The sequence below is a fragment of the Pseudosporangium ferrugineum genome (genome assembly GCF_003002065.1).
GTDB classification, from domain to species: domain Bacteria; phylum Actinomycetota; class Actinomycetes; order Mycobacteriales; family Micromonosporaceae; genus Actinoplanes; species Actinoplanes ferrugineus_A.
The window spans coordinates 624,233-681,448 of record NZ_PVZG01000002.1 but is presented as its reverse complement, the minus strand read 5'-3'; the positions used below and the strand labels follow the sequence as shown (position 1 = coordinate 681,448).

The 57,216-nt window shown below is 75.2% G+C and carries 48 protein-coding genes (2 of these 48 only partly in view); 27 read left to right on the top strand and 21 right to left on the bottom strand.

All coding sequences use genetic code 11. The features are described 5' to 3' along the window. Both CLV70_RS07250 and CLV70_RS07245 read left to right on the top strand, forming a co-directional pair. Positions 1-122 carry the 3' portion of a spore germination protein GerW family protein gene (locus CLV70_RS07250; protein ID WP_106125647.1) on the top strand. It extends 349 nt beyond the left edge of the window, so the window shows 122 of its 471 coding nt (coding positions 350-471); its start codon lies off the left edge, out of view; it ends in the stop codon at positions 120-122. Positions 123-262: 140 nt separating this feature from the next. After that, entirely contained in the window at positions 263-1,414 is a 1,152-nt protein-coding gene (locus CLV70_RS07245) for a hypothetical protein (protein ID WP_106125556.1), read from the top strand. Between the two features lie 7 nt (positions 1,415-1,421). Here the strand turns inward: CLV70_RS07245 and CLV70_RS07240 are convergent, their stop codons facing one another. From CLV70_RS07240 to CLV70_RS07215, 6 genes are all read right to left on the bottom strand, one after another. Next, positions 1,422-3,125, bottom strand: a complete 1,704-nt coding sequence (locus tag CLV70_RS07240) for a SulP family inorganic anion transporter (protein ID WP_106125555.1) — start codon at positions 3,123-3,125, stop codon at positions 1,422-1,424. Between the two features lie 42 nt (positions 3,126-3,167). Beyond that, positions 3,168-3,914: a hypothetical protein gene (locus CLV70_RS07235; protein ID WP_106125554.1), complete on the bottom strand. Its 747-nt coding sequence runs from the start codon at positions 3,912-3,914 to the stop codon at positions 3,168-3,170. 93 nt (positions 3,915-4,007) lie between these two features. Continuing rightward, entirely contained in the window at positions 4,008-5,585 is a 1,578-nt protein-coding gene (locus CLV70_RS07230) for an ABC transporter permease (protein WP_245908077.1), read from the bottom strand. Further along, a complete protein-coding gene (locus CLV70_RS07225) occupies positions 5,582-6,481 on the bottom strand; it encodes an ABC transporter ATP-binding protein (protein WP_106125553.1) in 900 nt (299 codons plus the stop codon). The genes CLV70_RS07230 and CLV70_RS07225 overlap by 4 nt, the downstream gene beginning before the upstream one ends. Before the next feature lie 91 nt (positions 6,482-6,572). After that, on the bottom strand, positions 6,573-7,277 hold the full coding sequence (locus CLV70_RS07220) for a hypothetical protein (RefSeq protein WP_106125552.1): 705 nt from the start codon (positions 7,275-7,277) through the stop codon (positions 6,573-6,575). Next, positions 7,274-8,722 carry a wax ester/triacylglycerol synthase family O-acyltransferase gene (locus CLV70_RS07215; protein ID WP_106125551.1) on the bottom strand — a complete coding sequence of 483 codons (1,449 nt, stop codon included), beginning with the start codon at positions 8,720-8,722 and terminating at the stop codon, positions 7,274-7,276. Before CLV70_RS07215 ends, CLV70_RS07220 begins: the two co-directional genes overlap by 4 nt. A 117-nt stretch (positions 8,723-8,839) precedes the next feature. Between CLV70_RS07215 and CLV70_RS07210 the strand changes: the two genes are divergently transcribed. The 8 genes from CLV70_RS07210 (at position 8,840) to CLV70_RS07175 (ending at position 19,418) form a co-directional block, all read left to right on the top strand. Beyond that, positions 8,840-9,736 (top strand): alpha/beta fold hydrolase, encoded by an 897-nt coding sequence (locus CLV70_RS07210; protein WP_106125550.1) that lies wholly within the window; start codon positions 8,840-8,842, stop codon positions 9,734-9,736. Between the two features lie 97 nt (positions 9,737-9,833). Beyond that, positions 9,834-11,471 (top strand): NAD(P)-binding protein, encoded by a 1,638-nt coding sequence (locus CLV70_RS07205; RefSeq protein ID WP_106125549.1) that lies wholly within the window; start codon positions 9,834-9,836, stop codon positions 11,469-11,471. After that, positions 11,468-15,028, top strand: a complete 3,561-nt coding sequence (nifJ, locus tag CLV70_RS07200) for a pyruvate:ferredoxin (flavodoxin) oxidoreductase (RefSeq protein ID WP_106125548.1) — start codon at positions 11,468-11,470, stop codon at positions 15,026-15,028. Before CLV70_RS07205 ends, nifJ begins: the two co-directional genes overlap by 4 nt. Before the next feature lie 96 nt (positions 15,029-15,124). Further along, positions 15,125-15,709, top strand: coding sequence for a DoxX family protein (locus CLV70_RS07195; protein WP_106125547.1), 585 nt, complete (start codon positions 15,125-15,127; stop codon positions 15,707-15,709). Between the two features lie 93 nt (positions 15,710-15,802). After that, positions 15,803-16,945, top strand: coding sequence for an NAD(P) transhydrogenase subunit alpha (locus CLV70_RS07190; protein ID WP_106125546.1), 1,143 nt, complete (start codon positions 15,803-15,805; stop codon positions 16,943-16,945). Beyond that, on the top strand, positions 16,942-17,238 hold the full coding sequence (locus CLV70_RS07185) for an NAD(P) transhydrogenase subunit alpha part 2 (RefSeq protein WP_106125545.1): 297 nt from the start codon (positions 16,942-16,944) through the stop codon (positions 17,236-17,238). The genes CLV70_RS07190 and CLV70_RS07185 overlap by 4 nt, the downstream gene beginning before the upstream one ends. Beyond that, positions 17,235-18,647 carry an NAD(P)(+) transhydrogenase (Re/Si-specific) subunit beta gene (locus CLV70_RS07180; protein ID WP_106125544.1) on the top strand — a complete coding sequence of 471 codons (1,413 nt, stop codon included), beginning with the start codon at positions 17,235-17,237 and terminating at the stop codon, positions 18,645-18,647. The genes CLV70_RS07185 and CLV70_RS07180 overlap by 4 nt, the downstream gene beginning before the upstream one ends. 78 nt (positions 18,648-18,725) lie before the next feature. Continuing rightward, positions 18,726-19,418 (top strand): thiamine pyrophosphate-dependent enzyme, encoded by a 693-nt coding sequence (locus CLV70_RS07175; protein WP_106125543.1) that lies wholly within the window; start codon positions 18,726-18,728, stop codon positions 19,416-19,418. 54 nt (positions 19,419-19,472) lie between these two features. Here CLV70_RS07175 and CLV70_RS07170 read toward each other — a convergent pair whose 3' ends face one another. After that, the gene (locus CLV70_RS07170; RefSeq protein ID WP_106125542.1) at positions 19,473-19,952 is read right to left on the bottom strand and encodes an RICIN domain-containing protein; all 480 of its coding nucleotides are present in this window, start codon (positions 19,950-19,952) and stop codon (positions 19,473-19,475) included. A 126-nt stretch (positions 19,953-20,078) separates the two neighbouring features. Between CLV70_RS07170 and adhP the strand changes: the two genes are divergently transcribed. From adhP to CLV70_RS07145, 5 genes are all read left to right on the top strand, one after another. Further along, the gene (adhP, locus tag CLV70_RS07165; protein WP_106125541.1) at positions 20,079-21,089 is read left to right on the top strand and encodes an alcohol dehydrogenase AdhP; all 1,011 of its coding nucleotides are present in this window, start codon (positions 20,079-20,081) and stop codon (positions 21,087-21,089) included. A 114-nt stretch (positions 21,090-21,203) separates the two neighbouring features. Continuing rightward, positions 21,204-23,426: a formate C-acetyltransferase gene (gene pflB, locus CLV70_RS07160; RefSeq protein ID WP_106125540.1), complete on the top strand. Its 2,223-nt coding sequence runs from the start codon at positions 21,204-21,206 to the stop codon at positions 23,424-23,426. After that, positions 23,423-24,151, top strand: a complete 729-nt coding sequence (pflA, locus tag CLV70_RS07155; RefSeq protein ID WP_245908076.1) for a pyruvate formate-lyase-activating protein — start codon at positions 23,423-23,425, stop codon at positions 24,149-24,151. Before pflB ends, pflA begins: the two co-directional genes overlap by 4 nt. A 120-nt stretch (positions 24,152-24,271) precedes the next feature. Then, complete coding sequence (locus tag CLV70_RS07150) at positions 24,272-26,848, top strand: AfsR/SARP family transcriptional regulator (RefSeq protein ID WP_106125538.1); 2,577 nt, start codon at positions 24,272-24,274, stop codon at positions 26,846-26,848. A gap of 116 nt (positions 26,849-26,964) precedes the next feature. Continuing rightward, a complete protein-coding gene (locus tag CLV70_RS07145) occupies positions 26,965-27,396 on the top strand; it encodes a hypothetical protein (protein ID WP_106125537.1) in 432 nt (143 codons plus the stop codon). A gap of 45 nt (positions 27,397-27,441) precedes the next feature. On the opposite strand, the gene CLV70_RS07140 is transcribed toward CLV70_RS07145, so the two are convergent. The 3 genes from CLV70_RS07140 to CLV70_RS41685 all read right to left on the bottom strand — a co-directional run bounded on the left by CLV70_RS07140 (position 27,442) and on the right by CLV70_RS41685 (position 31,740). Then, on the bottom strand, positions 27,442-27,723 hold the full coding sequence (locus tag CLV70_RS07140) for a hypothetical protein (protein WP_106125536.1): 282 nt from the start codon (positions 27,721-27,723) through the stop codon (positions 27,442-27,444). A 229-nt stretch (positions 27,724-27,952) separates the two neighbouring features. Continuing rightward, positions 27,953-28,963, bottom strand: coding sequence for a hypothetical protein (locus CLV70_RS07135; RefSeq protein WP_106125535.1), 1,011 nt, complete (start codon positions 28,961-28,963; stop codon positions 27,953-27,955). Positions 28,964-29,067: 104 nt separating this feature from the next. After that, positions 29,068-31,740 carry a transglycosylase domain-containing protein gene (locus tag CLV70_RS41685; RefSeq protein ID WP_281260430.1) on the bottom strand — a complete coding sequence of 891 codons (2,673 nt, stop codon included), beginning with the start codon at positions 31,738-31,740 and terminating at the stop codon, positions 29,068-29,070. Between the two features lie 279 nt (positions 31,741-32,019). Here CLV70_RS41685 and CLV70_RS07125 point away from each other — a divergent pair, with 279 nt between their 5' ends. Further along, positions 32,020-33,012 (top strand): Acg family FMN-binding oxidoreductase, encoded by a 993-nt coding sequence (locus tag CLV70_RS07125; RefSeq protein ID WP_106125534.1) that lies wholly within the window; start codon positions 32,020-32,022, stop codon positions 33,010-33,012. 16 nt (positions 33,013-33,028) lie between these two features. Here the strand turns inward: CLV70_RS07125 and CLV70_RS07120 are convergent, their stop codons facing one another. The 3 genes from CLV70_RS07120 to CLV70_RS07110 form a co-directional block, all read right to left on the bottom strand. Further along, complete coding sequence (locus tag CLV70_RS07120; RefSeq protein WP_106125533.1) at positions 33,029-33,883, bottom strand: MBL fold metallo-hydrolase; 855 nt, start codon at positions 33,881-33,883, stop codon at positions 33,029-33,031. 26 nt (positions 33,884-33,909) lie between these two features. Next, positions 33,910-34,479: a TetR/AcrR family transcriptional regulator gene (locus CLV70_RS07115; protein ID WP_106125532.1), complete on the bottom strand. Its 570-nt coding sequence runs from the start codon at positions 34,477-34,479 to the stop codon at positions 33,910-33,912. Between the two features lie 107 nt (positions 34,480-34,586). Then, a complete protein-coding gene (locus CLV70_RS07110) occupies positions 34,587-35,282 on the bottom strand; it encodes a CBS domain-containing protein (protein WP_106125531.1) in 696 nt (231 codons plus the stop codon). A 146-nt stretch (positions 35,283-35,428) separates the two neighbouring features. Between CLV70_RS07110 and CLV70_RS07105 the strand changes: the two genes are divergently transcribed. The 6 genes from CLV70_RS07105 to CLV70_RS07080 all read left to right on the top strand — a co-directional run bounded on the left by CLV70_RS07105 (position 35,429) and on the right by CLV70_RS07080 (position 40,795). Beyond that, positions 35,429-36,337, top strand: coding sequence for a universal stress protein (locus tag CLV70_RS07105; protein ID WP_106125530.1), 909 nt, complete (start codon positions 35,429-35,431; stop codon positions 36,335-36,337). Further along, the gene (locus tag CLV70_RS07100; RefSeq protein ID WP_106125529.1) at positions 36,334-37,203 is read left to right on the top strand and encodes a universal stress protein; all 870 of its coding nucleotides are present in this window, start codon (positions 36,334-36,336) and stop codon (positions 37,201-37,203) included. The genes CLV70_RS07105 and CLV70_RS07100 overlap by 4 nt, the downstream gene beginning before the upstream one ends. A 113-nt stretch (positions 37,204-37,316) precedes the next feature. Then, on the top strand, positions 37,317-38,318 hold the full coding sequence (locus CLV70_RS07095) for an Acg family FMN-binding oxidoreductase (protein WP_106125528.1): 1,002 nt from the start codon (positions 37,317-37,319) through the stop codon (positions 38,316-38,318). Between the two features lie 32 nt (positions 38,319-38,350). Further along, positions 38,351-39,313, top strand: a complete 963-nt coding sequence (locus CLV70_RS07090) for an Acg family FMN-binding oxidoreductase (protein ID WP_106125644.1) — start codon at positions 38,351-38,353, stop codon at positions 39,311-39,313. A 113-nt stretch (positions 39,314-39,426) separates the two neighbouring features. After that, positions 39,427-39,996: a DoxX family membrane protein gene (locus tag CLV70_RS07085; protein ID WP_106125527.1), complete on the top strand. Its 570-nt coding sequence runs from the start codon at positions 39,427-39,429 to the stop codon at positions 39,994-39,996. Between the two features lie 64 nt (positions 39,997-40,060). Further along, positions 40,061-40,795, top strand: coding sequence for a sulfite exporter TauE/SafE family protein (locus CLV70_RS07080; RefSeq protein ID WP_245908075.1), 735 nt, complete (start codon positions 40,061-40,063; stop codon positions 40,793-40,795). A 337-nt stretch (positions 40,796-41,132) separates the two neighbouring features. Here the strand turns inward: CLV70_RS07080 and CLV70_RS07075 are convergent, their stop codons facing one another. The 5 genes from CLV70_RS07075 to CLV70_RS07055 form a co-directional block, all read right to left on the bottom strand. After that, positions 41,133-42,632, bottom strand: coding sequence for an alpha/beta hydrolase (locus tag CLV70_RS07075; RefSeq protein WP_158277723.1), 1,500 nt, complete (start codon positions 42,630-42,632; stop codon positions 41,133-41,135). A 170-nt stretch (positions 42,633-42,802) separates the two neighbouring features. Next, positions 42,803-45,496, bottom strand: a complete 2,694-nt coding sequence (locus CLV70_RS07070) for an Ig-like domain-containing protein (protein ID WP_106125524.1) — start codon at positions 45,494-45,496, stop codon at positions 42,803-42,805. After that, entirely contained in the window at positions 45,400-45,936 is a 537-nt protein-coding gene (locus tag CLV70_RS07065; protein ID WP_106125523.1) for a hypothetical protein, read from the bottom strand. Before CLV70_RS07065 ends, CLV70_RS07070 begins: the two co-directional genes overlap by 97 nt. A gap of 33 nt (positions 45,937-45,969) precedes the next feature. Next, positions 45,970-46,629 (bottom strand): response regulator, encoded by a 660-nt coding sequence (locus tag CLV70_RS07060; RefSeq protein WP_106125522.1) that lies wholly within the window; start codon positions 46,627-46,629, stop codon positions 45,970-45,972. Continuing rightward, positions 46,617-47,879, bottom strand: coding sequence for a sensor histidine kinase (locus CLV70_RS07055; protein WP_245908074.1), 1,263 nt, complete (start codon positions 47,877-47,879; stop codon positions 46,617-46,619). The genes CLV70_RS07060 and CLV70_RS07055 overlap by 13 nt, the downstream gene beginning before the upstream one ends. Positions 47,880-48,007: 128 nt before the next feature. Here CLV70_RS07055 and CLV70_RS07050 point away from each other — a divergent pair, with 128 nt between their 5' ends. From CLV70_RS07050 to CLV70_RS07035, 4 genes are all read left to right on the top strand, one after another. Continuing rightward, positions 48,008-48,208, top strand: coding sequence for a hypothetical protein (locus CLV70_RS07050; RefSeq protein ID WP_106125520.1), 201 nt, complete (start codon positions 48,008-48,010; stop codon positions 48,206-48,208). After that, positions 48,205-48,921 carry an ABC transporter ATP-binding protein gene (locus tag CLV70_RS07045; RefSeq protein ID WP_106125519.1) on the top strand — a complete coding sequence of 239 codons (717 nt, stop codon included), beginning with the start codon at positions 48,205-48,207 and terminating at the stop codon, positions 48,919-48,921. The genes CLV70_RS07050 and CLV70_RS07045 overlap by 4 nt, the downstream gene beginning before the upstream one ends. A gap of 3 nt (positions 48,922-48,924) precedes the next feature. Then, positions 48,925-51,411 carry an ABC transporter permease gene (locus tag CLV70_RS07040; protein WP_106125518.1) on the top strand — a complete coding sequence of 829 codons (2,487 nt, stop codon included), beginning with the start codon at positions 48,925-48,927 and terminating at the stop codon, positions 51,409-51,411. 89 nt (positions 51,412-51,500) lie between these two features. Beyond that, entirely contained in the window at positions 51,501-52,946 is a 1,446-nt protein-coding gene (locus CLV70_RS07035; RefSeq protein WP_106125517.1) for a serine/threonine-protein kinase, read from the top strand. Positions 52,947-52,950: 4 nt separating this feature from the next. Here CLV70_RS07035 and CLV70_RS07030 read toward each other — a convergent pair whose 3' ends face one another. After that, entirely contained in the window at positions 52,951-53,898 is a 948-nt protein-coding gene (locus CLV70_RS07030; protein ID WP_106125516.1) for an NAD(P)/FAD-dependent oxidoreductase, read from the bottom strand. Between the two features lie 103 nt (positions 53,899-54,001). On the opposite strand from CLV70_RS07030, the gene CLV70_RS07025 reads away from it, so the two are divergent. After that, positions 54,002-54,892 (top strand): AraC family transcriptional regulator, encoded by an 891-nt coding sequence (locus CLV70_RS07025; RefSeq protein WP_106125515.1) that lies wholly within the window; start codon positions 54,002-54,004, stop codon positions 54,890-54,892. Here CLV70_RS07025 and CLV70_RS07020 read toward each other — a convergent pair. Both CLV70_RS07020 and CLV70_RS07015 read right to left on the bottom strand, forming a co-directional pair. Continuing rightward, positions 54,867-55,916, bottom strand: coding sequence for an aldo/keto reductase (locus CLV70_RS07020; RefSeq protein ID WP_106125514.1), 1,050 nt, complete (start codon positions 55,914-55,916; stop codon positions 54,867-54,869). The genes CLV70_RS07025 and CLV70_RS07020 overlap by 26 nt on opposite strands. 38 nt (positions 55,917-55,954) lie before the next feature. Beyond that, a protein-coding gene (locus tag CLV70_RS07015; RefSeq protein WP_106125513.1) for a hypothetical protein crosses the window boundary here: on the bottom strand, positions 55,955-57,216 show its 3' portion. Its footprint extends 121 nt past the window's final position; 1,262 of the gene's 1,383 nt are visible here — the last part of the coding sequence; its start codon lies beyond the right edge, outside the window — the gene reads right to left on this strand; its stop codon occupies positions 55,955-55,957.

Here is a 57,216-nt window from a genome sequence, read left to right as displayed (position 1 = left end):
TCCTCAAGGCCCGGGCGGCGAACCCGGGCCGCCGCGCCCGCAAGCTCCCGGCCGCCGTCACGGACGCGCCCACGGCGGCGAGGCGACGGATCGAACGCCTCGCCCGCCGCGCGACCCGGTAACGCCCGGTCAGCGCCCGCCGGTCCGGAAGCCCGAACCGTCCGGACCGGCGGGACACGACCTCCTCCCCTGGTCGCCGCACGCCGGCGCTTGACACCCTGGTGGGTGCAAGCCGTCGGCACAGCGACACGGGAGGTGCGCGATGTCCGATGAGCCCACCCTGCGGCTTCCCGCCGTACCCGAGCCGCCGGACGGCCACCGGCGGGCGTGGCGCATCGCCGGACTCGCCGCGCTCCTCACCCTGGTCCTGTTGCTGCCCATCGGGATGTATCTCGTTCTGCGGGGCGGAGGCGAGCCACCCGCCGCCCCGGCCGGCAGCCCGCCCTCGCCGCCGGCCGCCCCCACGTCACCCCCGCCGTCCTCGGCACCGGCACCGGCGCCCGACGGCCGCATTTCGCTCACGACACTCGCCAACAGCACCCTGACCGTTCCGCCCTGGCCCGCGGACAACCTCCGGGGACCCTCCGGACGCGTGCGCTTCCACGACGGCGTCTTCGCCGTCCCGCCGGCCGGCACCGGGCGCGAGCCGCCGAGCTGCGGCCGGCTCGTGATCCTCTCCGTGGCCTACGGAGACGTCGACCGGGACGGGGCCGGGGAGACCGTGGCCGGGATCGGCTGCCTGATCGAGGGCGGGAGCAAGCAGATCGTCGCGTTCGACCGGAACACCGCCGGCCGGATCGTCACGATGGGTCCGGTGGTCGCGACCACCGGGGAGATCCGCGACATCCGCGACGGCAGCGCGTCCGTCGGCGACGACGGCGTCGTGACCGTCCGCCTCGGCGACTACCAGGTCTGCTGTGACGACCGTACGCCGCAGGCCTGGCAGACCCGCGGCTACGGCTGGCACGACGGGCGCTTCGTGCAGGTCAGCGGCGCGGCGCGGATGCCGGCGAACCGCTACGTGACCGAGACCTCCGTCTCCACCGGCGATCTCGTCCTGGGGCCCGCCGTCGCCGGGTACCGGTACGGCACCCTCACCGTGACCGTCCGGCACGGCTGGGGCACCCTCCCCCAGCGCGTCGTCGTCGAGTTCCACCCGTCCGCGGGCCTCGAACGCGCCGGCACGGCCTGGCCCTCACCCGGGCCTGCGACGGGCCCGGGCTTCACCGTGACCGTGGATCCACCGCCCGCGCACGGGGCGGTCACCCGCACGTTCACCTTCCGCCGGCCGGCGGCGATCACCGGCGGCAGCCTCGATCTCGAGGTCGCCGGCTCGACAGCCGCCGTGGCCCGGCTCGGCGAGGCCACCGTGTGGAACAACAGCGTGACCGCGTCGATCCGGACCGTGGACTGAGGCCCGTTCAGGGCCGGTCCGCTTCCGGACCGGTCCCGCGCGCGGCGCGGTAGGCGGCGACCGCGGTGGGCAGGGTCGGGAAGATGCGGTCCGGGCCGAGGGCGTCGACGAGGCCGTACGCGCGCAGCGCCGCGAACAGGTCCTGCTTGACCCGGGCCAACGCGACCACGATGCCCCGCGCGGCCAGCTCGGCGCGGAGGCTCTCGAGCGCGTCCAGGCCGGTGCTGTCCACCTCGACGGTGGCCTCGACGTTGAGGACGAACCAGGCGACCGGCTCCGGCGCGGCGGCGACGGCGGCGAGGGCGCGGCGGCGGAAGTTCTCCGCGTTGGCGAAGAACAGCAGCGAGTCGTAGCGGTAGACGAGCAGGCCGGGGACGGTGGTCGCGCCGGGATAGTCGTCGACGTCGTGCATGCCCGCGAGGCCGGGGACGAAGCCCTGCACCGCGTCGTGCGGCCGGGCGACGCGGTGCAGCATCTCCGCCACGGACAGGGCGACGGCGAGCAGCACGCCGTAGAGGATGTCGAACACGAGCACGCCGGCGCAGGCGGCCAGCGCCAGCAGCAGCTCGCTGCGGCGGAACGCGGCCAGCCGGCGGAAGGCCGCGACGTCGATGAGGCGGGTGGCGGCGTACACGACGATGGCGCCGAGGGCCGCGGCGGGGAACCGGGCCAGCATCGGGCCCGCGAACAGCAGCACCGAGACGACGCACGCCAGCGCGACCAGCGAATACACCTGCGTACGCCCGCCCGCGGCGACCGCCAGCGCGGTGCGGCTCCCGCTGCTGCTGATCGGGAAGCCCCGCCACACCCCGGCGCCGATGTTGGCGACGCCGAGGGCGAGGAACTCCTGGTTGGCATCGACCGGCCGGTCGCCGCGGTCCGCGAACGTCCGCGCGGTCAGCACGGTGTCGGTGTACCCGACGACGAGGACACCGACCGCCGGCAGCAACAGGTCCCTGAGATCGCCGAGCGCGGGCAGCGCCGGGGCGGGCAGCCCGCCGGGCACCGCGCCGACCATCGCGATGCCGCGCTCCCCCAGGTCGAACACGGACACGGCGGCGGTGGCCAGCAGCACCACGATCAGGGGTGTCGGCAGGCGGGGCAGGAACCGGTGCCCGAGGAAGAGCAACGCCAGCAGGGCGGCGGCGAACAGCGCGGTGGCCGCCTGCGTCCGCGGAAGCTGGCGGGCGAACGAGACCAGCTCGGCGGGGACGTTGTCGCCGGTCACCCGCACCCCGGCGAGTCTGCCGAGCTGGCCGGCGATCATCGTGACGGCGATCCCGGCCAGGTATCCGACCAGGACCGGCCGGGACAGCAGGTCCGCGACGAAGCCCAGCCGGGCCGCGAACGCCACCAGGCACAGCACGCCGACGGTCACGGCGAGCGCGCCCGCCAGCGCGGCGTAGCGGCCCGGATCACCGCCGGCCAGCGGGCCGATCGCGGCGGCCGTCATCAGCGCCGTCGTCGACTCCGGCCCCACCGACAGGTGCCGCGACGAGCCGAGGAGCGCGTAGAGGGCGAGCGGCGGGAGGATCGCCCACAGGCCGGTGACCGGGGGCAGCCCGGCGAGGCCCGCGTACGCCATCACCTGCGGCACGAGGTACGCCGCCACGGTGAGGCCGGCGAGCAGGTCACCGCCGAGCCGGCCCCGGTCGTACCCGCGCAGCAGAGCCAGACCCGGCAGCAGGGTGAGCGGGCCGGGGGTCGTCATCGCCGTCCGCCACCCCCGCCGGGTCGGGAAACCGGGCGCCGCCTACCGGTAGACGACCGCCGAGGTGCCGGGGTCGCCGTACCGGTAACCGGCGATCTGTGCCCGCTCATTGAAGCCGAGAATGTTCGGGTAGACCGGTATCCCACGCGGGGTGAGGTCGATCAGCCGTCCCCGTTCCCAGATGAAGGCGCGAATGCCGCCCGGCCGCGGCAGCTCGCTGTAGCCGAGGATCTGCCCGCGGTCGTTGATGTCGGCGGCGGACCGCATCCCGGCGATCCGGCGCAGGGTGCCGCGCTGCCACAGGAACGCCTGGACCCCGGCCGCCGTGCCGGTGTCGCTGTCCCCCACGACCTGCCCGCGCTCGTTGATCGCCGACGCCCGGCTGTACCGGCCGCCGAGCGTGCCCAGGTCGGTCATCCGCCCGCGCTGCCGCAGGAACGCGTGCTGGGCCGGGTTCTCCTCCTGGTCGGCGGTCACGATGCTGGAGCCGACGACCTGGCCCCGGTTGTTGAGGTCCGCGGCGTCGCCGGACTCGTACCGGCCGCCGTCGAGCACGCCGAGGTCGACGAACCGGCCGCCGGTGTAGAGGAAGGGGTGGAAGCTGCCGGGCTCGAACACCCCCTGCCCGGCGACCTGCCCCCTGTCGTTGATCGCCTCCGCCGTGCCCTGGATGCCGAGCTGCACCGTCCGGTACGCCAGGGGCACGGCGGCCCCGGCGGGGGCGGCCGGCACGGCGAACGAGCCGCACGTGGCGAGGGCCGCGACGAGGATTGTCACCCGCGGTCTCATGGGATTCCCCTTTCCGCAGACACGAGCGTTCGCCGGCGACGCTAGGTCGCCGGCCCGTCACCGCGGTAGTGCCGGAGGACCTCCCCCGGCGGCTCAGTAGCCGACGTCGCGGCGGCGCAGCCCGGCGTATCCCGCGGCCACGGCGAGCGCGGCGAGGACGACGATCGTGATCAGGGGTGCCGGGGTCAGATCCGCGAGCGGCACCTGCGGGGTGTGGGCGAACGGCGACGCGCGCCGCACCCAGCCGGGCAGGTCGAACGAGTCGGCGAAGAGGGTGATCACCGAGCAGTAGCCGACGGCGACCCAGCCCAGCACCGCGGCCGGGCGTGGCAGCCAGCCGAGGGCGAGCACCACCACGGCGACGACCAGCCACACCGCGGGCAGGTAGGCGAGGGACACGCCGGCCAGCCGGGGCACCTGGCCGGCGTCGGAGACCGTCAGGCCGTACGTCACGCCCTCGCCCAGGCCGAACGCCAGCAGGACCAGGGCGCTGCCGGCCAGGGCCACGCTGAGGTGACCGGCCAGCCAGGACAGCCGGCCGGTCGCCGTGGCCAGGACCGGCTCGGCCCGCCCGGACGTCTCCTCGCCGCGGAGCCGCAGCATGCCGGCCACCCCGTACGCCGCCGCGAGCAGCGCCGCCATGCCCACGGTCAGCGCCAGGTACGCGTCCACCACGTCCGCCGCCCCGCCGGGCAGGAACTCGGCGATCTCCGGGTTGTCCTCGACGTACTGCTGGATGCTGTCGCCGATCGACCCGTACGCGACCCCGAGCAGGGCGAGTCCCGCCGCCCAGCCGGCCAGGCTGCCGCGTTGCAGGCGCCACGCCAGCGCGTACGGGTTGCTCAGCGACCGGGTGGCGTGGGCGCGGCCGGGCCTCGGGCGCACCAGGCCGGCGCCGAAGTCGCGGCGGCGCGACAGGGCCACCGCGACCGCCACCAGCAGCGCGGCGGCGGCGAACGGGACCAGCAGCACCCACCACCGGTCGCCGGCGAACGGGAACGTGCGCTGGCCCCAGCCGATCGGCGAGGCCCACGACAGGGCGCCGCTGCCGACGTCGCCGGCGGCGCGCAGGACGAACGCGGCGCCGAGCACGAGCGCCACCGCCCCGTACGCGGCACGGGCGTTCTCGAAGACCTGGGCCGCCGCCGCGGTGAGCGTGGCGAACACGACCCCCACCGCGGCCATCGCGGCGCCGAACAGCACGGAGCCGCCCACCGGGAGCCCGGTGCCGGCCATGACGGCGGTCAGCAGCGCACCCACGGCGAGGTTCGTCAGGCCGGCCAGGGCGAGCGCGGCGGCGAGCGGCGCCTGCCGCCCCACCCGGGCGGAGCGGAGCAGCTCGGCGCGGCCGGTCTCCTCCTCGGCACGGGTGTGCCGGCCGATCAGGAACATGTTCATCAGCGCGACCACGACCGACACGAACGCGAAGATCTCGAAGACGACCTCGCCGCCGATCGAGTCCAGCAGGCGGGTCGGCCCGCTCATCGCGATCACCGCGGTGTTGCTGCCGATCGTACGGCGGAGCCGCTCCAGCGCCTCGGGGGTGCCGTACAGCTCCTGGCTCTGGGTGGACTGCACCAGGACGAGGACGGTGGCGCCGAGCAGCCACCACGGCAGGGCGGCGCGTTCCCGGCGCAGCATGAACCGCAGGAGCCCGGGTACGCCGGTCACGGCTGCACCTCGCCGTAGTGGCGCAGGAACATCTCCTCCAGCGTGGGCGGCGTGCTGGTCAGGCTCCGTACGCCCAGCGGCGCCAGCCGGCGCACCACGGTGTCGAGCTGCGCGGTGTCCACATCGAAGCGGGCGTGATGGTCCTCCAGCACCATGTCGTGCACGCCGGGCAGCTCCTCCAGGCCGTCGAGCGGCCGCGCGGTCTCGACCGCGATGGACGTCCGGGTCAGGTGCCGCAGCTCGGTGAGGGTGCCGGACTCGACCGTGCGCCCCATCCGGATGATGCTCATCCGGTCGCACAGCGCCTCCACCTCGGCGAGGATGTGGCTGGACAGCAGGACCGTGCGCCCCTGCTCCTTGACCTCCTGGATGCACTGCTGGAACACCGACTCCATCAGCGGGTCCAGGCCGGAGGTGGGCTCGTCCAGCAGCAGCAGCTCGGCGTCCGAGGCCAGCCCGGCGATCAGCGCGACCTTCTGCCGGTTGCCCTTGGAGTACGTCCGGGCCTTCTTGCGCGGATCGAGGTCGAAGCGTTCCAGCAGCTCGTCGCGGCGCCGCCGGTCCAGGCCGCCGCGCATCCGGCCGATCAGGTCGATGACCTCGCCGCCGCTGATGCCGGGCCAGAGCGTGACGTCGCCGGGCACGTACGCCAGCCGGCGGTGCAGCGCGACCGCGTCGCTCCACGGGTCGCCGCCCAGCAGCCGCACCCGCCCGGAGTCGGGCCGCAGCAGGCCGAGCAGCACCCGGATCGTGGTCGTCTTCCCGCTGCCGTTCGGCCCCAGGAAGCCGTGCACCTCCCCGGCGGCGACGCTCAGATCGAGCCCGTCCAGCGCCTTCGTCCGGCCGAACGACTTGCTCAGCCCGGCGATGGAGATCGCCTCGGTCGATGTGGTCATGCCGGCTCCTTCCCCCGCAGGAAACACCGATGACACCTACCACGCCCGCGGCACGCCACGCCAGCGGCCCGCCGCGACGCCGCGTCCGTGTTCACGTCCCGGTTTCCGGGGAGCGCGGTGCCCTCGCGAACGCCACGACGAGGAGCAGCCCGCCCGCGATCAGCGCGATCCAGGTGATCAGCATCGACACGACCTCGAACCGGTAGTCCAGGCGGGCCCGGTAGATCGCCCCGTACAGGACGAGCACGGCCGTGGTCAGCGCTCCGCCCGCCGCGAAAACCGCGCCGGCCGCGCGGATCGGCCTTGATCCGTGCCCCGCCAGTCCACCACCGAGGAACACCAGCGCCAGGCCCACGGTCGCATACCCGACGTTCTCCAGGGCGATGAAGACGCCGTGCGGGTTGTACTGCGAGAGCGGGGACAGCCCCGCGGTCTCGCCGCTGAGCAGGCTGGGCTGCATCACGGTGAGCTGAACGGCGTAGTCGGCCACGAGCGTGGCCGCACCGGTCACCGCGAACCCCACCCCCGCCCCGGTGAGCACCCGCCGCCCGGGTGCCGCCCGGCCGTGCAGGCACACCGCCAGGACGACGAACAACAGGGCCGTCAGCAGCGCCGGATACATCCACACGTAGTCGCGCGGGACGAACGCCGCGGCCTCGGTGTAGGGATAGCCGATGCAGCCGCTCCGGCAGTACGGGCCCGAGCGCGGCGGTGTGGTGACCGCCGTGGCGGCCGTGGCCGTGCAGGCGGTCACGGTGGCCACGGCCGTCCAGAGGCCGTACCGGGCATCGTTCACGACACCGCCGCCGTGCGCCCCGGCCTGCGGCGCCGCGGGGCGGGCGCGGGGGCCGGAGCCGGGCGCCGGCCCGCGACCAGCAGCGCGGCCACCTCGGCGGTCACGGCGTCCGCGAAGGCGGTCGCCTCGGGCACGGAGGCGAAGTCGGTGGTGATGCCGAACGCGGCCTGGCCGGCGTACGTGAAGACGGCCACGCCGATACGCATCCGTTCGGCGATCGGGACGTACGGCAGGATCTCGCGGATCGGCCGGCCGAGGACGTACAGCTGCCGGTCCGGGCCGGGGACGTTGGTGGTGACCGTGGTCAGGCCCGGCTGGGGCAGGCGCAGCGCCGTACGGATGGCCAGCGACACCGGCGGGAAGGGCTCGCGTTCGGCCAGCGCCACCAGGGCCGCCCCGGCCTCCACCTCGCCGCTCGCCCGCAGGAGGGCGACGCGCCGGTGCACCTCGCGGAGCCGCTCGGCCGGGTCGCCGACGTCCACCGGCAGCACCAGGAGCAGCGACGCGAGCCGGTTGTCGAGCGGCCCGCCGCCGCCGGGCCCGCGCGTGCTGACCGGCACCAGGGTACGGACGGCGTCCGCCCGGGGTTCCTCGCCGCGGTCGAGGAGCAGGCGGCGGAAGGCCCCCGCCACGGCGGCGAGGTACACGTCGTTGATGCTCACGGCGAACGCGTCGGACACCGCGGCGATGTCGGCCAGCGGGGTGCGGGCCACGGCGTAGCGCCGGGCCCGTCCGAGGGGACCGGACAGCGAGGTCGGGGCGGCCGGCACGAATCCCGCGCCCAGGGTCGCCAGCCCGCGCGCCGTCCGGAGCAGCCAGGCGGCGAGGGCGCCGGGGGTACGCACCGCCCGCGCCGCGATCCGCGCCTGGTCGAAGGGCATCCGCGCGAGCTGGCCCAGCGCGTCGAGGGTGAGGTCGAGCGCGCCGGCGCCGGTGCGGGGCTGCCAGTGGTCCGGCAGGGAGCGGCGGGGGTGCGGGCCGGCGTCGCAGATGAGGCGGTAGAGCTGGTTGCCGGAGACCCCGTCCAGCATGCAGTGGTGCACCTTGGACAGCAGCGCCCAGCGCCCCTCCGGCAGGCCCTCGATGAGCCAGTCCTCCCAGAGCGGCCGGTCCCGGTCGAGGCGCTGGCTCATCACCCGGCCCACGAGGCGCTCGAGCGCGGCGTCGCCGCCCGGCTCGGCCAGGGCGGTCCGCCGCAGGTGGAAGTCGAGGTCGAAGCCGGGGTCGTCGGCCCACACCGGCCGGCCCAGGTTGAACGGCACCCGCCGGACCTTCTGCCGGTACCGGGGCACGAGCGGCAGCCGGCCGCGGATCGCCGCGGCGAACTCGGCCTGGCCGGGCGCGGGCCCGTCGAGGACGGCCACCGACGCGATGGCCAGCGACGCGTGCGGGTCGGCGTCCTCCAGGTCCAGGAAGGACGCGTCCAGCGGGCTCAGATACTCCATGGCGCCCCTCCTCGGCCGGCCGTCGCCTGCTGCTGCCACGGTCGCGTGCCGGTGAGCCGGGACGCCAGGGCCGGACGGCCCGTGCGCACGGCCGGGCCGGGGCGCGACGCTGGGGTCATGGTCACCGGCGTCGCCCGCCACGGCACGGTCGAGCTCGCCTACCGGGTGGACGGGCCGCCCGGCGGCGAGCCCCTGCTGCTGATCATGGGTCTCGGGCTGCAACTGCACTTCTGGCCGGACACGTTCGTCGAGCTGCTGACCGGGCGCGGCTTCCGGGTCGCCCGGTTCGACAACCGCGACGTCGGCCTGTCCACGCACCTGCGCGGGCTGGGCGTGCCGTCGCCGCTGGTCCTGGCGCGCCTGCGCCGGCCCGGCTACGGCCTGACCGACATGGCGGACGACGCCCTGGCGGTGCTCGACGCGCTCGGCTGGGACAGCGCCCACGTGGCCGGGGTCTCGCTCGGCGGCATGATCGCGCAGACCCTGGCGGCCCGGCACGCGCCCCGGGTGCGGACCCTCACGTCGCTGTCCTCGACGCCGTCGCCACACATCGGCCGGCCCTGGCCCGCCACGGCCGCCGCCCTGCTGCGCCCGCCCGGGCGCGGGCGCGAGGCGGCGGCGCGGCAGGTCGTGCGGATCTTCCGGATCATCGGGTCACCGGCGTACCCCCGCGACGAGGAGTGGCTGCGCGAGGCGGCGCGGCTCAGCTACGACCGCGGTCACGACCCGGCGGGCGTCCTGCGGCAACTGGCGGCGATCGTGACGGCCCCGGACCGGCGCCCGCTGCTGCGCCGGCTGCGGATGCCGGCCCTCGTGGTGCACGGCGCCGCCGACCCGCTCGTCCGGCTGCCCGGCGGCGTCGCGACGGCGCGGGCGATCCCCGGCGCCAGGCTGGTGATCCACCCGGGCATGGGCCACGACCTGCCGTACGCCCTGCAGCCCGGCATCGCGGACGACATCCGGGCCACCGCGCGCCGCTGGGCGGGTGATCCGGCGGCGCCGGAGCCGTCCTGAGGCGTGCCCGCTGGGCCCCGCCCGACGGGCCGTCCGCCCCTCCATCGCGCACCGCCGGCGGCGCAGGCTGGGCGTAACCGTCCCTGAGGAGGCCGGCATGGACGCGCGGAGCCCCGACCTGACCCCCCTGCCCGACCTGCTGCACGACCGGGCGCGTACGGGCGCCGTCCGGGACCGGCGGCCGGTGTACCTGAACCTGCTGCCGCCGTGCAACGACGCCTGCCCCGCCGGTGAGAACATCCAGGCCTGGCTGGCGGCGGCTCAGGCCGGCGAGCACGAACGCGCCTGGCGCATCCTCGTCGCGGACAACCCGATGCCCGCCATCCACGGCCGGGTCTGTTATCACCCGTGCGAGAACGCGTGCAACCGCGCGCACCTCGACTCCTCGGTGTCGATCCACAGTGTCGAGCGTTTCCTCGGCGACCTGGCGATCGCCCGCGGCTGGGCCTTCGATCCGCCCGCGGCGCCCACCGGCAGGCGGGTGCTGGTCGTCGGCGCCGGGCCGAGCGGGCTGTCCGCCGCGTACCACCTCGCGCGGCTGGGGCATCGCGTCGTCGTCCACGACGCCGGGGCGGAGCCCGGGGGCATGATGCGCTACGGCATCCCCGCGTACCGTCTCCCCCGCGACGTGCTGGCCGCCGAGATCGCCCGCATCCAGGCCCTCGGGGTCGAGATCGTCACCGGCCACCCGGTGCGCGACCTGGTCGCCGAGCGTGCGGAGGGCCGCTTCGACGCCGTGTTCGTCGCGGTCGGCGCGCACCTGTCGAAGCGGGTCGACATCCCGGCCCGGGAGGCCGGCCGGATCGTCGACGCGGTCGGCTTCCTGCGCAGCGTGGCCGCCGGCGAGCGACCCGCGATCGGCCGGCGCGTCGCCGTCTACGGCGGCGGCAACACCGCCATGGACGCCGCGCGGGTCGCCCGGCGGCTCGGCGCGGACGAGGCGGTCATCGTCTACCGGCGGACCCGGGGCCAGATGCCCGCGCACCCCGAGGAGGCCGAGGAGGCCGAGCGCGAGGGCATCACGATCAACTGGCTGCGTACCATCCAGGCCGTCGACGGCCCGGACCTGACCGTCGAGGTCATGGAGCTCGACGCCGAGGGGCGGCCGGTGCCTACCGGCCGCACCGAGACGCTCAGCGCCGACACGGTGATCCTCGCCCTCGGGCAGCGCTGCGACGTCACGTTCCTGCGCGGCGTCCCGGGAGTGCGGTTCACGCCGGACGACACGGTCGTGGTGTCGCCGTCGCTGATGACCGGCTGCCCCGGGGTGTTCGCCGGCGGCGACCTGGTGCCGGCCGAGCGCACCGTCACCGTCGGGGTGGGACACGGCCGGACCGCCGCCCGGCACATCGACGCCTACCTGCGGGCAAGCACGTACGAGCCGCCGGCCGCGCCCCGGACCGCCGGGTTCGGCGACCTGCACCCGTGGTACTTCGGCGACAACGCGCGCCGCGCCCAGCCCGAACGCGACGCGGCCACCCGTACGGGCGACTTCGCCGAGATCGTCGGCGGCCTGGACCCGGACGCGGCGCGGTACGAGGCCGGACGCTGCCTGTCCTGCGGCACCTGCTTCGAGTGCGACGGCTGCCTGGGCTCCTGCCCCGAGGACGCCATCGTCAAGCTCGGGCCGGGCCGCGGCTACCGCATCGACACCGCCCGCTGCACCGGCTGCGGCACCTGCTTCGACCAGTGCCCGGTGCACGCCATCGAGCTGATTCCCGAGGTGACGTCATGACGCGCGTGACGATCGACGGCAACGAGGCCGCGGTGTCGGTCGCGTACCGGCTCAACGAGGTCTGCTGCATCTATCCGATCACGCCCTCGTCCCCGATGGCGGAGCTGGCCGACGAGTGGTCCACGGCGGGCCGGCCGAACGTGTGGGGTTCCGTGCCGGCGGTCGTCGAGATGCAGAGCGAGGGCGGTGCGGCGGGAGCGGTGCACGGCGCGTTGCAGAGCGGGGCGCTCACCACGACGTTCACCGCCTCGCAGGGCCTGCTGCTGATGATCCCCAACATGTACAAGATCGCCGGGGAGCTGACCCCGGCCGTCCTGCACGTGGCCGCCCGGTCCCTGGCCGCGCAGGGACTGTCCATCTTCGGCGACCACTCGGACGTGATGGCGGTCCGCGCCACCGGCTTCGCCCTGCTCGCCTCGGCGTCCGTGCAGGAGGCCCACGACCTCGCCCTGGTCGCCCAGGCGGCGTCGCTGCGTACCCGGGTGCCGTTCGTGCACTTCTTCGACGGCTTCCGGACCTCGCACGAGCTCAACACCGTCGAGCTGCTGGACGACGACGACCTGCGGGCGCTGGTCCCGCCGGCCCTGATCCGGGCGCACCGGGCGCGGGCGCTGTCGCCGGAGCGGCCGTTCATCCGGGGCACGGCGCAGAACCCGGACGTCTACTTCCAGGGCCGCGAGACCGTCAACCCGTACTACGCGCGGGTGCCCGGCGCGGTGCAGGACGCGATGGACCTGCTCGCGCGGCGCACCGGCCGCCGGTACGGCATCGTCGAGTACCACGGCGATCCGCACGCGGAACGGGTCCTGGTCCTCATGGGTTCCGGGGCGCAGACCGCGGCCGAGACGGTCCGGCACCTCGTGGCGCGCGGCGAGCGGGTCGGCGTCGTCCACGTCCGCCTCTTCCGCCCGTTCCCGGCGGCGGAGGTGGCGGCGGCCGTCCCGGAGAGCGCGCGCAGCGTCGCCGTGCTGGACCGCACCAAGGAACCCGGCGGGCAGGGCGAACCGCTGTTCCTCGACGTGCTCGCCGCGCTGGCCGAGAGCCCGCGCGCCGTCCGGCCGGCGGTGATCGGCGGGCGCTACGGACTCGGGTCGAAGGAGTTCACCCCGGGCATGGTCGCGGGGGTCCTCGGCGAGCTGGCCCGCGAGCACCCGCGGCGGCGCTTCACGATCGGCATCGTCGACGACGTCGGCGGCACCAGCCTGCCGTACGGGCCCCTCGACATCGAGCCGGCGGAGACCGTACGGGCGGTCTTCTTCGGCCTCGGCTCGGACGGCACGGTCGGCGCCAACAAGAACACCATCAAGATCCTCGGCGCCGATCCGGGCACCCACGCCCAGGGCTACTTCGTGTACGACTCGAAGAAATCCGGCTCGATGACCGTGTCGCACCTGCGGTTCGGCCCCGCCCCGATCCGGGCGCCCTACCTGGTCACCGGCGCGGGCTTCGTCGGCTGCCACCACCCGAGCCTGCTGGAGCGCGCCGACGTCCTCGCCCCCGCGGCCGACGGCGCCGTGCTGCTGCTGAACTGTCCCCGGCCACCGGACGAGGTGTGGGACGCGCTGTCCCGGCCGGTGCAGGAGGAGATCATCGCCCGGCACCTGCGGCTGTACGCGGTCGACGCGGACCGGGTGGCGACCGGGGCCGGGCTGCCGGGGCGCACCAACACCGTGCTGCAGACGTGCTTCTTCGCCATCTCCGGCGTGCTGCCCCGCGACGTGGCGATCGCACGGATCAAACAGAGCATCACCAGAACGTACGCCCGGCGCGGCGCCGAGGTCGTGGCCCGCAACCACGCCGCCGTGGACCACGCCCTGGCCGGCCTGCACGAGGTGCGCGTCCCGGCCGCGGCCACCACCGTCCGCGAACCCGCCCCCATGGTCCCCGGCGGCGCGCCGCCGTTCGTCCGGGCGGTCACCGCCACGATGATGGCTGGCCACGGCGACCGGCTGCCGGTGAGCGCGCTGCCGGCGGACGGGACGTACCCGGGCGGGACGACCGCGTACGAGAAACGCAACGTCTCCGACCTCGTCGCCGAGTGGGACCCGCAGCTGTGCATCCAGTGCGGCAACTGCGGCTTCGTCTGCCCGCACAGCGTGATCCGCAGCAAATTCTTCGACCTGAAGGAGCTGGCCGGGGCGCCCGCCGGGTTCGCCAGCGCCCCGCTGAACGCCCGGGGTCTGCCCGGTTCGCGGTTCGCACTACAGGTGTACCTCGAGGACTGCACCGGTTGCGGCCTGTGCGTCGAGGCCTGCCCGGTGAGCGCGCCGGACGACCCGGAGCACCGGGCGATCAACCTGGCGGCGCGGGAGCCGGCCCTCGACGCCGGCCGCGAGTCGATCACCTTCTTCGAGACCCTGCCGGTGGCCGACCGCACCCGGGTCGACTTCGAGACGGTACGCGGCGCGCAGTTCCTGCAACCGCTCTTCGAGTTCTCCCTGGCCTGCGCCGGCTGTGGTGAGACGCCGTACCTGAAGCTGCTGTCCCAGCTGTTCGGCGACCGGCTCATGGTCGCCAATGCCACCGGCTGCTCGTCGATCTACGGCGGGAACCTGCCGACGACGCCGTGGACGCACAACGCCGAGGGACGCGGGCCGGCCTGGTCGAACTCGCTGTTCGAGGACAACGCCGAGTTCGGGCTCGGCTTCCGGCTCGCCGCGGACCTGCACCGCGACCTGGCCGCGGCGCGGCTGGGCCAGCTGCGCGAGCGGCTCGGCGCGGACCTGGTCGACGAGATCCTGCGGGCGCCGCAGCGGCGCGAGTCCGAGTTCGCCGCCCAGCGCCGCCGCCTCGCCGAGCTGGAACGCCGGCTGGCCGGCCTCGACCCCGCCGAACCCGCCGTCGCCGACCTGCGCAGCGTCGTGGACCACCTGGTGCGGCGCAGCGTGTGGATCGTCGGCGGGGACGGCTGGGCGTACGACATCGGCGCCGGCGGCCTCGACCACGTGCTCGCCGGCGGACGCGACGTCAACGTGCTGGTCATGGACACCGAGGTCTACTCCAACACCGGGGGCCAGATGTCCAAGGCGACGCCGCTGTCCGCGGTCGCCAAGTTCGCCGCCGGCGGCAAGCGCACCCCGAAGAAGGACCTGGCGCTGCAAGCGATCTCCTACGGCAACGTCTACGTCGCCCGGGTCGCCATGGGCGCCGATCCGCAGCAGACCCTGCGGGCGCTGCGCGAGGCCGAGGCGTACGACGGCCCGTCGCTGGTGATCGCGTACGCCCACTGCATCGCGCACGGCATCGACCTGCGCCAGGGGATGGACCAGCAGCACCGGGCCGTGGCGACGGGCTACTGGCCGTTGATGCGCTACGACCCGGTGCTGCGGGCCGCCGGGGCCAACCCGTTCCTGCTCGACTCCGCGCGGCCCCGGCTGCCGCTGAGCGCGTACACCGAACGGGAGCTGCGCTTCCGGCAGTTGCACAGCACCGACCCGGCGACGGCGCAGCGGCTCGCCGCGCTGGCGCAGGAGGCCGTCGACCAGCACTGGCAGCTCTACGAGGAGATGGCGGCGAGGGGGCCGGAACGCTTCCCGGCCGACGCCCGGGGCACGTGAGGCCGAAGGACCCGGCCGGTTCGGGCGGTGTGGCCCGGGTGCGCGCGGCGCCGCGGGGGCAGCGTCAGGGGAAGGACATCGCTGGAGGAGGAAACCATGACCACCATCGGCCGCGGATCCGCGGCGCACCTCGAGAAGGTCGAGGCACCCGGACACATGCTCACCAAGACGGCGGCGAAGGCGCTGGCCGTGTTCCGCATCTCGCTCGGCTTCGTGTTCCTGTGGGCGTTCTTCGACAAGACGTTCGGGTGGGGCTACGCGACACCGTCGGCCCGCGCCTGGATCAACGGCGGCTCCCCCACCAAGGGCTTCCTGTCGTCCGTGGACATCGGACCCTTCCAGGGCACGGCGCACAGCATCGCCGGCGACTGGTGGGCCAACTGGCTGTTCATGCTCGGCCTGCTGGGCATCGGCGTCGCCCTCGTGCTCGGCATCGGGTTGCGGATCGCCGCCGGTGCGGCGACGCTGATGATGGCGTTCATGTGGTTCGCCGAGTTCCCCCTGGCGCAGCACACGAGCTCCGGCGAGCCCAGCGGCTCGACCAACCCGATCACCGACTACCACTTCATGTACGCCGTCGGCGCCGTCGTCGTGGCCCTCACCTACGCGGGCCACACCTGGGGGCTGGGCCGCTGGTGGGCGGGCCTGCCGTTCGTGCAGCGCCACCGCTGGCTGATCTGAGATCCGGCGGCACGCAGCAGCCGTCCGGCCGGGGCCTCACGGCGGTCGACCTGGCCGGACGGCATCGTCGCGGCGCGGAAGGCGGGAGAACGCATGACGACCATCGGAGTGCCGCGCGAGGCGGCGGGCGGGGAACGGCGCGTGGCCCTGGTGCCCAGCGACGTGCCCCGCCTGCGGCGGATCGGCCTCGACGTTCTCGTCGAGGCCGGCGCGGGAGCCGGCGCGTGGCACGACGACGCGGCGTACGAGGCCGCCGGCGCCACGGTCACCACCCACCCCCTGCTGTACGCCGGCAGCGACGTGATCGCCGGCATCGGCCCGCCGGAGGACGCCGGCGCCCTGCGCGCCGGACAGCTGCTGGTGGGCCTGCTCGCGCCCCGCGGCCGTCCGGCGCTGGTCCGGGCCCTGGCCGCGGCCGGCGTCACCGCGGTCAGCCTCGACCTGCTGCCCCGGACGCTCAGCCGGGCCCAGGCCATGGACGCCCTCACCTCCCAGGCGAGCGTGGCCGGCTACAAGGCGGCCCTGGTCGCCGCGGACGCGTACGGCGGCTACCTGCCGATGCTGATGACCGCGGCGGGCACCACCCGGCCGGCCCGGGTGCTGGTCCTCGGCGCCGGCATCGCGGGGCTGCAGGCGATCGCCACGACCCGGCGGCTCGGCGCGGCGGTGACCGGGTACGACGTCCGGGAGGCGGCCTGCGAGGACATCGCCTCCACCGGCGCCGACGTGCTGCGCCTCGGCACCCCGGCCGCGACCGGCGAGGGCGGCTACGCGCGGGCGCTCACCGCGGACGAGGCGGACCGGCAGCAGCGGGCCCTGGACGAGGCGGTGGCCGGCTTCGACATCGTCATCACCACGGCGCAGGTGCCGGACGGCCGGCCGCCGGTGCTGGTCACCGCCGCCGCCCTCGCGGCACTGCGGCCGGGTTCGGTGGTCGTCGACGCCGCCGCCGGCCCGCACGGCGGCAACGTCGACGGTTCCCGGCCCGGCGGCACCGTGCGTACGGACCGGGGGGTGACCGTGATCGGCGCCGGGAACCTGGCCGCCCAGGTGCCGCAGGCGGCGTCGGCCGCGTACTCCCGCAACCTGTGCGCGCTGCTCGCCGCGCTGATCCGCGACGGCGTGCCGGCGCTGGACCCGGCCGACGAGATCCACGCCGCCGTCGTGGTGACCCGCGACGGCGAGGTCGTGCACCCGCGCGTCCGGGAGGCCCTCGACCAGGAGGTCACATCATGAACGCGCTGCTGCTCGCGGACCTCACCGTGTTCACCCTGAGCCTGCTCGTCGGGTTCGAGGTGATCAGCAAGGTGCCGGCGACCCTGCACACGCCGCTGATGTCGGGCGCGAACGCCGTCCACGGCGTCGTGATCGTCGGCGTGATGCTGCTGGCCGCCTCGGTCACCACCGTCGCCGGCTACGTGCTGGTGCTGATCGCGGCCGCGTTCGCCGCCATGAACGTCACCGGCGGGTACGTCGTCACCGACCGGATGCTCGCGATGTTCCGCACCCGCAAGGAGGGGCGCCGATGAGCGGCTTCGACACGACCGTGCACCTGATCTACCTCGCCTGCGCGGTCTGTTTCGTGCTGGGGCTGCACCTGATGAACGCCCCGGCGTCGGCGCGCCGCGGCAACCGGTTGTCGGCGGCCGGCATGACCGCCGCGATCGTCACCACCGCGGCGGTGCTGGTGCACGACCGGGTGATCGCGGGCTGGGCGGTGGCGGCGCTGGTCGCCGGCGGCGTGCTCGGCGCGGTGGCCGGGCTGATCACCGCGCGCCGGGTCGAGATGACGGCGATGCCGCAGCTGGTCAGCCTCTTCAACGCCGTCGGCGGCGGCGCGGCCGCCCTGATCGCCCTCGGCGACGCGCTCGCGCATTCCGCGGACCTCGCCGGGCAGCCGGTGCGGACGTCGGTCACGACCGTGCTGGACCTGGCCATCGGCGGGGTCACGCTGAGCGGGTCCCTGGTGGCCTCCGGCAAGCTGGCCGGGATGGTGCCGGGCCGGCCGATCGGGGTGCCCGGCGGCCGGTGGATCAACGCCGTCCTCGGCCTCGCCGCCGTGGTGCTCGCCGGGCTCTTCCTCACCGGTCACGCCGGGATGGCCGCGCTCTACGGCATCGGGTTCGCCGCCCTGGCCGCCGGGGTGCTGCTCACCCTGCCCATCGGGGGCGCCGACATGCCGGTGGTCATCTCGCTGCTGAACGCCTGCACCGGCACCGCGGTCGCCATGGCCGGCTTCGTCCTCGGCAGCGACGCCCTGATCATCGCCGGGGCCCTGGTCGGGGCGGCGGGCGCCATCCTGACCAAGCTCATGGCCGACGCGATGAACCGCCCGATCAGCGCCATCATCGCGGGCGGCTACGGCACCGGCGACGACGCCGCCGGGCCCGCGGGCAGCACCGGCCCGGTCCGGGAGGTCACCGCCGAGGACGCCGCGCTGCAGCTCGCGTACGCCCACAAGGTCGTGATCGTGCCCGGCTACGGCCTGGCCGCGGCGCAGGCCCAGCACGAACTCGTCGCGCTGGCCCGGGCGCTGACCGAGCGCGGCGCCGAGGTCAGCTACGGGATCCACCCGGTCGCGGGCCGGATGCCGGGCCACATGAACGTGCTGCTCGCCGAGGCGGACGCCCCGTACGCGCAGCTCAAGGATCTCGAGGAGGTCAACCCGCAGTTCCCGGGGACGGACGTGGCGCTGGTCGTGGGCGCCAACGACGTCACCAACCCGGCGGCGCGGCGGCCGGGCAACCCGGTCTCCGGGATGCCGATCCTCGACGTCGACCGGGCCCGCAGCGTCATCGTCATCAAGCGCTCCCTCGGCCACGGCTACGCCGGCATCGACAACGAGCTGTACACCCACCCGTCCACCGCGATGCTCTTCGCGGACGCCAAGAAGGGGCTGAGCGCCCTCCTCGTCGGCGTCCGCGAATATGCGGCCTGAGGCCGTCCGGCCCTTGTGCGTAGCCGCCGGTGCGGGGACCGTCGGTCCCACAGCCGCACGCGCACCCGGGAGGCAGCCATGGGACGGACCTCGTCGGCCCACGCCGCACCGGCGGCGCGGCGCACCCAGCTGCTGCATCGCATGCTGCTGGTACGGCGGCTGGAGGAGCAGCTCGCCCTGGCGGCGGCCACCCCGGCGCCGGAGGCCGGCGACGAGGCGGTCGCGGTCGGGCTGCTGACCGCGCTGGCCCCCGGGGACGCGCTGATCGCCGCCGGGCCGCACGGACCCTGGCACGCGCTCGTGGCGGCCGCGGCGCTGTTCGGCGGCGACGTGACCACGGCCGCGGGCCCGGACCAGGCGGTCGCCCGGGCCCGGGACACGGCCCGCGACGGCGACCACCGGGTGGTGGCCGTCTGCCTGCCGGGCGCCGCCCCGGCCGGCGGGGACCTCGGCGGCGTCCCGCTGCTGTTCTGCCACCGCGGCCACCTCGCCGCGGCCGGCACCGCGGCCACCGTCCTCTCGGTCGACGGCGACGACGTGGAGGCCGTCACCGGCGCGGCCGGCGCCGAGGCGGGCGTGCTCCGCGCCGGCGCCGGGCCGTGCCTGCTGGGCCTGCGGTCCCCCGGGCCCGGCCACGACCCGATCGCCCGGCTCGCCGGGCGCATGCGCACCGACCACCAGCTCGACGACAACACCCTGCGGGCGATCGACCGCGACGCGACCGCCCGGGCCGCGGCCTTCGTCCGCAACCGCCCGCCCGCCGGCTCCTGAGCGGGCCCGGACAGCGTCCCCGCCGCCCGGGCCCGGCACGCGCGGATGTCCGGGTCAGTGGAAGCGCCAGGCGACGATGTTCGGGACGATGTCGGTGGCGTACGGGTCGTCGTTGGGGCGGTCCGGGTTGCAGACGAACACGCCGAGGCCGTACGTCGTCTGTCCGCCCTGCTCGGTGCCGTACGGCCGGAGGCACTTGCCGGAGCCCCAGGCGTCACTGACGAACTTCACCCAGCCGTTCCTGCCCGCCGCGTACCAGCTGGTTCCCCACTCGCCGCAGTTGCTCAGCCCGACGAGGTTGTTCGACAGGGCCTTGAGGCAGGTGCCGGAGTTCTTGTGCCTCACTTCCATCCAGCCCGAGTTCCCGACGGTCCACACCTGGAAGACGTTCCCGGCATTGCACTGGTGGAGATAGGCGGAACCCCCGTCACCGTCCAGGCACCAGCCCGGATTTCCCACGTTCTCGTAGCGCGCGTCTCCGGCGGCGGACGCCGGCGCGGCGCTCACCAGGAGACCGGCGAACGCGGCGATCATCGCGACGCCCAGGGTCGCGAATCGGCCCGGCCGCCCGAGGTCCCGTGGTCACGGGCCGTAGTCCTCTGATCAACAGCACGGGCGGCCGTCACCCTGGAGGGAGAACCCGAGAGACGGAGGAAGGACATGCGCGCCGCAGTGGTGACCGGCTTCGACAAGCCGTTGGAGATCAAGGAAGTGCCGACCCCCGTCCCGGGCGCCGGCCAGGTGCTCGTCCGGATCGAGGCGAGCGGGCTGTGCCACACCGACATCCACGCCGCGCAGGGCGACTGGCCGGTCAAGCCGGCGCCGCCGTTCGTGCCGGGGCACGAGGGCGTCGGCATCGTCGAGGGCGTCGGCGCCGGCGTCACCGGGCACGCCCCCGGGGACCGGGTGGCGATCCCGTGGCTGGGCCACGCCTGCGGCACCTGCGAGTACTGCGTGAGCGGCTGGGAGACGCTGTGCGAGGCGCAGCAGAACACCGGCTACTCCATCGACGGCGGGCACGCCGAGTTCGCGGTCGCCGACGCCCAGTACGTCGTCCGCGTGCCCGACGGCATCGACCCCGCCGAGGCCGCGCCGCTGACGTGCGCGGGCGTCACCACGTACAAGGCGGTCAAGGTCGGCGGGGTCACCCCGGGCGACCGGGTGGCGATCTTCGGCATCGGCGGGCTGGGCCACCTCGCCCAGCAGTACGCCCAGATCTTCGGCGGCGAGACCATCGCCGTCGACGTCACCGAGGAGAAGCTGTCCCTGGCCAAACAGCTCGGAGCCGCCCACGTCGTCAACGCGGCCACCACCGACCCGGTCGCGGCCATCGAGGCGCTCGGCGGCGCGGACGTCGCCGTGGTGCTCGCGGCCAGCCCGCGGGTCATCGAGCAGGCGCACGCCTCGCTGCGGCGCGGCGGCCGCCTGGTGCTGGTGTCGCTGCCGAAGGACAACGCGATGTCCCTGCCGATCTTCCAGACCGTGCTCAAGGGCATCCGGATCATCGGTTCCATCGTCGGCACCCGCGCCGACCTGGCCGAGGTGTTCCAGCTGCACGCCGCCGGGCGTACCCGCGTGCTGTTCGAGCCGCGCCCGCTCGACGACATCAACGCGGCGATCGCCGACGTGCTGGCCGGCCGGGTCCCCGCCCGGCTCGTGCTGCTGCCCTGAGAGTGACGCACGGCACGGTCCGTAGGTCCCGGTAGGCCCCGCCTGCCGGGACCTACGGCCCTGATCAACCGGAGCCGGGATCGGCGAGGCTGGAATCATCAGCGAGGAGGAATCATGGAAGCACGCAACGCCTGGCGCGGATTCACCGGCGACGGATGGCGCGACACGATCGACGTCTCCGCCTTCATCCACGACAACGTGACGCCCTACGACGGCGACGCGGAGTTCCTGGCCGGCCCCACCCACCGCACCGAGCGGCTCTGGCGTGAGCTGCAGCGCATGTTCGTCGAGGAGCGCAGCCGGGGCGTCTACGACATCGACACCCACACCCCGTCGACGATCACCTCGCACGCTCCCGGCTTCATCGACCGCTCCCACGAGCTGATCGTCGGGCTGCAGACCAGCGCCCCCCTGCGGCGCGCCATCATGCCGGCCGGCGGCCTGCGGATGGTCGAGGCCGGGCTGAAGGCGTACGGGTACGCGCTCGACCCCACCGTGCACGCGATCTTCTCCCGCTACCGCAAGAGCCACAACGCCGGCGTGTTCGACGCGTACCCGGAGGACGTGCTCGCCGCGCGGCGCTCGCACATCATCACCGGGCTGCCCGACGCGTACGGCCGCGGCCGGATCATCGGCGACTACCGCCGCGTCGCCCTCTACGGCGTCGACCGGCTGATCGCCGAGCGCAAGGAGCTCAAGCGCGCGCTCGACGGGAAGCTCTCCGCCGAGGACGTCATCCGCGACCGCGAGGAGCTGGCCGAGCAGATCCGGGCCCTGGGCGAGCTGAAGGAGATGGCGGCCGGCTACGGCTACGACCTCTCCGGGCCGGCCACCACCGGGCGCGAGGCGATCCAGTGGCTGTACTTCGCGTACCTGGGCGCCACGAAGGAGCAGAACGGCGCCGCCATGTCGCTGGGCCGCACCTCCTCGTTCATCGACGTCTACCTCGAGCGGGACCTCGCCGAGGGCACCCTCACCGAGGAGGCGGCGCAGGAGCTGATCGACGACTTCGTGATCAAGCTGCGGATCATCCGCTTCCTGCGGACCCCCGAGTACGACGAGCTGTTCTCCGGCGACCCGACCTGGGTCACCGAGGCGATCGGCGGCAAGGGCCTGGTCACCCGCACCAGCTTCCGCTACCTGCAGACCCTGTACGACCTGGGCCCGGCCCCCGAGCCGAACCTGACCGTGCTGTGGTCGCCGGACCTGCCGGAGGGCTTCAAGCGGTTCTGCGCCCAGGTGTCGATCGACACCAGCTCGATCCAGTACGAGAACGACGACCTGCTGTGCGCGGCGTACGACGACGACACCGCGATCGCGTGCTGCGTGTCGGCCATGCGCGTCGGCAAGGACATGCAGTTCTTCGGCGCCCGGGCGAACCTGGCCAAGGCCCTGCTGTACGCGATCAACGGCGGCCGGGACGAGCTGACCGGCGCCCAGGTCACCCCGCCGATGCCGGCGATCGAGACCGACGTGCTGGACTACGAGCAGGTCATGGCCGCGTTCGACCGGACGCTGGACTGGCTCGCCGAGACCTACGTGGACGCCCTCAACGTCATCCACTACATGCACGACAAGTACGCGTACGAGCGCCTGGAGATGGCCCTGCACGACCACCCGGTGCACCGCTTCCTGGCGACCGGCATCGCCGGGCTCTCGGTGGCCGCGGACAGCCTCTCGGCCATCAAGTACGCCCAGGTGAAGGTCCTGCGCGACACCGACGGCAAGGCCGTGGACTACACGGTGGACGGCGACTTCCCGACGTACGGCAACAACGACGACCGGGCCGACGCCATCGCCGTGGACCTGGTCGAGCGGTTCATGGCCAAGATCCGGCGCCAGCCGACGTACCGCGACTCGGAGCCGTCGCTGTCGGTGCTGACCATCACGTCGAACGTCGTGTACGGCAAGCACACCGGCAACACCCCGGACGGCCGGCGGGCCGGCGAGCCGTTCGCGCCCGGCGCCAACCCGATGAACGGGCGGGACCGCCACGGCCTGGTCGCCGCGGCCCTGTCGGTGGCGAAGCTGCCGTACGCCAGCGCCCGCGACGGCATCTCGCTCACCACCACGGTGACCCCGGCGGGTCTGGGCCGCAGCCGCGAGGAGCGGATCGGCAACCTGGCCGGCGTGCTGGACGGCTACACCGCGGCCGGCGGCTTCCACCTCAACGTCAACGTGCTGGACCGGGCCACCCTCGAGGACGCCATGGCGCACCCCGAGAAGTACCCGCAGCTCACCATCCGGGTCTCCGGGTACGCGGTGAACTTCGTCCGGCTCACCACCGAGCAGCAGCGCGACGTCATCTCGCGCACGTTCCACGGGGCGCTGTGGTGATCGGCTCCGTCCACTCCTGGGACGTCTCGATCGGCGTCGACGGGCCGGGCACCCGGTTCGTGGCCTTCCTGGCCGGGTGCCCGCTGCGCTGCCTCTACTGCCACAGCCCCGACACGTGGTACCGGCGCAGCGGCACCCCCACCAGCACCGACGACCTGCTCACCCAGATCCGCCGCTACGAGCGCTTCATCAAGGTCTCCGGCGGCGGGGTGACCCTGAGCGGGGGCGAGCCGCTCCAGCAGCGCGACTTCACCCGCGAGGTGCTGACCCGCAGCAAGGAACTGGGCCTGCACACGGCCCTGGACACCAGCGGCTTCCTCGGCGACCGGGCCGACGACGCCCTGCTGGCGGCCACCGACCTGGTCCTGCTGGACATCAAGTCGGGTGACCCGCGGACGTACCGCCGGGTCACCCGCACCGGCCGGCTGGACCCGACGGCCCGGTTCGCGCACCGCCTCGGCGACCTGGGCAAACCGGTCTGGGTCCGCTTCGTCCTCGTCCCGGGCCTCACCGACGACCCGGAGAACGTGGCGGCGGTGGCCCGGCTGGTGGCCGAGGTGCCGACGGTGGAACGCGTGGACGTCCTGCCGTTCCACCGCCTCGGCGCCGCGAAGTGGGAGGCGCTGGGCCTCACCTTCCCCCTCGCCGGCACCGCACCGCCGGACCCCGAAGCGGTGGAACGGGTCTACGCGGAGTTCCGCGGCGTGGGTGTGCCCGTGTTCTGAGCCGACCCCGGAGCGTTTCACTCATCCTCGGTAGGGACTTCGGACCCTGCTGATCTGCGCCGGCGACTTGTTCACCTTGAAGTGACAGGATGGTGACGCCTGGCAGTCGAGGTGAGGCGCATGGCGACGCTGCGACCGCACGGCGCGGAGGCCCTGGCACCCGTCGCGGACGACGACGCCGGCGGGGCCTTCTTCGCGCGGACCTCGGGCGGCCCGCTGACGGTCTACGACCTGCCGGCGGGCCACCTGCTCACCGAGGGTCTGACCGGCGTGCTCGCGGCCGCGGGCCGCAGCCCGCTCTGGTTGCGGCTCCGGCCCGAGGACAACGACCCGGCCGCGTTCCTCCGGTCGCTGGCACAGGCGGCGGGGCGCTACCGTCCCGGCTGCGCGGAGGCGACGCTCGCCCTGATGCGCAAGCGCCCGGGCCCGGCGTACGGATGGCCTCCCCTCTTCGACCGGCTCGCCGCCGACCTGGCCGACGTCCTGGCCGACAAGGGCACCCTGGTCCTCGAGCACGCCCACCGGCTGCGCGGGCCCGGCGTCACCCTCGACCTCCTCGGCTCCCGGGTGCTGCCCGGGCTGCGCCGCCGGGGCGTACCGTGCGTCCTCTTCGCGTTCCCCGGCCTGGACCCCACCGGACTCCCCGCCGACGCCGCCCGCTGGACCACCCGTGACCTTCGACGGCCGGCACCGGGCGCCCGGCGGCGGACCCGGTGGGAGGACGCGGCGGGTGCCCGGGCCGCCGCCCGAGCGGTGCGGACCGCGCTCGGCCCCGCCGCCGAGGACGGCCTGTCCGGGGCGAGCGGCGTCGACGACCTGCTGCTGCGCGCCGCCGGGCTGCTCGTACCCCTGCTCGACGACCGGCAGCGGCGCCGGCTCGGCATGGCGACGGCGCTGGAGTACGGGCGCGGCGAGCCCGCCGGGCCCTGGTGGCAGCGCCTCGACGACGGCTGGTTCCGGCTGCGGGCGGCCTGGTCCGGGCCGCTCTCCGTCGTCCTCGCGCCGTCGGCCCTGCCCGGCCCCCGGGAGCTGCGCCGCGCGGCCGATGCGCTGCTCCGCGACGGGGAACTCGACCGGGCCGTCGGCCTCTACCTCGAGGCGCACGAGGAGGAGGCCGCGGCGAAGGCCATCGACGCGCACGCCGCCAACCTCATGGACCTCGGCCGCTGGCAGACGCTCGAGGAGTGGACCGCCCGGCTTCCGGCCGACGTGCTGACCGGCCATCCGGACCTGCTGCACGACCGCGGGGAGATCGCCGCGGTCCGCGGCGACGCGCCGGCCGCCCACCGCTGGTTCGACCTCGCCGCCACCCGGTACCTGGCACGCGCGGACCCGGGTGGCGCGGGCCGCAGCATGCTGGCCGCCAGCAGCGTCGCCGTCGCCGCCGACGACCTGCCCACCGCCCGCGCGCGGTCCAGCGCGGCGGTGGCGTTCGCCGAGGCGGGAACGGAACCGGGCGCCGTGGTGTGGCCCTCCTGGCAGCAGGCGACCACCGCCCTGCTCAGCGGCGACACGGACACCGCCCTGGTGTGCTTCACCCGCGCGGCCGGGGCCTGCCCGGCCGGCTCCGCGCCGGAGCTGATCCGTTCGGCGGGCGCGCTGAGCCGGCAGATCGACGAGCTGCGCCGCCGCCAGGAGGGGCACCGGACCGCCGCGCTGGCCCTGCGCGGGCGGGAGAACGAGGTGCTGGGCCGGCTGCTCGCGGCGGTCGGGTCCGGCCCCAGCGTGCCCGGCCTGCCGGGGACCGGCTGGTCGGCCGCCCCCATCCCGCTGCGGCTGCGCGGGCTGAACCTGGGCCGGCCGGCGGACGCCGGCCGGGGCCTCGGCGCCCGGCTGCGCAGGGCGCTGACCGGCCACCGGACCGTCCCCGCACCGCAGGCCACGCCCGGGGAGACCGGACCGGCGGGCGCCGGGGCCCCGGCGCCCGGCCGGCCGGGCCCGATGCTCGTCGTCGAGCTGATGGGCCCGTTCCGCGCCGCCGTCGACGACGTCGCGGTGCACGACGGGATGGGACCGCGGATCCGGTCGCTGCTGGCGTACCTGGTCACCCATCGGGAGCCGTGGCCCTCCGGCGAGGCGATCGCGGACGCCCTGCGACCCGGTACGGCCCGCGAGGCCGGCCGCAACAGCCTCAACGTCGCCCTGCACGGGCTGCGGCGCGCCCTGCGGGAGGGCACCGGAGCGCCGGTCGTGGTGTTCGCCGGGTCGTCGTACCGGCTGCACCCGACGGTGACGCTGTGGGTGGACGTGGACCGGTTCGAGGAGCGGATCGCCCGGGCCCGGGCCGACGAGCGCGGCGGTGACGACAACGCGGCGGTCGCCGCCTACGAGGACGCGACCGGCCTGTACCGGGGCGAGTTCCTCGCGGACGAGCCGTACGAGGAGTGGCCGTCCGCCCTGCGCCGGGGGCTCCGCCTGCGGCAGCTCGACGCCCTCGACCGCCTCGCCCGGCTGCACTTCGACCAGGGCCGGTACGCGCGCGCCGCGGACCTCGTCCTGCGCCTGCTCGAGGAGGATCCGTGCCGGGAGGAGGCGCACCGGCTGCTCATGCGCTGCCACAGCCGGCGGGGCCTGCCGCACCTCGCCCTGTTGCAGTTCCGGACCTGCGTACGGACCCTCGGCGCGGAGCTGAGCATCGAACCGGCCGCCGAGACGGTGGACCTCTACCGGGCGATCCGCCGCCACGATCCGGTGTGAGACCGCTTAACGGATCCGCCCGGCGCGTTAAGCCGCCCGCCGAGATCGGATAAGCGCCGGGCGCGAGGCTGGAGATGACCGGCGGATCGGCCGGCCGACATCGTCAGGAGGTAATTATGTCCGGCTTCCAGCTTCCTCCCGCGGGCATGACCGGCACCATCAGCGTGACCCCGCGTGACCCCAGCGACCCGCAGACCATGCCGTACATCATCCAGACGGACGCCCCGTTCGAGATGGCGCTGACGTGGAGCCTGGACGGCGCGACGGCGTCGTTCCTCGGCGGCCAGTGGCACCTGAGCATCTACATCGACAACGTCGACGGTGTGGGCAGCACGAACGGCCTGCTCGGCACCGCGGTCGTCGACGTCGACTCGGTCGCCCCGGAACCGCTGCCGCGCACGTACGAGTACACATTCCACTTCGACCCGCACACCGTGAGCGAGGGCGCGTACCAGGTCATCGCGGTGGTCCGCTACCGCAACCTGGACGTACCCCTCCAGATGCGCGGCTTCGCGGAGACCGGCATCATCGATTTCATGGACGCGTGAACCGTCCCGTCCGCCGGTGCGGCCCCCGGCCGCGCCGGCGGACGGTCACGCCGCGGACCCGTCCGCCTCGATCCCGTGCGCGCGCAGCCAGTGCCGGTCGTGCTCGGCGAACGGCGTCCCACCGGCGGGCACCTCACCGGCCCGCCCGCCCACCGAGATTCCCTGCGCGCCGGCATGCGCCACCCGTTCGTCGCCGGGCTCGAGAACCAGCCGCTCGAACTCCGGCTCCCAGCGCAGCATCAGCCTGCGCCCGCACTCCCGGCACGCCCATTCCTCGGTCCCGGCCGCACCGCGCCGGGCCAGGATCATCTCGTGCGACGTCTCCACCTGCGGCCTCCCTCGCGACGGGAGGCCCCGGGCACGGTGTCCGCCGGCTCCGCCGCTCGCCGGCCCAGCATGCCCCACCGAGGGCGTACGGAAACCCCGGCCCCGGGCGTTCCCCCGCCCGGGCGCCGGCCGGCGGCGGCCAGAACCTCCCCGACCACCGCGGCATAGGCATCGCCCGCCGCCTCCGCGTCGTGCCGGGCGCTGCGCAGATATCCGTCGATGAGGGGCCCTACCCGGCGGGCACGAAGAGGGCGGCGAGCGGTCCGTCCCCGGCGGCGTTCGGTACGGTGCCGATGATCTCCAGCCGGTCGTCGAGCCCCACGGCGCTGTTCGGCACGCCCGACGTGGACAGGTCCACGAGAGTGCCGTGGCGCCAGAGGAAGGCGTGGTCCTCCGCCGAGCCGGGCGCGACGTTGCCCACGCCGAGGATCACGCCGTCGTCGTTCACCGCCAGGGCGCCGGCGGCGTTCCCGCCGGGGAGGTTGCCGAGCAGTTCGAGGTGGGTGCCCCGCCACCGGGCCGCGCGCGACGACCCGCCGGCGAGGACCGCGCCCGCGACGTCGCCGCGTTCGTTGATCGCCCGCGCCCGGCCGCCCTGCCCGAGGGCCGGCAGGAAGGTGACCGTGCCGCGCTCCCACAGGTAGGCGGCGGCCGTGCCATCGCCCGCGGCCCGCCAGCCGACGATCCGGCCGCGGTTGTCGATGTCCTCGGCGAACGCCTCGCGGGCACCGGGCACGCCGAGGTCGGTCATCGTGCCGCGCCGCCAGACGAAGGCGTGCAGGGACCCGTCCGGGGTCGTGCTCGCCCCGGCGATCGTCCCGGAATCGTTGATCGCGGTGGCGAAGCTGTAGTCGCCGCCGAGCGTACCCAGGTCGGTGATCCCGCCGTTCTGCCAGCGCACCGCGCGGGTGCCGGCGGGGCCGCGGCTCTGCCCGGCGACCGTGCCCCACCGGTTGACGGCGGCCGCGATCCCCCAGCCGCCGTCCCCGTCGTCGAGCGTGCCGAGGTCCGTCATCCGGCCGTCGCGCCAGAGGAACGGATGGGTCCGGCCGTCGCCGGTCTCCGCCCAGCCGACGACCGCGCGCTCGTCGTTCAGCCCCTGCGGGGCGCTGCTCGCCCCGCCCAGGGTGCCCAGCGTGACGGTCCGGTGGTACGTCACGGGCGCTCCGGCGACGGCGGGCGTTCCGGCGATCGTCACCGCGGCCACCGCGGTGGCCACACTCCACAGTCCGTGCACCATGTCAGCTCCTCCCCCCGGTGCCGGCCGGCGGGCCGGCACCTCCACCGTCCCCGGTGGAGGTGCCGGGCGGGCAGAGCCGGACGGCCCGCCGGGCGGGCCGTCCCTCACCAGCCCAGATAGCTGCGGGTCAGGGCGGCGACGTGCTCGACCACCTCGATGCCGGTCTGCTGGCCGCGGTGGCCGTGGGAGAGCACGGACACGGCCACGTCGGTCTTGTCGCCGGTGATGCGGCCGGTGCTGTTGATGATCCAGCGGTTGTTCTCCGCCGACCGGGCGAGCCAGCCGTTCTTGAGGGCCACCCGTTCGCCGTCGAGGGAGGCGGCGCTGATGCCCCAGTTCTGGTCGGCGTTCACCGAGGACATCAGCTGCAGGGCGGCCGTACGGGACCGCTCGGTGAGCGGGCTCCCGGCCTCGGCGAGGGCGAGCATCATCCGGGTCTGGTCCCTCGCCGTGGTGCGGGTGAGGCCGAACTGCTCGTCCGGCTCGGTGTCGCGCAGGCCGAGCCGTTCGCACGCCTCCTGGAGGCCGGCCGGGCCCCCGATGGAGTGGTAGACCTTCTTCGCCGTCCCGTTGTCGCTCGCTTTGATCATCTTGGCGACGCGGCCCTTCTCGGTGGCGGTGAGGGTGCGGCCCTCGTCCTGCGCGCGCAGCAGCAACGCGGCCAGGAGCTCCACCTTGATCACGCTCGCCGACTCCAGGCGGGCGTCGCCCCGGTAGTCGTACCGCTTGCCGGTCCTGCGGTCGACGACGGAGACCGTGAACTCGCCGACGGTGGAGCCGTACTTGGCGAGCGCGCCGTCCAGCCGCTTGACCCGCTCGTCCCAGGAGCCGGTCGCCAGGGACCGGTCGACCTGGTCCCCGCGCTGGGGCCCCGGATAGACCAGGCCCGGGAACGCCTTGGCGTTCTTGGGCAGCTCGCCCAGGTCCGCCCGGACGACCTTGCCCACCAGGGGCGCCTCGGCCAGCGCCGCGGCCGGCCGGCCGCGCAGGGCGTCACCCAGGAACGTCTTCCAGATCGTGTACGGCATGCCGTTGCCGTTGATGGCCTTGCCGTCCTTCTGCCGGATGGGTCCGGGCTTCTCCCGGCCGACCCACGCCACCGCGGCGAGTCCCGGCGCCCAGCCGGCGGTCCAGGCGTCGGACGAGTCGGTGGTGTCGGCCCACTGCTGGGAGCCGGTCTTCGCGGCGGCCGCGACGCCGGGCACCGGGCCGTCGTGCTCCACGACCTTCGCCAGGACGGCGCCCACGTCCGCGGACACGTCGGCGGAGAGCACCTCCTTCGTCTTCTTGGAGGCCTTGTGCAGCACCTCGCCGTCGGCGGTGACGACCTGGGCGACGAAGTGCCGTTCCGCCCGGCGTCCGCCGCCGCCGAGGGTCGCGTACACGGTGGCGAGGTCGGCCGGGGTCACCGGATAACGGCCCAGGGCGATGTCCGATCGGGTACGGCCGGGAGCCGGCTCGCCCTTCAGGTCGACGAGCGTCTCCTGGTCGCCGTACTTCTCCGGCACGCCGAGCCGCCGGGCGAGGGTACGGACCGCGTCGGGGCCGATCTCCTCGGCGAGGGCGTAGAACGGGGTGTTGAGCGAGTGCACCATCGCGGTGTCCAGGGGGCAGATGGGGCACTGCAGGTTGTCCTGGTTGTACAGCGGTGCGCCGTCGCGGTCCTGGAACAGCCGGGGCGAGCTGCCGTCGTACCACGACTGGAAGCCGATGCCCCGCTCCTCGGCGGCGGCGAGCACGACCGGCTTGAAGGTCGAGGCCGGCGGGCGGGCGGCCATGGCGTCGTCGAAGTAGCCGCGGCCCCGGTCGCCGCCGTAGTAGGCGCGGACCCCGCCGTCGGCCGGGTCGATGGCGACCAGCGAGGCGCGCAGTTCCTTCGGCTGGCCGCGCAGGGCGCCGCCGACGCTCTCGGTGGCCGCGGTCTGCGCGGTGGCGTCGATCGTGGTGGTGATCCGCAGCCCGCCGGTACGGATCTGCTGCCGGCTGATGCCCTTCTTCGTGAGCTCGTCCTCCACCCGGTCCGCGATGAGCCCGGCCGGCCCGCCGATGGTGCTGGTGGTGACGGATTCCTTCGCCACCGCCGGGTACGGGGTGCCGTCGACGGCGGCGGCGTCGAGCCAGCCCTGCGCCGCCATCGACCGCAGCAGCCACTTCCACCGGGTCTTCGCCCACTCCGGGTCCACCGCCGGATCGCCGCGGGTGGGGTCCTTGACCAGGGAGGCGAGCACGGCGCCCTGGGGCGCGGTGAGCCGTTCGACCGCGGTGCCGAAGTAGGCGCGCGCGGCGGCCTCGATGCCGTACGCCCCGCGTCCGAAGTAGATGGTGTTGAGGTAGCGTTCGAAGATCTCGTCCTTGCTGAACCGGTTCTCGACCTTCAGCGCGAGGGCCGCCTCCCTGGCCTTGCGGCTGACCGTCCGCTCCTGCGTCAGGTACGCGTTGCGGACGTACTGCTGAGTGATGGTGGACGCGCCCTGGCCGCCGTCGTGCGCGATGTTCGCCCACAGCGCGCGCAGCAGGCCGCGTACGGAAACGCCCCAGTGGTCGTAGAAGCCCCGGTCCTCGGCGGCGAGGAAGGCGTGCCGCACCGGCTCGGGCACCTTGTCCAGGCGCACGTCCGTGCGGTCGGCGAGCCCGATCCGGGCCAGCACCGTACGGCCGTCGCGGTAGTAGAGCACCGAGGCCTGCGGGGCCATCGGGTCGGGTGGCAGGTCCACGCTGGAGACGTAGCCGGCGCCGGTGATGCCGAGCGCGAGGGCCGTCAGTGCGACGGCCGCCACGGTGCGGCGGAACCATCGCGGCAACCGCAGGAACCAGAGCGGCAGGAACCTCCGCCCACGGTGCCGAGCGTGCTTCGGGCCCACGGTGTCGGGCCCGGCCTTCCTCCCATGATCCATCGATGGCATGCGGGGGATCTAAGCCCGTGAATGTGAGGAACCTGTTGGGGCGGCGTCGCGCCGCAGGTCCCGCGCAGAGGGGCCGGACGACTCTGCGGGAGCCCCGGCCGTCCGGGTGACGCTGGCGGTGGAAACACTCGAATCGGCGCAAGGAGGCCGGCCATGATCGCCACGTCCGGCGCGGGCACCCGTACCGCTCTCGGCAGGGCCGCCCGTGCGGCGCTGCACGCACCGTCGGTCTTCAACACCCAGCCCTGGCAGTGGCGGGTGCACGGGAACACCCTGGAGCTGCGGGCCGACCGGCGGCGCCAGCTGGGCGACACCGATCCGGAGGGCCGGCTGCTGCTGCTCAGCTGCGGCGCGGCGCTGCACCACGCCCGCATCGCGCTCGCCGCCGACGGCTGGGCGCCGGTGGTGCACCGCCTGCCGGACCCGGACGATCCGGAGCTGCTCGCCACCGTGACGGTGGGCGAGCGGGTGACCGCCGACCCGCAGGCGCGGCGGCTCGCCGCCGTCGTCGCCCTGCGGCGCACCGACCGCCGGCCGTTCGCCGACCGCCCGGTCCGCAAGGAGACCCTGACCGCGCTGCGCCGCCTGGCCGGGGCGGAGGGCGCCCACCTGCATCCGGTACGCCCGGACCAGGTGCCGCTGCTCGCCGTCTCCGAGGAGCTGGCCGCCGACGCGGAGACCCTGGACCCGGAGTACCGCGCCGAACTCCACGAGTGGACGCACCGGCCGGCGGAGCTGCGCGACGGGATCCCGGTGGCGAACACCGTCCACCCGGCACGCCGCCCGGTCCCGGTCCGCGACTTCGACCCCGACGGCGAGGAGGGCCTGGACGCGGGGCCCGGCACCGACCGCGGCACCGCGTACGCGCTGCTGTACGGCCGGTCCGCGAAGCGGCTCGACCTGCTGCGCGGCGGCGAGGCACTGTCCGCCCTGCTGCTGGAGGCCACGGCCCGCGGGCTCGCCACGGCACCGCTGAGCGACGCCGTCGAGGTGAGCTGGCCGCGTCACCTGCTGCGCGGCATGCTTCCCGTCCCGGGCGAGCCGTTCCTGGTCGTCCGCATCGGCTACCCGGCGACCGGCGAGCCGCTGCCGGCCGTGCCGCGCCGCCCCGCCTTCGAGGTGATCGTGGTGGAGCCGGTCGACTGATCCCCCGGGTGCGCCGTCAGCCCTCGAGGCCGAGGAGCGCCGCGGAGAAGATCAGCGTCGTCAGGTTGAGGCGCGTGGGATGGGCCGAGCGCATCCGGGCGGTGAACCCGCTCGCGGTCGGCCCGTCCGCGAGGAGACGGTCGGCCTCCTCGAGGTAGTCGATCGTCTTCTGCAGCACCGTGGCGCCGGTCCTGGCGCCGGCGCGGCGGTGGGCGGCGACGACGATCTCCGGATCCACCGCCTGGACGTCCCTGATCGTCCGGATCCACCGCCGGCGCGAGCCGGGATCGCTGTCGTACAGGGGCAGGTGGACGTCGTCGTAGGCGATGTCGCCGACGATGACCGCGGCCAGCTCCGGCACGTGCAGGAACGACGAGTGGGAGATCTCGGACGGCCCGGCGGCGACGGCTCGCAGCTCGTGTCCCTCGAGATCGATGCGGTGACCGCCGAGGACCTCCGGGACGACGACGACGGCACCGATCTCGTCGGCGAACAACGGGCCGAACGTGGCCCGGTCCTTCCCCGTCCGGGCCTCCTCGGCGATGAGACGGGCGGTGTCACCGGTCGCCACCACCCTCGCCCCGGGGAAGCGTTCGAGCAGCGCGGCGGTGCCGAGGTAGTGGTCGAGGTGGGCGTGCGTGAGGTAGATGGTGGTGAGCTCCCGGCCGCTCGCCGCGATCCAGTCGGCGAGCCGGCGGGAATCCACGACCGTGGGAAGCGTGTCGACCAGCACCGCTTCCCGCTCCCCCGCGATCAGCGTCACCGAGGTCGGGGGCCAGGTCCATCCGCCCTCGGGCGCCGGAACGCCGAGCGTCAGGTTGCCGGCACGGGCCGGCGCGTCGAAGGTGCTGAGGGTCAGTGCACGGCTCATGCCGGTCTCCAGGGGGTTCGTGGTCGTCAGAGCAGGTCGACCGTGGCGTCGACGACCCGCAGCAGGCGGTCCGGCGAGGACTCGACGCGGGCCAGGACACGCAGTCCGGCGACGGTGTTCAGCAGCAGGCCGGCGGTGGCGCCGGCGTCGAGGTCGGGCCGGATCTCCCCGGCGCGCTGCCCGCTCGCCAGCAGCGCCTCGAAGGCACCCTCGATGCGGGCGAACATCCGGCGCACCTGCCGCACCACCGCGTCGTCGGGCAGCCCGAACTCCACCGCGCTGTTGATCATCAGACAGCCCCGGTGGTCCGCGTCGGCCTCGACGAGCCGGCGCAGCGCCGTACGCAGCCGCTCCCTGGCGGGGCCGGGCCGCTCCAGCGTGGCGATGGTCGCCTCGACGTGCTGGTCCAGGTAGCGCTCGACGGCGAGGTCGAACAGCTGCCGCTTCCCGCCGAAGGCGTGGTACAGGCTGCCCTTGCCGATCCCCAGCTCGCCGGCGAGGTCCTGCGGTGTCGTGCCGGCGTAGCCCCGGCGCCAGAACAGGTCCATCGCCTGCCCGACTGCCAGCGCCGGATCGAACTGCTTCGGTCTGCCCATGGCGCGACCGTAGCACCATTCTTGACCTGTAGGTCAATTATGTGGCCCGCCGCACGCGGCGACGCCCGGCCGGAACCCTCCGGCCGGGCGTCGCGGTGATCGGCGCCTCAGGCGACGCCGAACGGGGCGCCCAGGTCCGAGCCGGTGGCCAGGCTGTCGTCGACCTCGTACGAGAGCCCGTCGGCGACGTCCACGACCCCCGGCACGCGGCGGGTCAGGCGCACGACGCGCTCGGCGGCCGAGCGGAAGTGCACCCGGCCGCTGAGGCTGACCACGCCGTCGGCGGACTCGACCCGGACGGTGCCGTCACGCAGCGCCAGGGCGTCGCGAAGGACCTCGTCCACCACGTCGCGGCGGATCTCCGCGTCGGTGCGCAGATGCACCCGGAGCAGGTCGCTGCGCGTCACGATGCCGATCAGGTGACCGTGGTCGTCCTGGACCGGCAGGCGCTTGACGTGCTCGTGCTGCATCCTGCGGGCCGCGGCGGCCACCGACAGCGAGGGCGGGGTCGTCACCACCGGCGCGGTCATCACGTCGCCCGCCGTACGCGCACCCGCCTTGACCCGGGCCGCGCGGCGCCGGCGGCCCTCGAAGATCCGGGGCCGGTCCTCGCCGGCCGCCTCCACCTTGTGCAGCAGATCAGCCTCGGACACCAGGCCCACCACGCGCCCGCCCGCGGTCACCACCGGCACCGCGCTGACCCGCCGGCTGATCAGCAGATCGACGACCTCGCGGTACGGCGTGTCCTCCCGGACCGCCACGACGTCCTTCGTCATGACGTCGTCCACCCGCCACAGCTTCATGGCCGTACCTCCTTCTCCTCCGTCCCCGACGCTAGGCGCGCGCGGGTCCACCGGTCAGGGCCGGTGGTCCCGGGCAACCGGGACCTGCCGCCCTGCCGCCGGGCCGCGCCGCGACGCGAGGATCGGGGAGAGCGAAGGAGCAGGCCATGGGACGCAGCGACATCGTCGTGGGGACCGACGGCACGATGGCCGGCACGGCCGCGGTGCGGTGGGCGGCGGCCGAGGCGGCGCGGCGCAACGTGCTGCTCCGGATCGTGCACACCTTCGACTGGGACACCGAGTCCGGCCGCTCCGACTGCGTCGCCGTGCGGATCGACGCCGGCCGCAGCCTCGCCGACACCGTCACCGCGGCCGCGCTCCGGCAGGCCCGCGGCGTCGCGGACGGCATCTGGCTGGAGGCCGACGCCCTGATCGGCGACCCGGCGTCGCACCTGATCGAACTGTCCGGCAGTGTCGGCCTGGTCGTCGTCGGCCACCGCGGGCGCGGCGGCCTGGCCAGCCTGCTCCTCGGATCGGTGAGCCAGCGCGTGGTGACCCACGCCGAGTGCCCGGTCGCGGTGGTACGCGGCCACGAGGCTCCGGCCGGCGGGCCCGTCGTCGCGGGCGTGGACGACTCCCCGAACGCCGAGGCGGTGCTGCGGGCCGCGTACGAGGCCGCCGACAGCCGCGGCTGCGCGCTGCACGTGCTGCGCTGCTTCACCCCGCTGCCGTCGCCGTGGCTGGGCGTGGTCCCGGCGCTCGCCGTGCCGACCCCCCAGCAGACCGCGGCCGACGACCACCGGCTGCACCTGCTCCTGCGGCGCTGCCGGGAGAGCTTCCCCGGCGTGCCGACCACGGTCACGACCTCGCACGAGGCCGCGGCGGCGGCCCTGGAGACCGCCTCGCGCGACGCCGGCCTGGTCGTCGTCGGCAGCCACGTCCGCAACGCGGTCGCCGGGACCCTGCTCGGCTCCACCGCCCTCTACCTGCTGCACCACGCGGCCTGCCCGGTGGCCGTGGTCCGGCAGCACACCTCAGCACCGGGCACCAGCCACCGAGGAGTGAGGCTCCCATGACCGCCCGGAAGATCATCGTGGGCTACGACGGCTCGGCGGACGCGCGTACCGCCGCCGCCTGGGCCCTGGACGAGGCCGCGCACACCGGCGCGCTGGTCGAGTTCTTCCACGCCATGGAATGGCCGACGCACGTCCCGGCCGCCACCCGGATCCCCGCCCCGGCGGTCTGGCCCGGCGGGGAGATCGACCGCGGGGTCCACGGCATGCTCGACGAGGCCGTCGCCACGGCCCGGCAGACCCACCCGGGGGTACGCACGGAGACGTCGATCGAGCACGCCAACGCGGTGCAGACGCTGGTCGAGCGTTCCGCCGAGGCGTCCCTGATCGTGCTGGGCAGCCGCGGCCACAGCGCCGCCGGCGTCGTCCTCGGCTCGGTGAGCGTGGCCGTCAGCGCGCACGCGCACTGCCCGGTCGTCGTCACCCGCGGCACGCCGGAGCCCGGTGCGCCCGTCCTCGTCGGCTACGACGGCTCCCCCGCCGCCCAGCTGGCGCTCGGGTTCGGTTTCGAGCAGGCCCAGGCCCGCGACGCCACCCTGCACGTGGTCCAGGCGGTGACCCCGCCCAACGGGCTGCTCCAGGTGCCGCCGGCCGTCACGGCCGCCGCGGTCGCCGCCGACCGCGACGAGCTCGAGGACCTGATGGCGGGCTGGCTGGAGAAGTACCCGGACGTCGCGGTCTTCCCCGAGGTCGTCGTCGATCACCCGGCGCACGCGCTGACCGCAGCGGCCCGGGCCGCCCAGCTCGTCGTGGTCGGCAGCCGCGGGCGCGGCGCCCTGCGCGGGATGGTGCTCGGCTCGGTCGGGCAGCACCTGCTGCACCGCACCGCCGTCCCGGTGGCGATCGTCCGCGAACGCCCCGGAGCCTGACGCGTAACCCGTCCGGGTGATCGCCGGAGGACCGCTTTCCCCGGGACTTTCGGCCCTGACCCGGACGGGCCCCCGACCGGCACGGTAGGAGTAGAAGGCAGGAGGTTCCCACCATGACCGCACAGAACGGCCGTACGGCACCGTCCCGCGCCGCCCAGGCTCTCGAGGCCGCGGCCCGCGCGTCCCTGCACGCCCCGTCCGTGTTCAACACCCAGCCGTGGCGCTGGCGGCTCAGCGGCGAGACCCTCGAGCTGCACGCCGACCGTACCCGCGCGCTCAGTGCCACCGACCCCGACGGGCACCTCCTGCTGCTCAGCTGCGGCGCCGCGCTGCACCACGCCCGGGTGGCGCTGGCCGCCGAGGGCTGGCAGACCCACGTCGTACGCCTGCCCGACGGTGGTGGCCCCGACCTGCTGGCCCTGGTCACCGTCACCGGCACCGCGGACGCGGACCGGCCGGCCGAGCGCCTCGCCGCCGCGATCCCGCTGCGCCGTACCGACCGGCGGGCGTTCGGCGAGCGCGCCGTGCCCGAGCAGACGCTGACCGACCTGCGCCGCACCGTCGAGGCGGAGGGGGCGTACCTGCACATCGTCCGGCGTGACCAGATGCCGATGCTGGCCACCTCGACTGGCCGGGCCGCCGACGCCGAGCTGCACGATCCCGCGTACCGGGAGGAGCTGCGGCAGTGGACCCACCGCCCCGCGGACAGCGGCGACGGGGTCCCGGCGTCCACGGCCGTGCGGCAGGCGCCCCGCCGCGTCCCCGTACGCGACTACGCGCCGGACGGCACCCCGGGCCTGGCCGCCGGTGACGGTTTCGACCTCGGCGCGGCGTACGTGGTGCTGTTCGGCCTCACCGAGCGCCCCGAGGACCTGCTGCGCGGCGGGGAGGCCCTGTCCGCGCTGCTGCTCGGCGCCACCGCGGAGGGCCTGGCCACCGCGCCGCTGAGCGACACCATCGAGGTCGAATGGCCCCGCCGCCTGCTGCGCGACCTGCTGGCCGGGGTCGGCGAGCCGTACGTCGTCATCCGGCTCGGCTACAGCGAGGCGACCGAGGAGCTGCCGCCCGCACCGAGGCGCCGGGCCGAAGACGTGATCGAGATCGCCGACAAGTGAGCAGCGGCCGCCGCCGTGAAGGAGACACCGCCGTGAGCACGTCACCGTACGACACCGCCGCCCTGCGGCTCGCCGCCGCGGCGGCCGTCCGCGCCCCGTCGCTGCTGAACAGCCAGCCCTGGCTGTTGCGGCTGCGTGACGGCGGCATCGAGCTGCTCAGCGACCCGGGCCGGCAGCTCACCGTCGCCGACAGCGGCGGCTGGGCGGTGCGGATCGCCTGCGGGGCGGCCACGTACAACGCCCGGCTCGCGCTGGCCGCGAACGGCACCCCGGCGGAGGTGGTGCTGCGGCCGTACGTGGATCGTCCGGAGGTGGTGGCACGCCTGACGCCGGGCACGCCGCGCCCGCCGACGTACGCGGAACTGGATCTTCATGCCGCGATCCCCCACCGCTACAGCAACCGCCGGCCGTTCTGGCCCGACCCGGTGCCGAAGGACGCCCGGGTCCGGCTCATCGAGGCCGCCCGCGCCGAGGGCTGCTGGCTGGACCTGCTCGTGGGCATGACCGCGCTGAGCGGCTTCGCCCAGATCGCCCGCAGCGCCGACCAGGTGCTCCGCCGCGACCCCATGTACCAGGCGGAGTTCGCCGCCTGGACGCACGCCGACAGCGCGGCGGACGGGGTGCCGGTGACCGCCGGCGGGCCGGCCGCGGAGCCGCAGGACCTGCTGCCGCAGCGGGCGTTCACCGACCGCCGGCGGGCGCCGGGCCGCGACTTCGAACCGGAGCCGCTCGTCGGCATCCTCGGCTCCGCCGGCGACCGCCCCGCCGACCAGCTGATCGCCGGCCAGGCGCTGCAGCACGTGCTGCTCACCGCGACCGACGCCGGCCTGGCCAGCTCGATGATGTCCCAGCCGATCGAGGTGCCCGCCGCCCGCGAGCAGCTGCGCCGCGCCCTGCGCCGGTCCGGCACGCCGCAGATCGCCCTGCGCATCGGGTACGGCGACCCGGGCCGCCCCACCCCCCGCCGCGACCTGGACGACGTCATCGTCCGGTGACCGGGACGGCGGGGGACCAAAGTCCCGCTCGATGCGGCACCCCGGCCCTCACGCTCAAGGCGTCGACAAGGCTGAATAGAGGTGAAGCGAAACAGAGAAGGGACGTGGGAACAATGACCGCCGCCACCCATCACGAGGCCAACCACCGCACCACCACGCCGGCGACCCCCGTCCCGGCGACCGGGGACGCAACCGCCCGCAAGGCCACCCGCTATGTCCTCGCCGGACTGCGGCTCGCCCTCGGCTGGGTCTTCCTCTGGGCGTTCCTCGACAAGCTGTTCGGGCTCGGCCACGGCACCCCCGCCGCCAACGCCTGGATCGACGGCGGCAGCCCCACCAAGGGCTTCCTGGGCAAGGCCGTCAGCGGCCCGTTCGAGGGCTTCTACCACAGCTTCGCCGGCGCGGCCTGGGCCGACTGGCTGTTCATGCTGGGCCTGGCCGGCATCGGCATCGCCCTGATCGCGGGCGTCGGCATGCGGATCGCCGCGGTCGCCGGCTCGGTGCTGCTGGTCGCGATGTGGACCGCGGTGCTGCCCCCGGAGAACAACCCCTTCATGGACGACCACCTGATCTACGCGGGCGTCCTGGTGGTCCTGGCCCTGACCGCGGCCGGCGACACCCTCGGACTCGGCAGGATCTGGGGCCGGCTGCCGCTGGTGCAGCGCCTCCCCTGGCTCAAGTGACGACCCCGCACGAAGGGGCGGTACCCGCGAGAACGGGTACCGCCCCTTCGCTCATGCTGGTGCGGTGAGCACGGAGACGATGTGGACGCTGCTGCCGGCCTCGGCGGCGGCGTTCCTGCTCGCCCTGCTCTCCGCGGTCGCCGGCTTCGGCGGCGGGGTGCTGCTGCTGCCGGTGTTCACCGCCCTGTTCGGGCTGCGCGCGGCGGTGCCCGTGCTGACCCTGACCCAGCTGGCGAGCAACGGCAGCCGGCTGTGGCTCAACCGCCGCGACGTCCGCTGGCCGCTGGTGGGCTGGTTCGCCGCCGGGGCCGTACCGTTCGCGGTCGCGGGGGCCCTCCTGCTGAGCCACGCCCCGCTGAGCCCGCTGAAGCGGCTGCTCGGCGTCTTCCTCGTCGCGGTGGTCGCGTGGCGCCGGCTCAATCCGCACCCCGGCAGACCCCGCGACCGTACGTTCGCCGGCGTCGGCGCGGCCTCCGGCCTCAGCTCCGCGCTGCTGGGCTCGGCCGGGCCGCTGACCGCCCCGTTCTTCCTCGCGTACGGCCTGACCCGCGCGGCTTACATCGGCACCGAGGCCACCGCGGCACTGAGCCTGCACCTCGCCAAGCTCGCCGCGTACGGCGCGGGCAACCTGCTCAGCCACCGCATCCTGCTGTACGGCGCCGCCCTCACCCCGGCGACCGTCGCCGGCGCCTGGACCGGCCGGCGCATCGTCGGCCGCCTCCACGACCGGGCCTTCGTCCTCCTGGTCGAGGCCGGCCTCATCGCCGCCGGCCTGCTCTTCCTCACCGGTGTCGCCTGACGGTCGTTCCGGGTTTCCGGGCGCGGCATCGCGCCTCGCCGCCATCAGCTTTCGGCGAAAGCCGGGGAGGCCGCGGCGGGGGTGTGCAGGTCGCGGGTCCTGCCGTCACCGGCCTGGCCCGCCGGACGCCGCGTCCCGGCCGGCGGCGCCGGGGTCCCGGCCGCATCCCGGCCTCGGGCACGCTCGTCATGACCGCGGGCCGGGAGACCACCGGGAAGGACGGGCCGGACCCGGCCGGTGACGCCGCACCGGACGTTGCTCGAGGACCTGGCGGGCGGCGACTACCCGACCCGGTGACGCTGCCGGGGCGGCCCGGGGGCCGCCCCGGCATCCGGGGTCAGGCGGCGCGGCAGACGGCGCCGGCGGCGGGCAGGGTGCCGTCGGCCAGGAAGCCGTTCGCGGCGTCGCGGACGCACTTGTCGAGCAGGTACGCGCCATGGCCGCTGCCGTCGTAGGTCAGCAGACGCGCATTGCCCAGCTGCGCGGCCAGCTCCCTGCTCCACCGGTACGGGCCGGCGGTGTCCCGGGTGATGCCCACGACCAGGATCGGCGGGACGCCCTTCGCGTGCAGCTTGTGCGGCGGCGTGGGCACCGGCGCCGGCCAGTGCACGCAGGGCGAGCCGGCGGTGATCTCCCGGCCGAACGTCGGAGCCGTACGCGCGACCGCGCGGGAGTCGCGCAGCACCTGCGCCGCGGTCCGGCGCTCCGGCAGGTCCTGGCAGGTGGTGGCGATGTTGTCGATGTCCATCGTGGTCGGCGGCGCGGTCTGGGCCACGATGCTCGCCTCCCCGGCCAGCAGTTCGGCGAGTTCCGCGTCCAGCCGCTCCCAGCCGTTCCGGTCGGACACGTCGCGTGCCAGCACCGCGGCGAACTGCGCCTGGCTCACCGTCGTGTCACCACTGCGGAGGGGGTCACGGTCCGTCCCGCGCAGCAGCCGCTGGATCCAGCCGCGCGCCTCGCCGGTCGTCATCCGCGTGAGCGGGCACTCGGGCCGGTCCGCGCAGCCGGTCAGGTAATCGGTGAGGGCCCGCTCCTTCGCCTGCGCGACGCCGGACAGGAACGACCCGTACGTCTGGTCGAAGTGCCCGGCGCTGTCCAGGATCATCCGCCCGACCCGCTGCGGGAACAGCTCGGCGTACCGGCCGCCGATCATCGTGCCGTACGAGATGCCCAGGTAGTTGAGCTTCGGCGCGCCCGTCACGGCGCGCAGCACGTCGAGGTCGCGGGCGGTGCTGCCGGCGTCCACGTGGTCGAAGACCGGCCCGGACGCGGCCCGGCAGGCCCGTGCCCACCGGGCGGCGGCCGCGTCGAACGCCCGGGCCTCGGCCGGGGTGTCCGGCGAGGCGTCGGCCTTCTCCATCGCCGCGGTCGCGTCCTCGGGGCAGGTCAGCGGCGCCGACCGGCCGGACCCCCGCGGGTCCCAGCTGATCAGGTCGTACGCCGCCAGTCCGTCGCCGCGCAGCTCCTGCTCGCCGCGGATCAGGAAGTTCACGCCGGACAGGCCCGGCCCGCCGGGGTTGAGCACGAGCGGGCCGCCGGTGCCGCCCGCACTGCGCGCCACCGCGAGGTCGATGGTCTGCCCCTGCGGCGCGGCCCAGTCGACCGGCACGGTGACCCGCGCACACTGGACGGTGGCGCTCGCGCGCTCACACGCCCCCCAGACCGGCTTCTGCTCGTAGAACCGCGCGTAACCCGCCGTAGCGGCCGGGGGCTGCCGGTCCGGAGATCCGGTCGCCGCCCAGGCGGCCGGCACGGTGGCGGCCAGCGCCAGGCCCAGACCGCCCATGACCAGCAGCGTCCGTCCGCGCCGTGGTGTGTGTGCCTGCTCGATCGGCATCGATGACTCCTCGTCTTCTCGGTGCCACCGATCCTTCCGGCGGCGGCGAGGCCGAAGAACCCGGTCACCGGGCGTATCCGCGGTAGGGCTGCCCCTACCTCCGCCGGAGGCGCGTCGGGAGGTCGTCACGAGCGGCAACATCGACATCGGCCTCTTCACGGCCGCACCCGTTACCCGATGTAGATCTCGACCCGGCGGTTGACGGCCTTGCCGCGGTCCGTGGCGTTCGGGCGTACCGGCCGGCTCTCACCCCGCCCGTTGTGGGTGGCGCGCAGCCCGGGATAGGCCCGGCGGAAATAGGCGGCCACCTGGGCGGCGCGGCGCTGCGAGAGGGTGACGTTCGAGGCGGCCGTGCCGTCGGCGTCGGTGTGCCCCTCCATCAGGGCGGTGCCGAAGCCGTACGTGCGCGCCTGCAGGGCGACGGTGGCGAGCACCCGGCGGGCGGCGGCGTCGAGGGCGAAGTCGGCGACGGGGAAGTAGACGACCGCCAGGAGCCGGCTCGCCGAGGACGCCGGGGCGATCCGGGCGGCGATCGGCTCCGAGAGGGTGCCGTTCGCGCCCACGGCGACCACGCGTACCGCGTCGCCGGGGCCGAGGGCGGTGCCGTTGATCCGGCACGACTGGACCGGGCCGGCGACCGGGCGCGGGGTGCAGACCCGGGTGCCGTTGAGCGTCACCCGGTAGCCGAGCAGGTTCGTCGCCGGCGCGGACCGCCAGGTCACCACGGAGTCGACCCGGTCGGACAGGGTGCGGGAGGTGGGGCGGCCGTCGACGTAGACGGGATTCGCCAGCTCCGCCCGGGCGCCCGGGTCCGGGAGGACGGCGCCCACGGCCGAGGCCGCCGGGGCGGGCAGGACCGTCACGTGCAGCTCCGTCGCGGCGCTCGCTTCGTCGTCGCGTACGGTCACCGGGATCGTCACCACGCCGCTGAACCGCTCGTCGACGGCGAGGGTCAGGCGGTTGCCCGACACCGTACGCCGGATCCGCGCGCCCGCGCCGTCGGTGCCGGCCGGCTCCCCCGCGGTCAGGGTCAGCTCGTCGCCGTTGGGGTCGTCGACGCCGAACGGCACGACCAGGGTCCCGCCGGCGGTGACCGTGCGCGAGGTGACCGCCGCGACGACCGGGCCGGCGTTCGGGACGGTGACCCGCACGGTGGCGTTGGCGGTACGCCCGGCCTCGTCCAGCACGGTGTACGTGAAGCTGTCCGTACCCCGGAAGGCCTCGGCGGACGTGTACCAGACGCCGTCGTCCCGCAGCTCGGCCGAGCCGCGGGCGGCACCGGAGACGCCGGCCACGACGAGCCGGGTGCCGTGGTCGTTGGCGAGGACGTCGATGCGCCCGGCGGTGCCACGGACCACGGTCACGGCGTCATCGGCGGCGCGCAGTGCCGGAGCGGCGACGGTCACGTACACGGTGGCGTAGGACGGCTGGCCGGTGAGCCGGCAGGTGAAGCTGTCGGTGCCGGCGAAGCCGGACGCCGGGACGTAGCGCACCGACCCGCCGACGCGCGTGACGGTGCCGTGGGCGGGGGCGGTGACCGTGGTGACGGTGGCACCGGGCGGGTCGTTGGCCAGCACGTCGATCAGCGTGCCGGTCCGGTACTCGACCGTGACGGCGTCGGCCACGGGGGCCGGGGCGGGCAGCACGCTCACGGTGACGGTCCCGGTCTCCGTGGCGCCGTGCATGTCGGCGGCGACGTACGTGAACGAGTCGGGTCCCCAGTAGTCGGCCTCCGGCTGATACGTGACGTCGTCGCCGGTCACCGTGACGGTGCCGTGCGCGGCGCCGCCGGCGGACCGGACGCCGAGCGGGCCGTCGCCGGTGTCGTTGCCCAGCGGGCTGATCGTGGCGCCGGTCCCGCTCGCCGTGCTGATCTGATCGGCCCCGAGCACCAGCGCGGCGGGCGGCTGCACGACCGGCGGCTGCTCCACCGGCGGCTGCTCCACCGGCGGCTCCACGACCGGCGGCTGCTCCACCGGCGGCTCGACAACCGGCGGCTCGACAACCGGCGGCTCCACCACCGGCGGCTCCACCACAGGGGGCTCCACCACAGGGGGCTCCACCACCGGCGGCTCGACGACCGGAGGCTCCACCACAGGAGGCTCCACTACCGGGGGCGCGCTGACCGTGATCGTGACGGAGGACGTGCTCGTGCCGCCCCGGCCGTCCGAGACGGTGTACGGGAACGTGTCCCCGCCGGTGAAGCCGCTGTCCGGCGTATAGCTCACGACCCCGGCCACGACCGAGACCGTGCCGTGGCCCGCGGGTCCCGCCGCGGTCACCGTGAGCGGGTCGGAGTCGGCATCGGTGTCGTTGCCGAGCACGCCGGTGACCGACGTCCGGTCCGCGTCCACGGTCACCGCGTCCGGCGTGGCGACCGGGAACGTGTTGACGTTGACGGTGCCGGTCGCGGGCGCTTCGTCGGTCAGGGTCAGGGTGGTGTCGATCGTTGCCGAGCCGACCGTGCCCACCACGCTGGTCGTCCGGTTGCCGGAGACCGCCGGCAGTTCGAGGGCGAACGTCAGGGTGTCGCCGGTGCCGGTCTTGGTGAAGGGTCCCTGGAACACGATGGTGCCCGCGGTCGCCACGCCGTCGGGGACGGTCGAGCCCTGCCACCGCACCGAGCCGGGCACGAGCGACGCCCCCGCCGGGACGGTGGCGGTGAACGCGTCGAGGACGGCACCGGCCGTGCCGGCCACCGGCACCTGGTAGGTGACCGTGCCGCCGGTGTCCGGCAGGCGGGCCGGGCTCACCGACGCGCTGACCGTCAGGTCGTTGACCGAGGGGTCGATCGCGGGCAGGGCGGCGGTCCCGTCGACGTCGGTGTCCCCTCGACGGCCGCGAAGCCGCCGCTCTCGGCGCACAGCCGGGCCGCGCCCGGGAGATCCGGGCGGCCCTGCCACACGCTCACGGTGTGCTGCTGCGCCGTGGTGGTGGCCGTCTGGGCGGTCAGGTAGAAGAAGCGGGCCGCGTCGCCCCCGCCGCCGAGCGTGGCGACCTGCTGGGCGCCCGGCTGGCCGGTGCCGAAGGCCACCGAGCCGCCGGTGAAGTCACTCAGCGCCACCCACAGATCACGGCGCGCCTCGCCCGAGGTGTCGGTGACGCGGTAGCCGGCGTACGCGCCCCGCAGCGCCGGGGTGGTCGAGGTGTCGATGTAGAAGTTGGGCCCGTGCAGCGCGGCGACCGTCAGCCCCGCGGAGGTGCACGTCGGCGGTGGGGCTGCCGGAGCGGGCGAGACGGTCGCGACGACGACCGAGGCGGAGGCGATCAGGGCAGCGGCAGAGCCGGCGAGCAGACGGGTCACCCCACCCCGATCGGCTCCTTGATCGACTTGAGCTCAACCGCGGCGCTGGGTGTCCTCCAGGTAGCGCAGGACGGCCGTGACGCGGCGGTCGGCGCGGTCGTCCGGGGGGAGGTCGAGCTTGGCGAAGATGTTGCGGATGTGTTTGTGCACCGCGCCCTCGGTGACGAAGAGGCGTTCCGCGATCGCCGTGTTGCCCAGGCCCTCGGCCATGAGGGCCAGCACGTCGCGTTCGCGGGGGCTGAGCCTGTTCAGCGACGCGTCCGGGCGCGTACGCGTGAGCAGTTGCGCCACCACCTCCGGGTCGATGGCGGTGCCGCCGTCCGCGACCCGGTGCAGGGCGGAGAGGAACTCCTCGACGCGTCCCACCCGTTCCTTCAGCAGGTAGCCGAGCCCCGAGGCGCCACCGCTGAGCAGTTCGGTGGCGAAGGCCTGTTCCACGTACGCCGAGAGCACCAGCACCGCGATGCCCGGCTGCCGGCGCCGCGCCTCGACGGCCGCGGTGATGCCCTCGTCGGTGTGGGTCGGGGGCATGCGCACGTCCACGATCGCCACGTCCGGCTTGTGCTCGCCGACCGCGTCGAGGAACTCCGCGGGGTTCCCGGTGGTGGCCACCACATCCAGCGACTCCGCCCGCAGCAGCAGGGCGAGGCCCTCGCGCAGCAGCGAGTCGTCCTCGGCGATCACGATCCGCATGGCAGCTCCACCCGCAGGGTCGTCGGCCCACCGGGTGGGCTGGTCAGGGTCAGGGTTCCGTCCAGGGCGCCGACCCGGCGGCGGATGCCGGTCAGGCCGGAACCCCCGTCCTCGTCGGCGCCGCCGTGGCCGTCGTCGGTGACGGCCAGGCTGAGCAGGCCGCCGTGGCGGCGTACGGTCACGGTGGCCGCGCGGGCGCCGCTGTGCTTGGCCACGTTCGTCAGCGCCTCGGCGACCACGAAGTATGCCGTCGCCTCCACCGCGGCGGCGCACCGGCCGGGCAGGTCGACGTCCACCCGGCAGGGCACGCCGGACGCGGCGGCGAGGCCGTCGAGGGCCCCGGCGAGGCCACGGTCGGCGAGCACCGGGGGCAGGATGCTGCGGGCCACCGTACGCAGCTCCGCCAGCGCCTGCTCGGCGGCGTCCTGGGCGCGCTCGAGCATCTCCCCGGCGGCCCGCGGGTCCCGGGCCAGCGCGCGCCGGGCCGCACCCAGCAGGACGGTGACGCCGACGAGCCGGTTCTGGGTGCCGTCGTGCAGGGAGCGTTCGATGCGGCGCAGCTCGGTGGCGTGCGCGTCGAGGGCGGCGGCGCGGGTCGCGGTCAGCTCGGCGATCCGCATCGACAGGTCGACGTCCGCGCCGGGCGGCAGCAGCCGGCGACCGGGGCGGGACTGGGCGCGGGCCAGCGCGGGGCCGAGCCCGACGGCGATCGCGATCCAGGCCACGCCGAGCGCCCACACGCCGAAGGCGCCGATCCAGTCGTGCACGACCGGGTAGCCGAGCGAGGACGTGGCGTCCTGCGGGGGCAGCAGCTTCCACCACAGCGGGAAGGTGCCGTCGCGCACCGCGTTGACCGGCAGCACGATGCCGAGGATGCCGAGCACCAGGCCGTACGTGCCGTGGATGGCCAGCCACCGCCACTCGCGGCGGACGACCGGGTCGGCGACCGCGTCGCGCCACCGGGCCGGCGCCGGGCCGGGGCTGACCACCTCGTCGCCGCCGCGGCGGGACAGCCGGGCCCGTTCCCGGTCGGCGGCGAACCGTTGCAGGCGCAGGGCGGTCGGCACGAACGGCAGCCCCACCCCGACCAGGCAGCCGACGGCGACGAAGAGGAGCCAGAACAGGGCGGTGAGGGCGAGCGCCGCGGTGCCCAGGCCGCCGACGAGCCGCTCCAGCGCGTCCCGGGTGGTGCGGCCGAGGGCGCGCAGCTCCGTACGCCAGAACCGCACTCCGTCCGGGGCTGACCTCACGGGCAGCAACCCTAGAGCAGCGGCGGCGCCGGTGGCCACGCCGGTGGCGGAGAAGTACAGCCTGCTGTACCCGCGGAGGCGAGCTGGCGGGATCGTCGCCGGGACCCGGAATTCCTAGCGTTGACGGCATGACGAACAGCGAAAGCAACCAGGAACGTACCGGCGCCCTCCGTCCGCTGCTGTGGCTCGTGCTCGTGGTGAGCGCCGCCGCGAACGCGGTCGCCTCGACCTCCGGCGACAACATCTTCCTCGGCGCCGCCTTCGGGCTCGTGACCCTCGCCTGCGCCACCGGCCTCGTCGTCCACCACTACCGGGGCCGCACCCGATGAGCGCCGTGGTCCTCGAGCGCGTGACGCGCTCCTATCCCGGCGGCGTCCGGGCCCTCGACGACGTGTCGCTGACCGTCCCCGCGGGCTCGTTCGTCGCCGTGATGGGGCCGTCCGGCTCCGGCAAGAGCACCCTCATGCACTGCGCCGCGGGGCTCGACGCGCCGGATTCCGGGCGGGTCCTGGTCGGCGGCACCGAGATCGGTTCGCTGAACGAGACCCGGCGCACCGAGCTGCGCCGGGAGCGGGTGGGTTTCGTGTTCCAGGCGTACAACCTGGTGCCCTCGCTCACCGTGGAGGAGAACATCACCCTGCCGTTGCGGCTGGCCGGCGCGCCGGCCGACCGGCAGTGGCTGACGACGCTGGCCGAGCGGGTCGGGCTGACCGGGATGCTGGCCCGCCGCCCCGCCGAGCTCTCCGGCGGCCAGCAGCAGCGGGCGGCCATCGCCCGCGCGCTGATCACCCGCCCGGCGGTGGTCTTCGGGGACGAGCCCACGGGGGCGCTCGACCTGCGGACCGCCCGGGGGGTCCTCGCGCTGCTGCGGGACCTCGTCGACGGGCTGGGCCAGACGGTCGTCATGGTCACCCACGACCCGGGCGCCGCCGCCCACGCCGACCGCGCGCTGGTCATGGCCGACGGCCGCATCGTCGACACCATCGAGAAGCCCGCGGCCGGATACCTGGCCGAGCGGCTCACCACCCTGGAGACGGAGTAGATCGTGCTGCACCTCGCCCTGCGGATGGCCCGGCACCGGGTCGCCGCCCTGATCGCGGTCTTCTGCGCCACCCTGGGCGGCGCGGCCTTCGTCACCGGCATCGCCGTGCTCGCCGAGTCGGGCCTGCGCTCGCACGCCCCGGCCGGGCGGCTGGGCGGCGCCGACCTCGTGGTGGCGGCGCCGCAGACCCTCGACGCCGGCGGCGATCTCGCGGTCGAGCTTCCCGAGCGGGCCCGCATCCCCGCCTCCGTCGTGGCGCAGGTCGCCCGGGTGCCCGGCGTCACCGCCGCGGTCGGCGACGTGAGCTTCCCGGCGGCGGTGGTCACCCCGGCCGGGCCGGTGGCGTCCGCCGATCCGCGTACGGCCGGGCACGGCTGGGCGTCGGCGACCCTGCTGGGCGACGCCCGGATCACCGGCACCGCGCCGGCCGGGCCGCTCGACGTGGCGCTGGACTCGTCGCTCGCCACCGCCGCCGGTGCCGCCCCCGGGGACCGGGTCACCCTCGTCGCGGCCGGACGGCAGGGCACGTACCGGGTGACGGCGGTGCTGTCCCGGGCGTACGGCGGCATCTATCTGAGCGACGCGACGGCCGCGCGGCTGGCGGGCCGGGACGGCGCCGTGGACCTGGTCGCGGTGCGCGCCGCCGACCCCGGCGCCGCCGGGCGGATCCGCGAGCTCGTACGCCCCCAGCACCTGACCGTCGCCACCGGCGCGGCCCGCGGCGACGTGGTGGCCCCGGAGGTCCGGTCGGCGCGGGCCACCCTGCCCGTGCTCGCCGGCTCGATGGCGGGCGTGACGATGCTGGTCGCCGGGTTCATCGTGGCCGGCGCCCTGTCCGTCTCCGTCGCGGCGCAACGACGCGACCTCGCCCTGCTGCGGGCGGTCGGCGCGACGCCGCGGCAGGTCCGCCGGCTCGCCGTGGCCCAGGCCGTGGCGGTCACCTCCCTGGCGCTGGCGCCCGGTATCGCCCTCGGCTATCTGCTCGCCGGTCAGTTCCGCGGCCTGCTCGTGCACATCGGCCTGCTCCCGTCGGTGCTGCCGCTCACGATCAGCCCGCTGCCGGGGCTGGCGGCGGTCGTGCTGCTGCTCGCCGCGGTGGTCGTCGCGGCCTGGTGCGCGGCGTGGCGTGCCTCCCGGATGCCGGCCGCCGAGGCGGTCGCCGAGTCCCGGGTGGAGCCGCGGCACCCGTCGCGCGGCCGGGCCTTCGCCGGGCTGCTGCTGATGGCCGCCGCCGCCGTGCTCGCGGTGTCCCCGCTGGTGAGCCGCACCGAGATCGGCGCCGCCGGGACCGCCATGTCCGGCATCCTGGCGACCATCGGCCTCGCCCTGGCCGGTCCCCTGCTGGTGCAGCGGGCCGCCGGGTGGCTGCGGAGCCGGCTGCGCCCGGACGTCCCGGCACCGGCGTGGCTCGCGGTCGCCAACAGCCACGGGTACGCCCTGCGCACCGCCGGCGCCGTCACCACGCTCGCGATGGCGGTCGTCTTCACCCTCACGTACGGGCTGACCCAGACCACCGTGCTGCGCGCCACCGCCGGCGACCTGCGCGCCGGCACCACGGCCGACGTCGAGGTGTCCGCGCCCGGCCTGGGCGGGCTGCCCGCCGGCACGGCCGCGGCGGTGGCGGCGGTGCCCGGCGTGCGGGCCGCGGCGCCGGTCACCCCGACCACCGTGGTGTGGCCGTACCGGTTCGCCGGCGAGTTGCAGACCGAGGCCGCGCCGGCACTCGCCGTCCCCGCGGAGGCGGCCGGCGTGCTCGACCTGGGCGTGACGTCCGGGAGCCTCGCGGACCTGCGCGGCGCCACGGTGGCGGTCGACGCCACGGCAGCCCGCAGCCGCAAGGTGACAGTGGGCTCCACGGTCTCGCTGATCCTCGGCGACGGCGCCGAGGTCACCGCGCGGGTGGTCGCCGTCCACTCCCGAGGGCTCGGCTTCGGCCCGCTGGTGCTCTCCCACGACCTCGTCGCCGGGCACACCACCACCGGGCTCGACGAGCGGCTGCTGGTCAGCACGGACGGCAGCGCGGCGACCCGGGAGCGCGTCGCGGCGGTCCTGCCCGGCCTCACCGTCCGCGATCCGCGCGCCGACGTGCCGGTGCCGGCCCAGCTGTGGATCAACGTGGCGGTGCTGGGCGTGCTGCTCGGCTACCTGCTGCTCGGCATCGCCAACAAGCTCGTCGCGGCGACGGCGCAGCGGCGCACCGAACTCGCCGCGCTGCAGTGGATCGGCGCCACCCCGGGCCAGGTCCGCGCGATGATGCGCGCCGAGGCGGGGCTGGTCGGCGTCGCGGCCCTGGTCACCGGGATCGTGCTGGCCGCCGTACCGCTGGCACTGCTGTCGATCGGTTTTCTGCACCGGCCGTGGCCGGCCGGTCCGCTGTGGCTGGCGCCCGGCGTGCTGATCGTGGTGGCGGCGCTGGCCTTCCTGACCGTCGAGATCCCCACCCGGCGGGCCCTGCGGATCGCGCCCGCCCGGGCACTCACCCGCGAATGAGGGTCTGTTCGGGCAGCGCGGCTACCGGCCGTCCGCGCCCGCCGGTAGGGTCCCGGGCGAGTGGACGAGCGGGGTGGGGAGCAGTCGGGATGGCCGTGCCTCTGCGACCGGGCGATCCCGGGCGGCTCGGCCGCTACACCGTGGTCGCGCGGCTCGGGCAGGGCGGCATGGGCAGCGTGTTCCTCGGCCACGCGCCCGGCGGCCGGCAGGTGGCGATCAAGGTCATCCGCCCCGAGTACGCCGACGAGCCCGAATACCGCGGCCGCTTCCGCAGCGAGGTCAACCGCGCCCGGCAGGTCCCGCCGTTCTCGACCGCCGAGGTGCTCGACGCCGACCCGGACCACGACCCGCCCTACCTGGTCGTCGAGTACGTCGAGGGTCCCAGCCTCGCCGCCGTCGTCGACCGGCGCGGGCCGCTGACCGGTGCGGCCCTGCACACGCTGGCCGTCGGCACCGCCACCGCGCTGAGCGCCATCCATCACGCCGGCGTCGTGCACCGCGACCTGAAGCCGGAGAACGTCCTGCTCCCGCACGGCGGCGTCAAGGTCATCGACTTCGGCATCGCCCGCCCGCTGGAGGCCACCAGCCACCACACCGCCACGGACCACATGGTCGGCACGGTGGCGTACATGGCGCCGGAACGGTTCGAGGACGGCAGGACGGCCGGGTTCGCGTCCGACATCTTCGCGTGGGGCGCCCTGGTGGTGTACGCCGCGACCGGGCGTACCCCGTTCCACGCGGAGAGCCCGCCGGCCACCGCCATGCGGATCCTGACCCAGCCGCCCGATCTCGCCGGGGTCCCGTACCCGCTGCGCGGGCTCGTCGGCCGCGCCCTCGCCAAGGACCCGGCCGACCGGCCGGCCGCCCGGGACCTGCTCGACGAGCTGCTGGCCGGCCCGCCCCCGGACGATCCGCCGGTGTCCGCCGCCCCGCCGGCCGTGCCGGCGTCCCCGGCCCGCCGCCGGGGCCCGCGCCGGGCGGCCGTCGCGGTCGCGGCGGTGGGCCTGCTGGCCGCGGCGGGCCTCACCGCCCGGAGCTTCGCGGCCACCGGGGACGGCTCTCCGGCCGCGAAGAGGCCCGCGGCGCCGGACGCCCTCGCCGGCGGGCGGCGCTCGATGATCCACATCGTGGAGACCGGCGAGGACCTGTGGATCTACCCGAACGGCGGCGAGGCGGAGACCACGCGCGACGCCGAGGGGCTGGACCCGGTGACGCTGTTCACGCTGGTCCCGAGCGGTTCCGGCCACGAGATCCGGTGGCTGTCCCCGAAGTATCCCGGCAACTGCCTCGGCGTCCGCGTCAAGCCGGGCGAGAGCACGGGCCTGGTGACGGTCCCGTGCGGGCGGTCACCGGCGACGGTCTTCACGATCCGGCCGTCCGGGCGGACGGACGCGAGCGGGCTGGCGGCGTACACGATCGTCAGTCCGGGATTCGGCACGGTCGAATGGTCCGGGAAGGACCGGCGCATGGTCGTCACCGAGGGCGATCAACCGGCCCGGACCACGTTCACCTTCCCCGACCGCGGCCCGGCCTGACGCCTCACCGCCGTCCGGCCACCGCGAGCTGCACGGAGGCGGCGGCACCGGCGAGATGACCGGAGGCGACCGCGGCGGCCAGCGACGGCGGGACCGACGTCGCCGCGTCCCCGGCCGCGTAGAGCCCCGGCACCCCGGTCCGGCCCATCGCATCCACCCGGATCGCCTGCACGCTGAGCATCTCGTCCGGCTCGATCAGCGTCGCCCCCAGCTCCCGGGCCAGCGGACTCCGCTGGTACAGGGTGGCCTTGACCAGCAGGGCCCCGATCGCCAGCTCCCCGCCGCCGGCGAACACCACGGCCCGCAGCGCGGTGCCCGGCCCGTCCAGCGCGGCGATCGGCCGCTCGTCCAGGCCGACCCCGCCGCCGGCCAGCTGCCGGCGCTGCTCGGCGGTGACCCCGGCGCCGTTGGTCAGCAACGTCACCCTGCCGGTCCAGGCCCGCAGGTTCAACGCCCCGTGTACGCCCACAGCCCCGCGCGCAAGCACCCCCATCGGCCGCTCACGCAGCTCCCAGCCGTGGCAGAAGGGGCAGTGGAAGACCGGCCCGCCCCAGCGTTCACGCAGCCCGGGCACGGCCGGGTGGCGGTATTCCATGCCGGGCGCCAGCACCACGCTGCGGGCCCTCCCGACGCCGCCGCCACCGAGCGTCACGGTGAACGTGCCGTCGTCCTCGCGCCGGCCGCCGGTGACCTCGTCCGCCACCACCTCGACCGACGGGTACGCCGCCAGCTCGGTCCGCGCCGCGGCGTAGTAGCCGGCCGGCGTCCGCCCGTCGTGCCCGAGCAGGCCCCCGATCCCCGCGGCGACCAGGTTGCTCTGCCGGCCGGCGTCGACCACCAGCGTCGCCCGCCGCGCCCGGCCCAGCGTGAGCGCCGCGCTCAGCCCCGCCGCGCCCCCGCCCACGACGAGGCAGTCCCTGATCCCGCTGTCGCTTCTGTCGTTGTCGCTCATGTGCGTCGACCCAACCAGCCGCCTCCCGCCCCGGCGATACGCGAGCGGCTCACCCGGATACGCGATCGTCCGGCCCTGTTCCGCGGGATCTAGCATCGGCGGCGTGGACACGATCAGCCAGGCGGTCGCGAGCCTGCGGGTGGGACGCGGCACGGTCCGCCGGTTCGGGCTGACCGGCTCGTGGGGGCTGCGCTACTCCGGCCTGACCGGCAGCGGCTTCCACATCGTCCTGCGCGGCACCGGCTGGCTGCTGGCCCGCGACGCGCCACCGGTCGCGCTGGCGCCCGGCGACATCGTCCTGGTCACCTCCGGCGCGGACCACGGCCTCAGCGCCACCCCCCGCGAGCTCGCCGGCCTGCCGCCCGCGGTGACGGCTCCCGCGTGGACGGCCGGCGGCAGCGCCGACTTCGAGTTCCTGTGCGGGGCGTACCGGCTGGACCGGGGGCGGCCCCACCCGTACCTGGCGGCGCTGCCGGACCTGCTCGTGCTGACCCCGGACCCCGGCGGGACGGCGGCGCTGCGGTCGATCGTCCAGCTTCTCGACGACAACGCCACCGACACCGGGCCGGGCGCCGCGGTGACCCGGCCCGCGGTGCTCGACCTGGTGCTGGTCACCGCCCTGCGCCGGTGGCTGGACCGGCGGCACGCCGACGGCCCGCCCGCGGTCGGCGACCCGGCCGTCACGGCGGTCCTGCACACCATCCACGCCGACCCCGCGGCCCGCTGGACGGTCACCCACCTCGCCGCCACCGTGGGCCTGTCCCGCGCGGCGCTCACCCGGCGCTTCACGGCGCAGGTCGGCACGCCGCCGATGGCGTACCTGACGACGTGGCGCCTCGGCAGCGCGGCCCGGCTCCTGCGCGAGTCCGAGGCCTCCCTGGCGGCGATCGCCCGCCAGGTCGGCTACTCGACGGAGTACGCCTTCGCGAACGCCTTCCGCCGGGCGTACGGGACCGCGCCGGGCCGGTTCAGAGGTGCCGGCCGAGCAGGGTGAGGTCGGCCGGCGAGAGCCGGTCGCCGGACGTCTTGGCCTGATGCCAGTACGGGTACAGCAGCGGCTGCGCGCTCGCCTCGTCCAGCCGCGCCCGTTCCTCGGCGGTGAGCTCCAGGTCCGCGGCGGCCAGGTTGTCGGCGAGCTGCTCCTCGGTGCGGGCCCCGACCACCAGCGTCGTCACGGCCGGGCGGCCCAGCAGGTACGCCAGTGCCACCCGGGCCGCGGACACGCCACGGTCCCGGCCGATGGAGACGAGCACCTCGACCGTGTCGTAGAGGCGTTCCCGGTCGTGCACCGGCGGCTCGTTCCAGTCGGTGAGCTGCCGCGAGCCGGCCGGGGGCCGCTGGTCGCGCCGGTACCTGCCGGAGAGCAGGCCGCCGGCGAGCGGGCTCCAGACCAGGACGCCGAGGCCCTGGTCGACGGCGGCCGGGATCAGTTCGTACTCGGCGTCGCGGGCCTGCAGCGAGTAGTAGATCTGCTGGCTGACGAAGCGGGGGGTGCCGGTGCGGTCGGCGATCCCGAGGGCCTTCATCAGCTGCCAGCCGGCGTAGTTGGAGGCGCCGACGTAGCGCACCTTGCCCTGGCGCACCAGCTGGTCCAGAGCCTCCAGGGTCTCCTCCAGCGGCGTCTGTCCGTCCCACTCGTGCACCTGGTAGAGGTCGATGTGGTCGGTGCGCAGCCGCCGCAGGCTGGCCTCGCAGCCGGCGACGATGTGGTGCCGGGAGAGGCCGGCGTCGTTGGGGCCGGGACCCATCGCCATCCGCACCTTGGTGGCGATCAGCACGTCGTCGCGGCGGCCCTCGAGGACCTCCCCGACGATCTCCTCCGACAGGCCGCCGGAGTAGACGTCCGCGGTGTCGATGAGGTTGACGCCGGCATCGAGGCACCGGTCGACCTGGCGTCGCGCCTCGGCGACGCCGGTGTCGCCGACGACGGCGAACTTGCCCGTGCCGCCGAAGGTCATGGTGCCCATGGTCAGGACGGAGACTCTGAGGCCGGAGCGGCCGAGCTGGCGATATTCCATACCGCCCAACCTATGCCGGGAGCCGCCCCGGTGCGGGGTCAGCTGACCAGAAGCCCCAGCGCGGCGCCGGTCGTCCGCAGCGACGTCAGCACCTCGTCGGCGGTCAGCTTCGGCGGCGGTACGGCCCCGACCGGCGTCGCCGTGGCGAGCACCGCGGACGCCTGCGCGGTCGGCAGCGGGAACTGCGGGTAGTGGCTGAACGTCATCGAGTCCAGGTGCGGGCGGAGGCGGGCGAAGGAGGCCACCGAGCGCCACTGGCCGGCGGGCGCGTACGCCTCCGACCGCGATCCCGGCGGCTGCGGCAGCACCGTGATGGTGTCGAAGCCCTCGCTGCCGGCCAGCCACCATTCCGTGGCGTCCACGGACTGCCGGGTGGCGGCCTCCAGCCAGTACGGCACCAGCCCGGCGGCCAGGGTCAGCCACGGATCGAGCAGCGCGCCGCAGCCGATGACGCAGTGCTCGCCGCCACCGCGCTCGTCCGCCAGCCAGCGCCGGTAGAGCCCCGCCACGAACGTGCTCAGCGCGGGTGGGCGGGCGTACCGGATCCGCACCGGCGCGGTGGCGCAGCGGCGCAGGTCGGCGCCGAAGTCCGCCTCCCCCGACAGCTCGGCCGGGCCCTGCGGCACGTCCGGGTACGGCGCCGCCCAGCGGGTCTCCTCCAGGCCGGCGAGCGTCCGGCGGAAGGCCGGATTGTCCAGTGAGTAGTCCTCGGCGGTCCAGCCGCTGACCGGGCTGCCGAGCTGGAAGCTGTGCCCGGGGGCGAGGTCGAGCACCGGCCAGGTGCGCACGTCGCGGACGACGAGGGCGGCGGCGCCCGGCTCGAGCCGGGTGTGCAGGAAGCCACGGTACGCGGCCGGCAGCCGCCGCCACCGCACGTGCAGCGTGACGGTGGTGCCGCACAGCGAGCCGCGCTGCACCGGGTCGTGCACCTGGCGTACGGTCACGTCCGGGTTGGCCGCGACGATGGCGTCCGCGATGATCGAGCCCCAGTCCATGGCGCCCTCCCAGTCGCCGACCGACCCGCCGGGCCACGGCACGGTGACCGTGAAGCCGTCGGGCAGCCAGGGCGCGCCGAGGGCGGCGCACAGGTGGGCGGCCCCGCCGTGCGGCGACCCGAGGACCACCGCCGGGTACGCCTCCGCCGGGTAGTGCCCGGCGATCCACGAGGCGACGGCATCGGCGTCGAGCCGCGCCGCGAGGGCGACCGGCAGCGCCTCCTCGACGGCGTCGTACGCGAGCGCCTCCAGCCGCAGCTCCTCGCGCACCATGGACCGCTGCCCCAGCATCGGCACCCGGTCCA

What these genes read in the sequence shown, in the direction of transcription:
- CLV70_RS07245 (WP_106125556.1), top strand. Translation starts at nt 263, where the DNA reads ATGTCCGATGAGCCCACCCTGCGGCTTCCCGCCGTACCCGAGCCGCCG.
- CLV70_RS07240 (WP_106125555.1), bottom strand. Translation starts at nt 3,125, where the DNA reads ATGACGACCCCCGGCCCGCTCACCCTGCTGCCGGGTCTGGCTCTGCTG.
- CLV70_RS07235 (WP_106125554.1), bottom strand. Translation starts at nt 3,914, where the DNA reads ATGAGACCGCGGGTGACAATCCTCGTCGCGGCCCTCGCCACGTGCGGC.
- CLV70_RS07225 (WP_106125553.1), bottom strand. Translation starts at nt 6,481, where the DNA reads ATGACCACATCGACCGAGGCGATCTCCATCGCCGGGCTGAGCAAGTCG.
- CLV70_RS07215 (WP_106125551.1), bottom strand. Translation starts at nt 8,722, where the DNA reads ATGGAGTATCTGAGCCCGCTGGACGCGTCCTTCCTGGACCTGGAGGAC.
- CLV70_RS07210 (WP_106125550.1), top strand. Translation starts at nt 8,840, where the DNA reads ATGGTCACCGGCGTCGCCCGCCACGGCACGGTCGAGCTCGCCTACCGG.
- CLV70_RS07205 (WP_106125549.1), top strand. Translation starts at nt 9,834, where the DNA reads ATGGACGCGCGGAGCCCCGACCTGACCCCCCTGCCCGACCTGCTGCAC.
- nifJ (WP_106125548.1), top strand. Translation starts at nt 11,468, where the DNA reads ATGACGCGCGTGACGATCGACGGCAACGAGGCCGCGGTGTCGGTCGCG.
- CLV70_RS07195 (WP_106125547.1), top strand. Translation starts at nt 15,125, where the DNA reads ATGACCACCATCGGCCGCGGATCCGCGGCGCACCTCGAGAAGGTCGAG.
- CLV70_RS07190 (WP_106125546.1), top strand. Translation starts at nt 15,803, where the DNA reads ATGACGACCATCGGAGTGCCGCGCGAGGCGGCGGGCGGGGAACGGCGC.
- CLV70_RS07185 (WP_106125545.1), top strand. Translation starts at nt 16,942, where the DNA reads ATGAACGCGCTGCTGCTCGCGGACCTCACCGTGTTCACCCTGAGCCTG.
- CLV70_RS07180 (WP_106125544.1), top strand. Translation starts at nt 17,235, where the DNA reads ATGAGCGGCTTCGACACGACCGTGCACCTGATCTACCTCGCCTGCGCG.
- CLV70_RS07175 (WP_106125543.1), top strand. Translation starts at nt 18,726, where the DNA reads ATGGGACGGACCTCGTCGGCCCACGCCGCACCGGCGGCGCGGCGCACC.
- CLV70_RS07170 (WP_106125542.1), bottom strand. Translation starts at nt 19,952, where the DNA reads ATGATCGCCGCGTTCGCCGGTCTCCTGGTGAGCGCCGCGCCGGCGTCC.
- adhP (WP_106125541.1), top strand. Translation starts at nt 20,079, where the DNA reads ATGCGCGCCGCAGTGGTGACCGGCTTCGACAAGCCGTTGGAGATCAAG.
- pflB (WP_106125540.1), top strand. Translation starts at nt 21,204, where the DNA reads ATGGAAGCACGCAACGCCTGGCGCGGATTCACCGGCGACGGATGGCGC.
- CLV70_RS07150 (WP_106125538.1), top strand. Translation starts at nt 24,272, where the DNA reads ATGGCGACGCTGCGACCGCACGGCGCGGAGGCCCTGGCACCCGTCGCG.
- CLV70_RS07145 (WP_106125537.1), top strand. Translation starts at nt 26,965, where the DNA reads ATGTCCGGCTTCCAGCTTCCTCCCGCGGGCATGACCGGCACCATCAGC.
- CLV70_RS07135 (WP_106125535.1), bottom strand. Translation starts at nt 28,963, where the DNA reads ATGGTGCACGGACTGTGGAGTGTGGCCACCGCGGTGGCCGCGGTGACG.
- CLV70_RS07125 (WP_106125534.1), top strand. Translation starts at nt 32,020, where the DNA reads ATGATCGCCACGTCCGGCGCGGGCACCCGTACCGCTCTCGGCAGGGCC.
- CLV70_RS07120 (WP_106125533.1), bottom strand. Translation starts at nt 33,883, where the DNA reads ATGAGCCGTGCACTGACCCTCAGCACCTTCGACGCGCCGGCCCGTGCC.
- CLV70_RS07115 (WP_106125532.1), bottom strand. Translation starts at nt 34,479, where the DNA reads ATGGGCAGACCGAAGCAGTTCGATCCGGCGCTGGCAGTCGGGCAGGCG.
- CLV70_RS07110 (WP_106125531.1), bottom strand. Translation starts at nt 35,282, where the DNA reads ATGAAGCTGTGGCGGGTGGACGACGTCATGACGAAGGACGTCGTGGCG.
- CLV70_RS07105 (WP_106125530.1), top strand. Translation starts at nt 35,429, where the DNA reads ATGGGACGCAGCGACATCGTCGTGGGGACCGACGGCACGATGGCCGGC.
- CLV70_RS07100 (WP_106125529.1), top strand. Translation starts at nt 36,334, where the DNA reads ATGACCGCCCGGAAGATCATCGTGGGCTACGACGGCTCGGCGGACGCG.
- CLV70_RS07095 (WP_106125528.1), top strand. Translation starts at nt 37,317, where the DNA reads ATGACCGCACAGAACGGCCGTACGGCACCGTCCCGCGCCGCCCAGGCT.
- CLV70_RS07085 (WP_106125527.1), top strand. Translation starts at nt 39,427, where the DNA reads ATGACCGCCGCCACCCATCACGAGGCCAACCACCGCACCACCACGCCG.
- CLV70_RS07075 (WP_158277723.1), bottom strand. Translation starts at nt 42,632, where the DNA reads ATGCCGATCGAGCAGGCACACACACCACGGCGCGGACGGACGCTGCTG.
- CLV70_RS07060 (WP_106125522.1), bottom strand. Translation starts at nt 46,629, where the DNA reads ATGCGGATCGTGATCGCCGAGGACGACTCGCTGCTGCGCGAGGGCCTC.
- CLV70_RS07050 (WP_106125520.1), top strand. Translation starts at nt 48,008, where the DNA reads ATGACGAACAGCGAAAGCAACCAGGAACGTACCGGCGCCCTCCGTCCG.
- CLV70_RS07045 (WP_106125519.1), top strand. Translation starts at nt 48,205, where the DNA reads ATGAGCGCCGTGGTCCTCGAGCGCGTGACGCGCTCCTATCCCGGCGGC.
- CLV70_RS07035 (WP_106125517.1), top strand. Translation starts at nt 51,501, where the DNA reads ATGGCCGTGCCTCTGCGACCGGGCGATCCCGGGCGGCTCGGCCGCTAC.
- CLV70_RS07030 (WP_106125516.1), bottom strand. Translation starts at nt 53,898, where the DNA reads ATGAGCGACAACGACAGAAGCGACAGCGGGATCAGGGACTGCCTCGTC.
- CLV70_RS07020 (WP_106125514.1), bottom strand. Translation starts at nt 55,916, where the DNA reads ATGGAATATCGCCAGCTCGGCCGCTCCGGCCTCAGAGTCTCCGTCCTG.